Annotated in this window: 46 protein-coding genes, 1 tRNA gene and 2 pseudogenes; 22 read left to right on the plus strand and 27 right to left on the minus strand. The window is 71.8% G+C overall.

What is annotated here, in order from left to right:
• Positions 1-96, plus strand: a pseudogene (locus ACFV46_RS13910) (regulator protein); the annotation flags it as partial.
• Between the two features lie 33 nt (positions 97-129).
• Here the strand turns inward: ACFV46_RS13910 and ACFV46_RS13915 are convergent.
• Genes ACFV46_RS13915 through ACFV46_RS13925 form a run of 3 tightly spaced genes read right to left on the minus strand, consistent with a single transcriptional unit; the run spans position 130 to position 5,222 of the window.
• The gene (locus ACFV46_RS13915; RefSeq protein ID WP_385498304.1) at positions 130-2,274 is read right to left on the minus strand and encodes an acetate--CoA ligase family protein; all 2,145 of its coding nucleotides are present in this window, start codon (positions 2,272-2,274) and stop codon (positions 130-132) included.
• A 4-nt stretch (positions 2,275-2,278) separates the two neighbouring features.
• A complete protein-coding gene (gene frc / locus ACFV46_RS13920) occupies positions 2,279-3,529 on the minus strand; it encodes a formyl-CoA transferase (RefSeq protein ID WP_361928165.1) in 1,251 nt (416 codons plus the stop codon).
• A gap of 10 nt (positions 3,530-3,539) precedes the next feature.
• Positions 3,540-5,222: a thiamine pyrophosphate-binding protein gene (locus ACFV46_RS13925; protein WP_361928168.1), complete on the minus strand. Its 1,683-nt coding sequence runs from the start codon at positions 5,220-5,222 to the stop codon at positions 3,540-3,542.
• 144 nt (positions 5,223-5,366) lie between these two features.
• On the opposite strand from ACFV46_RS13925, the gene sucC reads away from it, so the two are divergent.
• The 3 genes from sucC to ACFV46_RS13940 all read left to right on the plus strand — a co-directional run bounded on the left by sucC (position 5,367) and on the right by ACFV46_RS13940 (position 9,049).
• Positions 5,367-6,500, plus strand: coding sequence for an ADP-forming succinate--CoA ligase subunit beta (gene sucC, locus ACFV46_RS13930; protein ID WP_385498305.1), 1,134 nt, complete (start codon positions 5,367-5,369; stop codon positions 6,498-6,500).
• A gap of 14 nt (positions 6,501-6,514) precedes the next feature.
• Positions 6,515-7,399: a succinate--CoA ligase subunit alpha gene (gene sucD / locus ACFV46_RS13935; RefSeq protein WP_385498306.1), complete on the plus strand. Its 885-nt coding sequence runs from the start codon at positions 6,515-6,517 to the stop codon at positions 7,397-7,399.
• 108 nt (positions 7,400-7,507) lie between these two features.
• Positions 7,508-9,049: an aldehyde dehydrogenase family protein gene (locus ACFV46_RS13940; RefSeq protein ID WP_385498307.1), complete on the plus strand. Its 1,542-nt coding sequence runs from the start codon at positions 7,508-7,510 to the stop codon at positions 9,047-9,049.
• A gap of 104 nt (positions 9,050-9,153) precedes the next feature.
• Here the strand turns inward: ACFV46_RS13940 and ACFV46_RS13945 are convergent, their stop codons facing one another.
• The gene (locus tag ACFV46_RS13945; protein ID WP_385498308.1) at positions 9,154-10,488 is read right to left on the minus strand and encodes a DUF2254 domain-containing protein; all 1,335 of its coding nucleotides are present in this window, start codon (positions 10,486-10,488) and stop codon (positions 9,154-9,156) included.
• A gap of 140 nt (positions 10,489-10,628) precedes the next feature.
• Between ACFV46_RS13945 and ACFV46_RS13950 the strand changes: the two genes are divergently transcribed.
• Both ACFV46_RS13950 and ACFV46_RS13955 read left to right on the plus strand, forming a co-directional pair.
• A tRNA-Leu gene (locus ACFV46_RS13950) sits at positions 10,629-10,713 on the plus strand.
• Between the two features lie 276 nt (positions 10,714-10,989).
• Positions 10,990-13,716: a SpoIIE family protein phosphatase gene (locus ACFV46_RS13955; RefSeq protein ID WP_361928179.1), complete on the plus strand. Its 2,727-nt coding sequence runs from the start codon at positions 10,990-10,992 to the stop codon at positions 13,714-13,716.
• A gap of 24 nt (positions 13,717-13,740) precedes the next feature.
• Here the strand turns inward: ACFV46_RS13955 and ACFV46_RS13960 are convergent, their stop codons facing one another.
• Positions 13,741-14,619, minus strand: coding sequence for an ABC transporter substrate-binding protein (locus ACFV46_RS13960; protein ID WP_376727050.1), 879 nt, complete (start codon positions 14,617-14,619; stop codon positions 13,741-13,743).
• A 152-nt stretch (positions 14,620-14,771) separates the two neighbouring features.
• On the minus strand, positions 14,772-16,181 hold the full coding sequence (locus ACFV46_RS13965; protein ID WP_385498309.1) for an MFS transporter: 1,410 nt from the start codon (positions 16,179-16,181) through the stop codon (positions 14,772-14,774).
• A 526-nt stretch (positions 16,182-16,707) separates the two neighbouring features.
• Between ACFV46_RS13965 and fusA the strand changes: the two genes are divergently transcribed.
• Entirely contained in the window at positions 16,708-18,756 is a 2,049-nt protein-coding gene (fusA, locus tag ACFV46_RS13970) for an elongation factor G (protein ID WP_385498310.1), read from the plus strand.
• Between the two features lie 87 nt (positions 18,757-18,843).
• On the opposite strand, the gene ACFV46_RS13975 is transcribed toward fusA, so the two are convergent.
• Positions 18,844-20,751 carry a TerD family protein gene (locus ACFV46_RS13975; RefSeq protein WP_385498311.1) on the minus strand — a complete coding sequence of 636 codons (1,908 nt, stop codon included), beginning with the start codon at positions 20,749-20,751 and terminating at the stop codon, positions 18,844-18,846.
• A 392-nt stretch (positions 20,752-21,143) separates the two neighbouring features.
• Here ACFV46_RS13975 and ACFV46_RS13980 point away from each other — a divergent pair, with 392 nt between their 5' ends.
• Positions 21,144-21,293, plus strand: a complete 150-nt coding sequence (locus ACFV46_RS13980) for a hypothetical protein (protein ID WP_385498312.1) — start codon at positions 21,144-21,146, stop codon at positions 21,291-21,293.
• A gap of 103 nt (positions 21,294-21,396) precedes the next feature.
• On the opposite strand, the gene ACFV46_RS13985 is transcribed toward ACFV46_RS13980, so the two are convergent.
• Entirely contained in the window at positions 21,397-23,193 is a 1,797-nt protein-coding gene (locus ACFV46_RS13985; RefSeq protein WP_385498313.1) for a coagulation factor 5/8 type domain-containing protein, read from the minus strand.
• A gap of 206 nt (positions 23,194-23,399) precedes the next feature.
• Here ACFV46_RS13985 and ACFV46_RS13990 point away from each other — a divergent pair, with 206 nt between their 5' ends.
• The 4 genes from ACFV46_RS13990 to ACFV46_RS14005 are packed head-to-tail and all read left to right on the plus strand — an operon-like array spanning position 23,400 to position 28,000.
• Positions 23,400-24,719: a sugar ABC transporter substrate-binding protein gene (locus ACFV46_RS13990; RefSeq protein WP_361928192.1), complete on the plus strand. Its 1,320-nt coding sequence runs from the start codon at positions 23,400-23,402 to the stop codon at positions 24,717-24,719.
• 5 nt (positions 24,720-24,724) lie between these two features.
• Positions 24,725-25,714 carry a sugar ABC transporter permease gene (locus ACFV46_RS13995; RefSeq protein WP_361928194.1) on the plus strand — a complete coding sequence of 330 codons (990 nt, stop codon included), beginning with the start codon at positions 24,725-24,727 and terminating at the stop codon, positions 25,712-25,714.
• Positions 25,707-26,591 (plus strand): carbohydrate ABC transporter permease, encoded by an 885-nt coding sequence (locus ACFV46_RS14000; protein WP_361928197.1) that lies wholly within the window; start codon positions 25,707-25,709, stop codon positions 26,589-26,591. Before ACFV46_RS13995 ends, ACFV46_RS14000 begins: the two co-directional genes overlap by 8 nt.
• 44 nt (positions 26,592-26,635) lie before the next feature.
• Positions 26,636-28,000, plus strand: coding sequence for a GH1 family beta-glucosidase (locus ACFV46_RS14005; protein WP_385498314.1), 1,365 nt, complete (start codon positions 26,636-26,638; stop codon positions 27,998-28,000).
• 54 nt (positions 28,001-28,054) lie between these two features.
• Here the strand turns inward: ACFV46_RS14005 and ACFV46_RS14010 are convergent, their stop codons facing one another.
• The gene (locus ACFV46_RS14010; protein ID WP_376727056.1) at positions 28,055-28,267 is read right to left on the minus strand and encodes a tautomerase family protein; all 213 of its coding nucleotides are present in this window, start codon (positions 28,265-28,267) and stop codon (positions 28,055-28,057) included.
• Positions 28,268-28,349: 82 nt separating this feature from the next.
• Positions 28,350-29,105, minus strand: coding sequence for an SDR family oxidoreductase (locus ACFV46_RS14015; protein WP_385498315.1), 756 nt, complete (start codon positions 29,103-29,105; stop codon positions 28,350-28,352).
• 77 nt (positions 29,106-29,182) lie between these two features.
• On the opposite strand from ACFV46_RS14015, the gene ACFV46_RS14020 reads away from it, so the two are divergent.
• Entirely contained in the window at positions 29,183-30,052 is an 870-nt protein-coding gene (locus tag ACFV46_RS14020; RefSeq protein ID WP_385498316.1) for a helix-turn-helix transcriptional regulator, read from the plus strand.
• A 176-nt stretch (positions 30,053-30,228) separates the two neighbouring features.
• Here ACFV46_RS14020 and ACFV46_RS14025 read toward each other — a convergent pair whose 3' ends face one another.
• From ACFV46_RS14025 to ACFV46_RS14050, 6 genes are all read right to left on the minus strand, one after another.
• Complete coding sequence (locus ACFV46_RS14025) at positions 30,229-30,642, minus strand: hypothetical protein (RefSeq protein WP_385498318.1); 414 nt, start codon at positions 30,640-30,642, stop codon at positions 30,229-30,231.
• Positions 30,639-31,112, minus strand: a complete 474-nt coding sequence (locus ACFV46_RS14030) for a protease inhibitor I42 family protein (protein ID WP_385498319.1) — start codon at positions 31,110-31,112, stop codon at positions 30,639-30,641. Before ACFV46_RS14030 ends, ACFV46_RS14025 begins: the two co-directional genes overlap by 4 nt.
• Positions 31,113-31,124: 12 nt before the next feature.
• Positions 31,125-32,720, minus strand: coding sequence for a peptidoglycan-binding protein (locus ACFV46_RS14035; protein ID WP_385498320.1), 1,596 nt, complete (start codon positions 32,718-32,720; stop codon positions 31,125-31,127).
• Between the two features lie 106 nt (positions 32,721-32,826).
• Positions 32,827-33,219 (minus strand): WXG100 family type VII secretion target, encoded by a 393-nt coding sequence (locus ACFV46_RS14040; RefSeq protein WP_385498321.1) that lies wholly within the window; start codon positions 33,217-33,219, stop codon positions 32,827-32,829.
• A gap of 318 nt (positions 33,220-33,537) precedes the next feature.
• Positions 33,538-34,143 carry an HD domain-containing protein gene (locus tag ACFV46_RS14045; protein WP_385498323.1) on the minus strand — a complete coding sequence of 202 codons (606 nt, stop codon included), beginning with the start codon at positions 34,141-34,143 and terminating at the stop codon, positions 33,538-33,540.
• A gap of 46 nt (positions 34,144-34,189) precedes the next feature.
• Entirely contained in the window at positions 34,190-34,963 is a 774-nt protein-coding gene (locus ACFV46_RS14050; protein ID WP_361924908.1) for a CDP-alcohol phosphatidyltransferase family protein, read from the minus strand.
• Between the two features lie 108 nt (positions 34,964-35,071).
• Here ACFV46_RS14050 and ACFV46_RS14055 point away from each other — a divergent pair, with 108 nt between their 5' ends.
• The 5 genes and pseudogenes from ACFV46_RS14055 to ACFV46_RS14075 all read left to right on the plus strand — a co-directional run.
• Complete coding sequence (locus ACFV46_RS14055; protein ID WP_385498324.1) at positions 35,072-36,052, plus strand: zinc-binding alcohol dehydrogenase; 981 nt, start codon at positions 35,072-35,074, stop codon at positions 36,050-36,052.
• Between the two features lie 150 nt (positions 36,053-36,202).
• Positions 36,203-36,601, plus strand: a complete 399-nt coding sequence (locus tag ACFV46_RS14060; protein ID WP_055619267.1) for a 6-carboxytetrahydropterin synthase — start codon at positions 36,203-36,205, stop codon at positions 36,599-36,601.
• A complete protein-coding gene (locus ACFV46_RS14065; RefSeq protein WP_385498325.1) occupies positions 36,598-37,797 on the plus strand; it encodes a glycosyltransferase family 4 protein in 1,200 nt (399 codons plus the stop codon). Before ACFV46_RS14060 ends, ACFV46_RS14065 begins: the two co-directional genes overlap by 4 nt.
• Positions 37,794-38,870 (plus strand): class I SAM-dependent methyltransferase, encoded by a 1,077-nt coding sequence (locus ACFV46_RS14070; protein WP_385498326.1) that lies wholly within the window; start codon positions 37,794-37,796, stop codon positions 38,868-38,870. The genes ACFV46_RS14065 and ACFV46_RS14070 overlap by 4 nt, the downstream gene beginning before the upstream one ends.
• Positions 38,867-39,844: pseudogene (locus ACFV46_RS14075) on the plus strand (lysylphosphatidylglycerol synthase transmembrane domain-containing protein); the annotation flags it as partial. The gene ACFV46_RS14070 and the pseudogene ACFV46_RS14075, both read left to right, overlap by 4 nt.
• 146 nt (positions 39,845-39,990) lie before the next feature.
• Here the strand turns inward: ACFV46_RS14075 and ACFV46_RS14080 are convergent.
• Complete coding sequence (locus ACFV46_RS14080) at positions 39,991-40,779, minus strand: creatininase family protein (RefSeq protein ID WP_385498327.1); 789 nt, start codon at positions 40,777-40,779, stop codon at positions 39,991-39,993.
• Positions 40,780-40,820: 41 nt separating this feature from the next.
• On the opposite strand from ACFV46_RS14080, the gene ribA reads away from it, so the two are divergent.
• On the plus strand, positions 40,821-41,489 hold the full coding sequence (gene ribA, locus ACFV46_RS14085) for a GTP cyclohydrolase II (RefSeq protein ID WP_361924918.1): 669 nt from the start codon (positions 40,821-40,823) through the stop codon (positions 41,487-41,489).
• 81 nt (positions 41,490-41,570) lie between these two features.
• Here the strand turns inward: ribA and ACFV46_RS14090 are convergent, their stop codons facing one another.
• On the minus strand, positions 41,571-42,803 hold the full coding sequence (locus tag ACFV46_RS14090) for a serine hydrolase domain-containing protein (RefSeq protein WP_376728652.1): 1,233 nt from the start codon (positions 42,801-42,803) through the stop codon (positions 41,571-41,573).
• 278 nt (positions 42,804-43,081) lie between these two features.
• Here ACFV46_RS14090 and ACFV46_RS14095 point away from each other — a divergent pair, with 278 nt between their 5' ends.
• Positions 43,082-43,492: a VOC family protein gene (locus ACFV46_RS14095; protein WP_361924922.1), complete on the plus strand. Its 411-nt coding sequence runs from the start codon at positions 43,082-43,084 to the stop codon at positions 43,490-43,492.
• A 3-nt stretch (positions 43,493-43,495) separates the two neighbouring features.
• Here ACFV46_RS14095 and ACFV46_RS14100 read toward each other — a convergent pair whose 3' ends face one another.
• The 7 genes from ACFV46_RS14100 to tkt all read right to left on the minus strand — a co-directional run bounded on the left by ACFV46_RS14100 (position 43,496) and on the right by tkt (position 53,377).
• A complete protein-coding gene (locus ACFV46_RS14100; protein ID WP_361924924.1) occupies positions 43,496-44,965 on the minus strand; it encodes a membrane-associated oxidoreductase in 1,470 nt (489 codons plus the stop codon).
• A 126-nt stretch (positions 44,966-45,091) separates the two neighbouring features.
• A complete protein-coding gene (gene gnd / locus ACFV46_RS14105) occupies positions 45,092-45,967 on the minus strand; it encodes a phosphogluconate dehydrogenase (NAD(+)-dependent, decarboxylating) (protein WP_361924926.1) in 876 nt (291 codons plus the stop codon).
• 1 nt (position 45,968) lies between these two features.
• Entirely contained in the window at positions 45,969-47,687 is a 1,719-nt protein-coding gene (gene pgi, locus ACFV46_RS14110) for a glucose-6-phosphate isomerase (protein WP_385498329.1), read from the minus strand.
• A complete protein-coding gene (gene opcA, locus ACFV46_RS14115; RefSeq protein ID WP_361924930.1) occupies positions 47,680-48,615 on the minus strand; it encodes a glucose-6-phosphate dehydrogenase assembly protein OpcA in 936 nt (311 codons plus the stop codon). Before opcA ends, pgi begins: the two co-directional genes overlap by 8 nt.
• Positions 48,612-50,141 (minus strand): glucose-6-phosphate dehydrogenase, encoded by a 1,530-nt coding sequence (zwf, locus tag ACFV46_RS14120; RefSeq protein ID WP_361924932.1) that lies wholly within the window; start codon positions 50,139-50,141, stop codon positions 48,612-48,614. The genes opcA and zwf overlap by 4 nt, the downstream gene beginning before the upstream one ends.
• Entirely contained in the window at positions 50,138-51,283 is a 1,146-nt protein-coding gene (gene tal / locus ACFV46_RS14125; protein ID WP_385498330.1) for a transaldolase, read from the minus strand. The genes zwf and tal overlap by 4 nt, the downstream gene beginning before the upstream one ends.
• A gap of 18 nt (positions 51,284-51,301) precedes the next feature.
• The gene (tkt, locus tag ACFV46_RS14130; protein WP_361925362.1) at positions 51,302-53,377 is read right to left on the minus strand and encodes a transketolase; all 2,076 of its coding nucleotides are present in this window, start codon (positions 53,375-53,377) and stop codon (positions 51,302-51,304) included.
• 176 nt (positions 53,378-53,553) lie between these two features.
• Between tkt and ACFV46_RS14135 the strand changes: the two genes are divergently transcribed.
• The gene (locus tag ACFV46_RS14135) at positions 53,554-54,474 is read left to right on the plus strand and encodes an AraC family transcriptional regulator (RefSeq protein ID WP_385498331.1); all 921 of its coding nucleotides are present in this window, start codon (positions 53,554-53,556) and stop codon (positions 54,472-54,474) included.
• 94 nt (positions 54,475-54,568) lie between these two features.
• A complete protein-coding gene (locus ACFV46_RS14140; RefSeq protein WP_385498332.1) occupies positions 54,569-54,979 on the plus strand; it encodes a GerW family sporulation protein in 411 nt (136 codons plus the stop codon).
• Between the two features lie 65 nt (positions 54,980-55,044).
• On the opposite strand, the gene ACFV46_RS14145 is transcribed toward ACFV46_RS14140, so the two are convergent.
• The gene (locus ACFV46_RS14145) at positions 55,045-56,442 is read right to left on the minus strand and encodes a glycoside hydrolase family 16 protein (protein ID WP_385498333.1); all 1,398 of its coding nucleotides are present in this window, start codon (positions 56,440-56,442) and stop codon (positions 55,045-55,047) included.
• A 201-nt stretch (positions 56,443-56,643) separates the two neighbouring features.
• On the minus strand, positions 56,644-57,429 hold the full coding sequence (locus tag ACFV46_RS14150; RefSeq protein ID WP_385498485.1) for an IclR family transcriptional regulator: 786 nt from the start codon (positions 57,427-57,429) through the stop codon (positions 56,644-56,646).
• Positions 57,430-57,510: the final 81 nt, after the last annotated feature.

The raw sequence follows: 57,510 nt of genomic DNA on the forward strand, positions 1-57,510 counted from the left end.
CCCGCCTTCGCCCGCAGCCGCCTGTTCTGCCGGCTGGTCCTGGCCAGCGCCCGCCGCGGCCTCGGCGAACACGACCAGGCGTGGGGCCCGGGCGCCCCCCCCGGCCGCCCCCCCCCCCGCCGTCTCACGTCATGAACCGCCCCCCAGGAGTCCCGCCGCCCGCGCCCAGCGGTACTTGGCGCCCAGTACGGCCACCGGCTTCTCGGTCGTGTACGGGTACGCCACGACCCCCCGCTCGAAGAGGTACTGGCAGGCCTCCTCGACCTCCACGTCGCCGGCGAGCGACGCGACGACGGGCTTCTCGATCCCCCGCTCGCGGAACTCGGCCACCACGCGCGCGGTGAGCTCCGCGAAGACCATCGGCGGAGTGACGATGGTGTGCCAGTAGCCGAGGACCAGCGCGTGGATGCGGGGGTCCTCCAGACCGAGCCGGATCGTCGCCTCGTACGTCGACGGCGGCTCGCCGCCCGTGATGTCCACCGGGTTGCCCGCCGCCCCGAAGGGCGGGATGAACCGGCGGAACGCCTCGTCCAGGTCCGCCGGAATCTCCATCAGGGACAGGCCGTTGTCCGTCACCGCGTCCGACAGCAGCACCCCGCTGCCGCCCGCACCCGTGATGATCACGACGTTGTCGCCCTGTGGAGTGGGCAGGACCGGCAACGCGCGCGCGTACTCCAGCATCTCGTTGAGCCCGGGAGCCCGGATGACACCGGCCTGCCTCAGGATGTCGTCGTACACGGCGTCATCGCCCGCGAGCGCCCCGGTGTGCGACCCGGCGGCCTTCGCGCCGGCGGCCGTGCGCCCCGCCTTGAGGACCACGACGGGCTTCTTCGGCACGGTCGCCCGCGCGGCCTCGACGAAGGCGCGCCCGTCCTTCAGGTCCTCCAGGTGCATGGCGATGCACTCGGTGTGGGGGTCCTCGCCGAACCAGGTCAGCAGGTCGTCCTCGTCCAGGTCCGACTTGTTGCCGAGGCCGACGATCGCCGACACGCCCGTCTTGGTGGTCCGCGCGAAGCCCAGGATGGCCATGCCGATGCCGCCGGACTGCGAGGTCAGCGCCACCCCGCCCTTGACGTCGTACGGCGTGCAGAACGTGGCGCACAGGTCCTGCCACGTCGAGTAGTAGCCGTAGATGTTCGGCCCGAGCAGCCGGACGCCGTGCCGCTCGGCGATGGCGACGATCTCCTCCTGGAGCGCGTGCTCACCGGTCTCCGCGAACCCGGAGGGGATCAGCACGGCGTTCGGGATGCCCTTGCGCCCCACCTCCTCCAGCGCCGACGCCACGAACTTCGCGGGGATGGCGAAGACCGCCACATCCACCTCACCGGGTACGTCCGTGACACTCTTGTACGCCTTGCGGCCCAGGATGTCATCGGCCCGGGGGTTCACCGGATGGATGTCCCCGGCGAAGCCGCCGTCGACCAGGTTGCGCATCACCGAATTGCCGATCTTGCCCTGCTCGTTGGACGCGCCGATGACGGCGACCGACGACGGCTGCATCAGCCGGCGCATCGAGGTGAGGATCTCCGCGCGCCTGTACCGCCTGCGCTCCTTGCGCACCTCGGAGGAGAGGATCACCCGGATGTCCGCCGCCACCGCCGCGTCCGGGGTGGCGATGACCGGGTTGAGGTCCACCTCGGCGATCTCCGGGAAGTCGGCGACGAGTTGCCCGACCCGGCGGATCTGCTCGGCGATCGCCCACCGGTCCACCGCCGCCGCGCCGCGCACCCCGCGCAGGATCTCCGCGGAACGGATCGAGTCCAGCATGGACAGCGCCTCGTCGGCGGTCACGGGCGCCAGCCGGAAGGTGACGTCCTTCAAGACCTCCACCAGGACGCCGCCCAGCCCGAACGCGACCACCTTCCCGAACGTCGGGTCGGTGACCGCGCCGACGATGACCTCCTGCCCCTGCGGCAGCAACTCCTGCACCTGGACGCCCTCGATCCGCGCCTCCGCGTCGTACGCGCGCGCGTTGTCGACGATGCGGTGGAACGCCGCCCGGACGTCCGCCGCCCCCTCGACCCCGACGATCACCCCGCCGGCGTCGGTCTTGTGGAGGATGTCCGGCGAGACGATCTTCATCACCACCGGCCCGTCGAAACGCGCCGCGTACGCCACGGCCTCGTCGACGTCCCTGGCCAGTTCCTCGCCCGGTACGGCGATCCCGTACGCGTCGGCGATCACCTTGCCCTCGGGCGCGGTGAGCGCCGTACGGCCCTCGGCACGCACCGCGTCGAGCAGCGTCCGCACCCTGATGACACGGTCCTCGGCCATCACCTCAGATCACCCCGTTCGACTTGAGCAGGCGCAGTTCCTCGTCACCGAGTCCGAGCTCGCCGATGTACACCTCTTCGTTGTGCTCGCCGAGCAGCGGTGAACTGGTCACCTCGACGGGGGAGTCGGACAGCTTCAGCGGGCTGCCGACCGTGGTGAACTCGCCGCGCTCGGGATGCGGCACCGTGACGACCATCTCGTTGGCGACCAGCGACCGGTCCTCGATGATCTCCTTGGTCGACAGGATCGGCCCGCACGGGATGTTGTGCGCGTTCAGCCGCTCCAGCACCTCCCACTTGGGCAGCGTGGAGGACCACTCCTCGATCAGCTGGAACATCTTGCCCAGCCTGGGCAGCCGCGCCTCCGGCGTCGCCCACTCGGGGTCGTCGGCGAGCTCGGGCCGGCCGATGAGCTCGCTGAGCGGCCGCCAGCCGACCGGCTGCACGATGACGTACACGTAGTCGTTCGGGCCGCCCGGCGCGCACTTGACCGCCCAGCCCGGCTGACCCCCGCCGGACGCGTTCCCGGACCGGGGAACCTCGTCGCCGAAGTCGTCGTTGGGATATTCGGGAAGCGGGCCATGGGCGAGCCGCTGCTGATCGCGCAGCTTCACCCGGCAGAGGTTGAGCACGGCGTGCTGCATCGCCACATTGACCCGCTGGCCGCGCCCGGTGGTCTCGCGCTGGTACAGCGCCGCGAGAATCCCCGCCACGGCGTGCACCCCGGTGCCCGAGTCACCGATCTGGGCCCCCGTCGCCAGCGGCGGCCCGTCCTCGAACCCGGTGGTCGACATCGACCCGCCCATGGCCTGCGCCACGACCTCGTACGCCTTGAAGTTCGTGTACGGGCCGTCGCCGAACCCCTTGATGGAGGCATAGACGATCCGAGGATTGATCTCCTGGATGCGGTCCCAGGTGAAGCCCATGCGGTCGACCGCGCCCGGCCCGAAGTTCTCGACCATGACGTCCGAGCGCCGGATCAGCTCGGTCAGGATCTCCTTGCCGCGCTCGGTCTTGGTGTTGAGGGTGATGCTCCGCTTGTTGCAGTTGAGCATCGTGAAGTAGAGGGAGTCGACGTCCGGGAGGTCGCGCAGCTGCTTGCGCGTGATGTCACCGGTCGGCGCCTCCAGCTTGACGACGTCCGCGCCGAGCCAGGCGAGCAACTGGGTCGCGGAGGGCCCGGACTGCACATGCGTCATGTCCAGGACGCGGACGCCTTCGAGGGCCTTGGACGGAGTACCCGTCGTGCCGGTCATAGGGGCCACCTCACTTGTACATGGTCTGGTTCATGGTTCCGGGGGCGTACGCGTCGGGATCGACCCAGACGTTGATCAGCGACGGCTTCCCGGACTCACGGGCGCGCCGCAGCGCGGGGCCGATGTCGGCGGGGTCGCGGACCTCCTCGCCGTAGCCACCCAGCATCTGAGCGAACTTGTCGTAGTGGACGTCGCCGAGGGTGTTGCCGACCCGCTCGCGCTCCAGGCCGTACTTCTGGGCCTGGCCGTAACGGATCTGGTTCATCGAGGAGTTGTTGCCGACGATGCCGACGAAGGGGAGGTCGTAGCGGACGAGTGTCTCGAAGTCCCAGCCGGTCAGGGAGAACGCGCCGTCGCCGAAGAGCGCGACGACCTCCTTGTCGGGCCGCGCCTGCTTGGCCGCGAGCACGAACGGCACCCCGACGCCGAGCGTGCCGAGCGGACCCGGGTCCATCCAGTGCCCGGGCGACTTGGGCTGCACGACCTGACCGGAGAAGGTGACGATGTCGCCGCCGTCGCCGATGTAGATCGAGTCCTCGGTGAGGAAGTCGTTGATCTCGCTGACCAGCCGGTACGGGTGGATGGGCGAGGCGTCGGACCGAAGGCTCGGCAGCCGCTTCTCCAGGGCGGTCTGCTCGGCCGCGCGCAGCTCGTCCAGCCACTCCTTGCGCTTGGACGCACCCCCGTTGACGCGCCCGGAGGCGGCCTCGGTCACCGACTTCAGCACCAGGCCGGCGTCGCCGACGATGCCGAGGTCGATGTCGCGGTTCTTGCCGACGGTGCGGTAGTCGAGGTCGATCTGCACGACGGTCGCGTCCGGCGACAGCCGCTTGCCGTACCCCATGCGGAAGTCGAAGGGAGTGCCGACGATCACGATGACGTCGGCGTTGGAGAAGGCGTACCGGCGCGATAGCTGGAAGTGGTGCGGGTCGCCGGGCGGCAGCGTGCCGCGGCCGGCGCCGTTCATGTAGGCGGGGACGTTGAGGGTGCGCACCAGCTCGACGGCCGCCTCGGTGCCCCGGGTCGTCCACACCTGACTGCCGAGCAGGATGGCCGGCTTCTCGGCGTGGACCAGCAGGTCGGCGAGGCGTTCGACGGCCTCGGGGTCACCGGCGGAGCGGGTGGAGGCCCGGTAGGCGCCCGGCTGGGGCACCCGCGCCTTCGCCGTCGGCACCTTGGCGTCGAGGACGTCGCGGGGGATCTCCAGGAAGGAGGGCCCGGGGGCGCCGTGGTAGCACTCGCGGAACGCCATGGAGACCATGTCGGCGGCACGGGCCGTGTCCGGCACGGCCGCCGCGAACTTGGTGATGGGCGTCATCATGTCGACGTGGGGCAGGTCCTGCAGGGACCCCATCTTGTGCTGGGTGAGGGCGCCTTGACCGCCGATGAGCAGCATCGGTGACTCGGCGCGGAAGGCGTTGGCGACGCCGGTGACGGCGTCGGTGGTGCCGGGCCCGGCGGTGACGACCGCGCAGCCGGGCTTGCCGGTGATGCGGGCGTAGCCGTCGGCGGCATGGGCGGCGACCTGCTCGTGACGGACGTCGACGACCTCGATGCCCTCGTCGACGCAGCCGTCGTAGATGTCGATGATGTGGCCGCCGCAGAGGGTGTAGATGCGGTCGACCCCCTCGGCCTTCAGTGCCTTGGCTACGAGATGACCACCGGAGATGACGTCCTGGGTGTCGTCGGGCATGGCGAAGTCCTGTCCCTTCGTAGGGGGTGGGAGGGGTCTCGCGGTACATTGCATACAGTCGACGAATACTGTATGAACCTTGTTATCCCGCATCCGGTGGGTGGTGTCCAGGGGGCGTGCGGCACTTTCGAGTCAGGAGCCGGAATGGACCTGTACGAACACCAGGCAAGGGAACTCTTCGCAGAACACGGCATCGTGGTGCCACGGGCGGAGGTCACGGACTCCGCCAAGGAGGCCCGCGAGATCGCCCGCCGGCTCGGCGGCCGGGTCGTCGTCAAGGCGCAGGTGAAGACCGGCGGGCGCGGCAAGGCGGGCGGCGTGAAACTCGCCGCGGACCCCGCCGCCGCCGAGCTCACCTCCCGTCAGATCCTCGGCATGGACATCAAGGGCCACACCGTCGGCACGGTCATGCTGGCCGAACCCGTCGACATCGACGCCGAGTTCTACGTGTCCTACGTCCTCGACCGCGCGGCGGGACGCTTCCTCGCGATCGCGTCCGCGGAAGGCGGCATGGAGATCGAGGAGGTCGCGGCCACCCGGCCCGAGGCCGTCGCGCGCGTCCCCGTCGACCCCGCCGAGGGCGTCACCTCGGCGAAGGCCCGCGAGATCGCCGAAGCCGCCGGACTGCCGCCGCAGGCCGTCGACGTCCTCGTGCGCCTGTGGCAGGTGCTGGTCCGCGAGGACGCCCTCCTCGTCGAGGTCAACCCGCTCGTGCGCACCAGGCAGGGCCACATCCTCGCCCTCGACGGCAAGGTCACCCTCGACGACAACGCCCGTTTCCGGCAGGCCCGCTGGGGCGCCGACGGCACCGGGCACGACGACGCGCTGGAGGCGGCCGCCGCCGCCAAGGGCCTCAACTACGTCAAGCTCGACGGCGAGGTCGGCGTCATCGGCAACGGCGCCGGTCTCGTCATGTCCACCCTCGACGTCGTCGCCGGCTGCGGCGCCCGGCCCGCCAACTTCCTCGACATCGGCGGCGGCGCCTCCGCCCAGGTCATGGCCGACGGCCTCTCCGTCATCCTGTCCGACCCGGACGTGAAGTCCGTCCTCGTCAACGTCTTCGGCGGCATCACCGCCTGCGACACCGTCGCCGACGGCATCGTCCGGGCCCTGGACACCGTCCGGTTGACCAAGCCGCTCGTCGTCCGCCTCGACGGCAACAACGCCGCCCGTGGCCGGGCCATCCTCGACGAGCACGCCCATCCGCTGGTCCAGCAGGCCACCACCATGGACGGCGCCGCCGAGCGCGCCGCCCGACTCGCCGCCGCCACCGCCTGAGGAGACATGACGACATGGCCATCCATCTCACCAAGGAGAGCAAGGTCCTCGTCCAGGGCATGACCGGCGGCGAGGGCATGAAGCACACCCGGCGGATGCTCGCCGCCGGCACGAACGTCGTCGGCGGCGTCAACCCGCGCAAGGCCGGCCACACCGTCGACTTCGACGACCGGGCCGTCCCCGTCTTCGGCTCCGTCGCCGAGGGCATCGACGCGACCGGCGCCGACGTCACCGTCGTCTTCGTCCCGCCCGCCTTCGCCAAGACGGCCGTCATCGAGGCCGCCGACGCCGGCATCCAGCTCGCCGTCGTCATCACCGAAGGCATCCCCGTCCACGACACCGTGGCCTTCACCACCCACGCCCGTGCACGCGGCACCCGCGTCATCGGCCCCAACTGCCCCGGCCTCATCACGCCCGGCCAGTCCAACGCGGGCATCATCCCGCCCGACATCACCAAGCCCGGCCCCATCGGCCTGGTCTCCAAGTCCGGCACCCTCACCTACCAACTCATGTACGAACTGCGGGACATCGGCTTCTCCACCTGCGTCGGCATCGGCGGCGACCCCGTCGTCGGCACCACCCACATCGACTGCCTCGCCGCGTTCCAGGACGACCCCGACACCGAACTGATCGTGCTCATCGGGGAGATCGGCGGCGACGCCGAGGAGCGCGCCGCCGCCTACATCCGCGACCACGTCACCAAGCCGGTCGTCGGCTACATCGCCGGATTCACCGCGCCCGAGGGCAAGACCATGGGGCACGCGGGCGCGATCGTCTCCGGCTCCTCCGGCACGGCCACCGCGAAGAAGGAGGCTTTGGAGGCCGTGGGCGTACGCGTCGGCCGTACCCCCACCGAGACCGCCCGCCTCGTCCTGGACCGCCTCACCACCGGCGCGTGACCTCACTCATAGTCCACGCGCGGTCACTTACCGGCGTGCCCGCCCCTCGCTAGCGTCCCTCCCAGCCATCACCACCGCCCCCGACTGTGCACCGAGAGCGGAGACCCCTTGGCCACCACCCTCACCCTCAAATCCGGCACCTCCTGGGCCGACGCCTGGCAACGCTGCCTCGCCGTCGCCCCGGAGGCGTTCCGCGACGACCGCGTCCTCAACCTCTGGAACGGCGCCTGGCAGGCGGACGGCCGCGCGCTGCCCGCCACCAGCCCCGTCGACGGCAGCCCCATCGCCGGCCCGCCCCGCCTGGACGCGGCCACCGCCCACCAGGCCGTACGCGCCTCGCTGGACCAGCACCGGGCCTGGCGGCACGTCCCCCTCGACGAACGGCGGGCCCGCGTCGCCGCCACCCTCGACGCCCTCGCCCAGCACCGCGACCTGCTCGCCCTCCTCCTCGTCTGGGAGATCGGCAAGCCCTGGCGCCTCGCGACGGCGGACGTCGACCGCGCCATCGACGGCGTCCGCTGGTACGTCGACGGCATCGAACCGATGATCGCGGACCGGGCCCCGCTCGACGGACCCGTCTCCAACATCGCCAGCTGGAACTACCCGATGAGCGTGCTCGTTCACGCAGTGCTGGTACAGGCCCTGGCGGGCAACGCGGTCATCGCCAAGACCCCGACCGACGGCGGTGTCGCCTGTCTGACCCTGGCCTGCGCGCTCGCCGCCCGCGAGGGGATCCCCGTCACCCTCGTCAGCGGCAGCGGAGGCGAGCTGTCCCAGGCGCTGGTGCGGGCGCCCGAGATCGGCTGCGTCTCCTTCGTCGGCGGCCGCGACACCGGCGCGGCGGTGGCCACGGCCGTCGCCGACCTCGGCAAGCGCCACATCCTCGAACAGGAAGGACTCAACACCTGGGGCATCTGGAACTATTCGGACTGGGACACGCTCACGGCCGTCGTCCCCAAGCTCTTCGACTACGGCAAACAGCGCTGCACGGCCTACCCGCGCTTCGTCGTCCAACGCGAGCTGTTCGACGACTTCCTGGCGGCCTACCTCCCCGCCGTCCGCACCCTGCGGATCGGGCACCCCCTGGCGGTCGAGCAGCCCGACGACCCGTACCCGAGCCTGGACTTCGGCCCGGTGATCAACGCCGCCAAGGCCAAGGAGCTCCACGACCAGGTGGCGGAGGCGATCGACCGGGGCGCCGTCCCGCTGCACCGCGGCCGGCTGTCCGACGCCCGCTTCCTGCCCGGCCAGGACACCTCGGCGTACGTCCAGCCGGTCACCCTGCTGAACCCACCGCGGTCCTCCCCGCTGCACCACGCCGAACCGTTCGGCCCGGTCGACACGATCGTCCTGGCCGACACCGAGGCGGAGCTCCTGGCCGCCATGAACGCCTCCAACGGCGCCCTGGTCGCCACGCTCTCCACCGACGACGGCGCTACGTTCGCTCGCCTGGCCCCGCAGATCCGAGCCTTCAAGGTCGGCCACGGCACACCCCGCTCCCGCGGCGACCGCGACGAACTCTTCGGCGGCTTCGGCGCGTCCTGGCGCGGCGCGTTCGTCGGCGGCGAACTGCTGGTGCGCGCGGTGACGCAGGGGCCGACGGGGGAGAGGCTGCCGGGGAACTTCCCGGAGTACCAGCTGCTGCCCTGAGCGCGGGCGCGGGAGCGGCTGGCGGGTTCCCCGGCACCAGTCCCTCCCTGACCGTGGGCACCCGGACCGACCGGGGCATCGGCGGGCCGGCCGGTCGCGTCCGGTCAACTGATGCCCTGCCGGTCCGGGCGCAGCGCGAACGCGCGGTCGGAGGCGTTGGGGACGGTCTCCTCGACCGCCTGACGCAGCAGCTCGCGATGCCGCAGCAGCGGCTCCCGCCGGTCCGGGGGAGCGAGGAGCAGCAGATCGTCCAGCCCCGCCAGCAGGCGCCGGGTCACCTGGGGGCTGTCGGCGCCGCACCCCCGTACCTCGGTGAAGCCGAGATCCACCAGCTCGGTCCAGCCCGGCACCGGCAGCACCAGACGCACGGCGCCGCCCCGGTCCCGGTGCACGGCCTCGTCCAGCGGACGCCGGGACAGCGCCGCGAGGAACTGCACGATCCGGTCGAGGGCCTGCACGGCGGTCGTCGGGTCGTTGACCGCCGGGGACAGGGCGCGCAGCGCGATGTCCGACAGCTGCCGCAGCCCGAACCCGAGGTCCTGGTGGAACGTCCGCTCCACACCGACGGACGTGGTGCGGCGCAACGCTCCCGCCGGCGGCGCCGCCCCGCCGTGCACGGCCAGCAGTGGCGTACCCGGCACCACGAAGTCCCCGATGCGCGGGACCAGCCGCAGCACGACCCCGTGCCGGCGGGCCACCCGCACGAGCCTCGTGATGTGCACGTCCCGCAGCACCCCGGCCCGCCCGTCGTGCGGTACCCAAGCCGTCGGCGACCCGAGGTCGGACACCCTCGGCCCGCCCGCGGAGGCCGGCATCGCCGCCACCATCCGGAAGGACTCCGCGGCGATCCGCGCGATCACATGACTGATCCGCATGAGCCGCAGCGTGCCGTTCACGTACAGCACGAACAGCAGCAGACTCAGCGCCACCATGCACAGCGTCAGGACCGACTGCACGAGCGGCAGCGTCGTCACCTTCCGCGGATCGTCGGTGGTGTCGAACGACGTCAGCACCAGCAGACTCAGCACGAAGGTCGCCAGGAAGACGGCGAACGTCGCCTTGGTGATCCGGCTGCGCACGAAGAGCCGCACCACCCGCGGGGTGAACTGCCCGCTCGCCATCTGGACGGCCACCAGCGAGATGCTGAAGACCACCCCGATGAACGTCATCATGGCCGACCCGACCGCGTTCACGACGGTCTTGGCGTCCTCCGCGAACCGCAGCAGATCCTCGAGGGACGCGTAGTCGCCATCCTCGCGCAGCGCGTCCACGATCGCCGTGTCGAGCGCCTGCGCCGCCAGCCAGACGACGAAGACGACCACCATCGCGGCCGTCGGCGCGAACCAGAAGGTGTCCCGGAGATGCTCCCGGAAAGGAGACAGCGCCCGCGGACGACGCCGCCCCGCTGCCGGGCCCTGCGTAACCAGCCAGTCACTCATGGTGCGACCCTAGGCGCGCCGGACCGCGAGGTCCGGGACCCCCGCCCGGCGGAAGGAAACGCAGGTGAAAGGCACTCCGAAAGCTTGGTATTGTTGTCCATGTCGCCGACGGGACACCCCGGCGCGGCGGCGCACACCTGGTCCGGGTGGCGGAATGGCAGACGCGCTAGCTTGAGGTGCTAGTGCCCTTTATCGGGCGTGGGGGTTCAAGTCCCCCCTCGGACACACAGCACAACGGATTACCGGTCGAGTCGCATGACTCACCGGTATTTCGTCGTTTCGGGGCCTTTCTCGCGAAGACGGCTCCGTCGGTGACGGCGAGGAACCCGCCGCGCGCTGACCACGATCGCCCCGCCCTGAGCCGCGCCCGCTTCCCCCGTCACTGATACTGAGGAAATGGGCAAACTAGGGCGATACGCCCCAGCGCGCCGACAGGGCGACCGCGTGCCCCCCAGGGGCGGGGACGACCGTGTGCCGCCCCCCGAGGGCGGGGGCGATCCTGTGCCCCCCGGGGGCGGGGCGCCGGTAGCCGCGCCGAAGGCCCGGCACCGTTCGGCGGGCCGACGCCTGCTGTCGTGGCGTAAGCCGCGCAGCGTCGCCGGTCAGGTCTTCCTGCTCCAGTTCGTCGTGGTCCTGCTGCTGATCGCCACCGCCGTGACGGCCCTCGTGATCCAGGACCGCAACCGCGCGCTCCAGGAGGCCAAGGACCGGTCCCTGGTGACGGCCGAGGCGTTCGCGAACGCCCGGGGCACCGCCGCGGCCATGGAGAGCGACGACCCGACGGCCGAGCTGCAGCCCCATGCCGAGGCGGTGCGCAAGAAGACCGGCGTCGACTACGTCGTGGCGCTGAGCCCTTACGGCTTCCGGTGGACGCACCCGGACAAGGACCAGATCGGCAAGCACGTCTCCACCTCCTACGGCAACGCGCTCGAGGGCGAGCCCCACCAGACCACCTTCGACAGCAGCCTCGGGAAGGCGGTCGACTCGACGGTGGCCGTCTTCAACGACAAGGGCGACGCGGTCGGCCTCGTCACCGTGGGCGTCACGGTCGACAAGGTGACCGGGGTCGTGCAGGAGCAGCTGCCCGTGATCTTCGCCGCCGGCGGTGTCGCACTGCTGCTCGCCGCGGGCGGATCGGCGCTGGTCAGCGGGCGTCTGCGACGGCAGACCCGGGGCCTCGGCCCCATCGAGATGACCCGGATGTACGAGCACCACGACGCCGTGCTGCACGCGGTCCGCGAAGGCGTGCTCATCCTCGACGGCGACGGCGGGCTGCTGCTGGCCAACGACGAGGCACGCCGGCTGCTCGCCCTGCCCCCGGACGCCGAGGGCAGACCGGTCACCGAACTCGGTCTGAGCCCGCCCCTGGCCGACCTGCTGGCATCGGGCCGGGCCGTCACGGACCTGGTCTTCCTGGCCGGCGACACCCTGCTCGCGGTCAACGTGCGACCGGTGGGCCCCCGCGAGGGCTGCGTGGCCACTCTGCGGGACACCACCGAGCTGCGCGCGCTCGCCGGCCGGGCGGATGTGGCGGGCGGGCGCCTGCAGCTGCTCTACGAGGCCGGCACCCGCATCGGCACCACCCTCGACATCGGACGCACCGCCGAGGAACTGACCGAGGTCACCGTCCCGCGCTTCGCCGACTTCGCCACCGTCGAACTGGTGAAGTCCGTGCTGCACGGCGACGAGCCCACCGGGGTGAGCACGGAGATGCGCCGCGTCGCGGTCGCGGGCATCCGGGACGACCCGCCCTTCCGGCCCGTCGGCACGCTGATCCGCTACCAGCCCGGCAACCCCGTCACCACGGGAGTCACCACCGGCCGGCCGGTCCTGGTGGCCGACCTCGCCGCTTCCGACGGCTGGCGGGCCCAGGACCCGGGACGCGCGGGGCGCCTCATCGCGTACGGGATGCACTCCATGATCTCGGTGCCGCTGCGGGCCCGGGGCCAGTTGCTCGGGGTCGTGCAGTTCTGGCGCTCGGAGCAGGACCCCTTCGAGGACGACGACCTGTCCCCGGCGGAGGAACTCGCCACCCGCGCCGCCGTCTGCATCGACAACGCGCGCCGCTACACCCGCGAGCACACCACGGCCGTCACCCTCCAGCGCAGCCTGCTGCCCGGCACGCTCCCCGAGCTGTCCGCGCTGGAGGTCGGGCACCGGTACCTGCCCGCGCAGGCCGGGGTGGGCGGCGACTGGTACGACGTCATCCCGCTGCCCGGGGCCCGGGTCGCCCTGGTGGTCGGGGACGTGGTCGGACACGGTCTGCACGCCGCCGCCACCATGGGGCGTCTGAGGACCGCCGTGCACAACTTCGCCGCGCTCGACCTGCCGCCGGACGAGCTCCTCGCCCACCTGGACGACCTCATCGCCCGGATCGACCACGACGCGGCGGTCGAGGGCGACACCGAGGCCATCACCGGGGCCACCTGCCTCTACGCGGTCTACGACCCGGTCTCCGGGCTGTGCGTCCTCGCCCGGGCCGGCCACCCCGGACCGGCGCTCGTCTCGCCCGACGGCTTCGTGACCTTCCCCGACATCCCCGTCGCCCCGCCGCTCGGCGTGGGCGCCGGGCTGCCGGTCGAGACCGCCGAGCTCCGGCTCGCCGCCGGCAGCCGGCTGGTCCTCTACACCGACGGCCTGGTCGAGGCCCGGGACCGGGACATCGACGTCGGGCTCGGCATGCTGCGGGAGGCGCTGGCCGCCACGCACGGTGCCAGTCTGGACGACACGTGCGAGGCGGTGCTCGACGCGATGCTGCGCACCAGGCCGAGCGACGACGTCGCCCTGCTCGTCGCACGCACCCGGCTGCTCGACCCGGACCAGGTCGCGGAGTGGGACGTGCCCGACGACCCGGCCGCCGTCCCCCGGATCCGTGCCGAGGCCGGCCGCAGGCTGGAGTCCTGGGGGCTCGGCGAGGCGGCCTTCACCACCGAGCTGATCCTCAGCGAACTGGTGACGAACGCCATCCGGTACGGCCGGAGCCCCATCGGCCTGCGGCTGCTGCGCGACCACGACGGCCTGATCTGCGAGGTCGCCGACGGCACCAGCACCTCCCCGCATCTGCGCCGGGCCACCTTCACCGACGAGGGGGGCCGCGGTCTGTTCCTCGTGGCGCAGATGTCCCGTCGCTGGGGTACCCGCTACACCGACCGGGGCAAGATCATCTGGGCTGAGCTGGCGCTCGACGGGGGAGCCGCCGGGGACCTGAGCGGACTCCTCGACCTGTGAGGCGTCAAGGCCGCGGCGACGCGATCAGGAACTCTCGTCGACCGTGAGGTACGGGATCTTGGCCGGGTCCCGGCCGAAGGCGGCCCCGAGATAGACGGCCGACAGCTTGGCGAGCGTCCCGTCGTCGATGAGCTGTCTGATGACCCGGTTCAGTTCGGTGCGGTTGCGCGAGCCCATCGGGTAGAGGGCGCCGTAGCCCTGGTCGGTCCGGTACTGGCCCACCAGGCTCACCTTGCTGCCCTCCTTCTGGGCGTACGGCAGCAGGATCGTCGTGTCGTGGACGACCGCGTCGATCCGGCCGTCCTCCAGCGCCGTGATCATCTCCGGGTCGTTGGCGTAGGCCGTGACGGGCTTGACCGGTTTGATGCGGTCCTCCACGAACTGCTCGCCCGTGGTGCCCTCGGCCACCCCGATCCGCACATCGCTGATGTTGTCCTCGTCGATCCGCTCGCCGTCCCTGATCAGCAGGCCGAGGGTGGAGGAGAGGTAGGGCGGGGAGAACTCGGCGACCTCGCTGCGTTCCGGCGTGATCGTGATCTGCGCAAGCGCCAGGTCGAAGTCCTTGGTGCGGCCGGACACGACCTCCGGGAAGGGGGCGTTCTTCACGTCGACTCGGTCGAGTCCGGAGCGGTAGGCGATGTTGGCGGCCATGCAGTACTCGTAGCCGCTTTTGACGGAGTCCGGGGTGTCACCGTTCCACCAGCCCGGCGCGGGCAGGGTCGTCTTGACCGTGAGCGCTCCGGCCGTCTCGGGGGTCAGATGGAACTCGCCGTGCCGCCCCGAGACGTCGCAGTCGCCGTAGCGGACCTTCGACGCCTTCGTCCCGTCCTGGTCGCATGCCGAGGTCACGACGATGAGCGCCCCGCTGACAGCCAGAGAGACGATCGCTGCCGCGGCGCGCATCATTGCACCTCCGGTAGGGGCAAACTGCTGGATTCACCATAAATCACCCAGGGCCGTACGGTGGGCGAACCACAGGGACACCGATGGCCGAAGCGCGCCGAGGCCCCCACGCCCGGTGGCGGACGTGGGGGCCTCGGCGGTGTCGGGCGCGCTCAGGGGGCCAGGGTGGCGGCGACCTCTTCGGAGGCGGGAGTCGTGGCGGACTCGTCCTCCTCCAGCCGCACGTCCTTCGTCTCCTTGCCCACCAGCAGGGCGATCAGCGTCAGCACCGCCATCGAGGAGAGGTAGACGCCGACCAGCCACGGCGATCCGTCGCCCGCCTCCCACAGGGCCACCGCGATGAACGGGGCGACAGCGGCGCCGAGGATCGAGCTGACGTTGTACGAGATGCCGGACCCGGTGTAGCGCATGCTCGTCGGGAACAGCTCCGGCAGCAGCGCGCCCATGGGGCCGAACGTCATGCCCATCAGGGTGAAGCCCAGCACCAGCCACAGCACCACGCCGAGCGTGCCCAGGCCGATGAGCGGCACCCACACCAGTCCGAAGACGACGATGCCCGCGGTGACCCAGGCCAGGGTGGTGCGGCGGCCGTACCGGTCGGCGAGCGGGCCGGAGACCAGGGTGAACACCGCGAAGAACAGCACACCGAAGATCATCATCAGCACGAAGGTGGTGTAGCTGTAGCCCAGTCCGGGCACGGCGGCGTCCGTCGCGGTCCGGCCGTAGCTCAGCGAGAACGTGGTCATCAGGTAGAAGAGCACGTACGTCGCCAGCATGAAGAAGGTGCCGAGGATCAGCTGCTTCCAGTGGGTGCGGACCACTGCCGCCAGCGGCAGCCTGCGCACCAGCCCGGCCTCCCGGGTCTTCGCGAACACCGGCGACTCGACCAGGCGCATCCGCACCCACAGGCCGATCGCGACCATCACGGCCGAGAACAGGAACGGCACCCGCCATCCCCAGCTCAGGAAGGCGTCCGAGGGCTGGGACGGGTCGGTGCCGGCCGCGGACGGCATCAGCGCGCCCATGATCAGGAACAGCCCGTTGCCGATGATGAAGCCGAGCGGCGCGCCCAGCTGCGGGAACGTGCCGAACAGGGCGCGTTTACCGCTCGGGGCGTTCTCGGTGGCGACCAGCGCCGCACCGCTCCACTCGCCACCGAGCGCGAAGCCCTGCGCCAGGCGCATCAGCACCAGCAGTGCGGTGGCGACCCAGCCGGCCTGCGCGTAGGTGGGCAGCACGCCGATCAGGAAGGTGGCGATGCCCATGGTGAGGAGCGAGGTCACCAGCGTGCCCTTGCGGCCGAGGCGGTCACCGAGGTGCCCGAAGACGACGGCTCCGATCGGGCGGGCGACCATGGCGGCGCCGAACACCGCGAACGACGACAGCAGGGCCGACGTCGGGTCGCTGCTCGGGAAGAACAGCTTCGGGAACACCAGGACGGCCGCGGTCGCGTAGATGTAGAAGTCGTAGAACTCGATCGTCGTCCCGATGAGGCTGGCGACGAGGACACGGGACCGCGAGTTGACGGGGGTGCCTGCGGGACTGCTGGTGGGTGCGGACATCTCTCGGTCTTTCGAGGGGGGACGGTCGCGGCGGCGCGTGCCGACGGACCCGCACGGCGGCGCCCGGTCCCCGTCGCGTCACGGGGATAGGTGCACAGTGCAGGTAGATCGAAGACTCTCAGACATCTCATGAAGCAGGAATCTCATCTCGTCATGTGAGACGGCTGAGAGGTGGCTGCGGGGGTGCGGTGGTGGGCGAGGGCTCGGCAAAAACCCGTGGCACGGGGCGAGAGGGCCTCCCTACACTCACAGCGGGACGCCGCCCGCGACGGGCGGCGCCGTCACGACCGACGACGAGGGGAGACAGGCCGTGTGTGCCCACACCGCCACCGCCGCTCCCCGGTCCCGGTCCCGCCGGACCGAGGTGATCCTGGTGTCCCCGGCCGCCCGGTGCCCGCTGCGCGCCCGGCACCGGACCCCCGTGACGCACGTCTGACCCAGCACCCCCGCCCCGCCGTGGGCCCGCGCTGCCGTGCGCCGGGACATCGCGCCGCCCTCTTCCGGACCATCCGAAAGGCCACCGGCCGTGCGCACGCACATCCAGACCCACACCCTCGCCGCCGTCCGCAACCTCGGCATCCTCGCCCACGTCGACGCCGGCAAGACCACCGTCACCGAGCGGATCCTGTACGCCACCGGCACCACCCACAAGCGGGGCGAGGTCCACGACGGCACGACCGTCACCGACTTCGACCCGCAGGAGCGCGACCGGGGCATCACGATCTTCGCCGCCGCGGTGAGCTGCGACTGGGACGGGCATCGCGTCAACCTCATCGACACCCCCGGCCACGTCGACTTCGCCGACGAGGTCGAGCGGGCGCTGCGCGTGCTCGACGGCGCGGTCGCCGTGTTCGACGCCGTCGCCGGCGTCGAGCCTCAGACCGAGTCGGTGTGGCGGCAGGCGGACCGGCACGGCGTGCCGAGGATCGCCTTCGTCAACAAGCTGGACCGCGCGGGCGCGGACCTCGACCGGGCCGTGGCGTCGATCCGGGAGCGGCTGCACCCGGTGCCGCTGGCCGTGCAGCTGCCGATCGGCACCGAGGACGGCTTCCGCGGGGTCGTCGACCTCGTACGGATGCGGGCGCTGATGTGGGCCGACGACGGCACCCGCACGGTCGGGGACGTGCCGGAGGAACTGCGGGCGCAGGCCCTGCGGCGCCGGCGCCTGCTGGAGGAGGCCGTGGCCGAACTGCACGCCGAGGCGCTGGAGGAGTTCTGTACGCGGGGGACCGTGTCGCCCGGGACGCTGACGGCCGCCCTGCGCGAGGTCACCCGCACCGGGGAGGGCGTCGTCGTGCTGTGCGGCTCGGCGTACCGCAACCGCGGTGTGGAGCCGTTGCTCGACGCGGTGGTGGCGTACCTGCCGTCGCCGCTGGACGTACCGCCGGTCCACGACACACAGGACCCGCACGAGCGGCGTCCGGCCGACCCGGCGGCGCCCTTCGCCGGGCTGGCGTTCAAGGTGAGCGCCACGCCGACCGGCCGGCTGACCTACGTACGGGTGTATTCGGGAACGATCGGGAAGGGGGACACCGTGCTGGACACCAGCGCCGGGCGCACCGAGCGGATCGGGCGGATCCTGCGCGTGCAGGCCGACCGGCACGCCCAGGTCGACCACGCCGTCGCCGGGGACATCGTCGCCGTCGTCGGCCTGAAGTCGGCTCGCGCGGGCTCCACGCTGTGCGCGCCGGACGCCCCCCTCGTCCTGGAACCGCCCGGCGTGGCCGACCCGGTGGTGTCGGTCGCCGTGGAGGCACGCAGGTCCACCGACACGGACCGGCTGGCCGCGGCGCTGGCCCGGCTGGCCGAGGAGGACCCGTCGCTGGTCGTCCGCACCGACGCGGAGACCGGGCAGACGCTGCTGTCCGGGATGGGCGAACTGCATCTGGAGGTCGCGGTGGAGAGGATCAGGCGCGAGACCGGCCTGGACGTCGCCGTCGGGCGGCCGAGGGTGTCGTACCGCGAGACCGTCGGCCGCGGAGTGCGCGGCTTCGTCTTCCGGCACGTCAAACAGGACGGCGGCGCGGGTCAGTTCGCGCACGTCGTGCTCGACGTCGAACCGCTGGAGGCCGGGTCCGGCTTCATGTTCCGCTCGGCCGTGGTCGGCGGCCGGGTGCCGCAGGAGTACGTCCGTGCCGTGGAGGCCGGCTGCCGCGACGCCCTCGGCGAGGGCCCGCTCGGCGGGCACCAGGTGACCGGGGTGCGCGTCACGCTCACCGACGGGGCGACGCATGTGAAGGACTCGTCCGACACCGCGTTCCGCACCGCCGGCCGCCTCGGCCTGCGCGAGGCGCTGCGCTCCTGCGCGATGGTGCTGCTGGAACCGGTCGCGGAGGTGACGGTCACCGTGCCGGAGGACGCCGTCGGCACCGTCCTCGGTGACCTGGCGGCACGCCGCGGCCGCGTCTCGGGTTCGGTCACCCGGGCGGGCGCGGCGGTCGTCACGGCGACGGTGCCCCTGGCCGAACTGTTCGGCTACGCGACCCGGTTGCGCAGCCGCACGCAGGGCCGCGGCACCTTCACGACCCGCCCGACGGGTTACGCCCCGGCCCCGACGGCACCTGCCACCCGGTGACGGAAGGGGCGGCCCCACCTGGAGTACGGGTGGGGCCGCTCCCGCTGCTTCGGCGCGTGAACTGACCGGGATCCCCGGCATCGTCGCTCAGCCGGCGATGTCGACCCCGTAGCTCCGGGCGAGGGTGTCGAGCCCATGGTCGTAACCCTGACCGACGGCCCGCAGGCGCCACAGCGGACCCCTGCGGTAGATCTCCGCGAGCAGCATCGTGCGCTCGGTGGTGGCTGCGTCCAGGGTGGCCCGTGCGAAGGGTGCTTCGCTGCTGCCGGCGGCCGCACCGATCTGGACAGCGCCGACGGTTCCGAAGGTGGCGGCGCCGTCGATGGCGGCGGCGACGACGATCTTCCGCGTCGAGGGTGGCAGGGACGCCAGGTGCAGGGCGATGGTCTGTTCGGCAGGGCCGCCGGTCAGCAGGCGTGCCGTTCCGGCGGGGTTCTCCGGGGCTCCGTAGAAGATGAAGTCCTCGTCGAAGGCGACCTGTTCGTCCTCGTCGAGGAGGAAGGCCACCACGTCGATCTCACCGTCGGACTGCGGAGCCCAGCCGGCGGTGACGTACCACTCCGATGTGGGGCCGCTGTGCGGCATCGGCAGGTCGATCACGCCGCCTCTGGGCATCACGTGCGGTTCCTGGACCCGGAGCGTCGACGGCCTGCGATCCGTGGTGGTCGGAGACGTCAGCCAGTGGAGGTCGCGCACGGGGAGTTCGAGAGCGGTGATGCGCTTCATGCGCCGGTCGCCTTCTCCTCCTGGCAGGAGTACGACGTCGGTGACACTGGCGGACAGGTTGATCGCCGCGGACCCGCCCAGCTCGACGATGCGAAGACGAGCCGCCGCGGCATCGGCGTGGACGCCGCCGAGTACCAGTACCCGCCGCCCGGACAGCGGCTTGTCCGACGTGTCGGCGAGGGGCACCGGTCGACGCGGCGAGGGAACCGGCACGGGATCGGAGACCTCGGGGGCAGCCGCCGCTTCCGGCGGGGCCACGACCGAGGCCGTGGAGGGCCCTGGTGTCACGGGCTCGATCTGTTCTGCTGCGGGCTCGGCCACCGGGGCGACCGTGCCGGCCGGCACCTCATGCGCTGTGCCCGGCCGTACGTCGGTCAGCAGTCGGAGGAAGGTCTGTTCGTCGATGACCGGTACGCCCTCGGCGAGGGCCCGTCGGGCCTTGGCCGAACGGGACGCCGTGTCGTTGGTGACCAGCACGCTGGTGTGCCGGCTGACGGAGGTCATCATGTTCAGCCCGGCGGCCACCGCCCGTCCGACCAACTCCGCCCGGGCGTGGGCGGTGTCGCCGGTGATCGCGACCTTCATGCCCTGCCGGAGCGGCCCGCCGGGTTCCAGACGTCCCGGATTGCGGTAGGCGCAGGGGGTCTTCGGCGGACTCGGGGTGAACTGGGATTCCGCCCGGGGTGGGCAGGTCACCAGTGGCAGGGGCAGATCCAGCTGAGCCGCTTCGCGCAGCGACGCCCGCAGGACGCCCGCGAGTACCCGGGTGTCGTCCAGCGCGTCGTGCGCCCGCTGCTGCGGGATGCCGTAGTGGGCGGCGAGGGTGCCCAGCTTCATGTCGTCCGTCGGCGGGTCCACCTGGCGGTTCAGAGCCAGGGTGCACAGTCGCTGCGACACCGGCAGCCACATCCGTGCCCGGGCGAACTCGTGGGCGAGGAAGTCGTAGTCGAACTGGGCGTTGTGAGCCACCAGAACACGGTCCTGGAGCATCGCGCCGATCCGCCCGGCCACCTGGTCGAACGTGGGCGCACCCCGCAGCCGCTCGACGGTGAGTCCATGGACATCCACCGGCCCCGGATCGCAGCCCGGGTCGAGGAGCGTCGAGAACTCCCCGGTCTGCTCACCGTCCGGACCGAGCGTGATCACCGCGACGGACAGCACACGGTCCCGTCGGGCCATGAGTCCCGAGGTCTCGACATCGACCAGGGCCCAGTCGTAGGCGTAATCACGCGTGGCCGAAACGTCCAGGAAGGGAGAAGCGAGACTCATGGGGGCCAGGATGATCCGATATACGGTCTCCATTCAACCTAGATCGCTATTTTCCTTCCCAACAGGGTCGCCGGCTGTGCCGCGGCCGAACGCAGCAAGCGTTTGATCGACGGCATGGCGGCAGACCGGACTGCTCTCCATGGGATCAGTGGGAACCACCGGCGGAGCGCGATGAGTGGCAGCCTGCCCTTGTTCCGTTATCACCCGAACGTTGGCGACGGGTGCCGTCCGCGCGGCGAAGCGCGGCCGAACGGTTCGCGGGCGAATTCTCGGACTCCGGTGGGCTCGAGGGTGTCGGTGAGGCCGTCCTGCATGAGGTCACCCGGCGCACCCCCCTGGATTTCGCGCCTGGCAGGATCCGCACTGGCTCGTCCACTGCGGGGGCCTCCTTCGTGGGCGAAGTCGGATACGCCCGGCTGGCGGCGCATCCCGAAGTCCTCGACCTGCTGCGGACCTCGGCCGGCATGGGCCACGACGCGACCGTCATGTTCTTCCGCTGCACCGGCTGTGCGACCCACCTCGCCTACGTGGACGCCTCCTGAGCCGCCTGTGCCGGTAGCCGGAAACCGCGATGTGGTCGGCACTCGACCACATCGCGAGTTCCGGGTGTACCGGTGCCCGCCGACAGCGGATCACCTCCGGCCGTCAGGGATACGACACCACCGTCGACGGCACCGTGGACGTCCCCGACGTCGGGGCGCCCGTGTCGTTGATGACGCGTTCGTACTGGCCCTGGCCGCCCAGGGAGACCACCAGGAGGTTGTGGAAGCGGACGTTCGGGCGGGTCGGGGCGGCGAAGCCGTGGTGCTGGACGATCGTCGGGTCGACGTTGTAGTAGCAGTAACTGCCCAGGCCCCAGCCCTCGTGCGAGGTCACCGCGTCGCCCACCCGGTAGGCGGCGTAGCCCTTGACCGAGCCGTTCTGGATGGCCGCCTGGTTCGGGGCGTCGTACGCCTTCTCGTTCTGGAAGAAGATCGTGCGGCCCCGCTGGCCGAACCACTGCACGTCGTACTTGTTGAAGTGCTCGACGAACAGGCCGGTCGCCAGGACGTCGTCGCCGTTGACGACGACGCCGTAGTCGGCGCGGTTGGTCTCCCAGCCGACGCCGTCGCCGTGGTCGGCGCGCCACACCCAGGTGTGGTCGACGATGGTGTGCCGGCTGTTGACCACCATGCTGGTGGTGGCCTTGCCGGGGCCCGCGCCGCCGATGCGGATGAACACGTCCTGGACGGTGGTCGGGTTCGCGGAGTGGTCGCGGGAGGCGCCGGGCGGCCCGATCTCCAACAGGGTCGGGGAGTTGACCGGTCCGGCGTCCACCAGGAAGCCGGCGAGGCGCACCCCGTCGACGTCGGCGACCTTCACCGCCGTGACCCCGCCGTCCGGGATGAGGGTCGCGTAGCCGAGGCCGAGGACGACCGTGTTCGCCCGGTCGATCCGCAGCGGCTGGTCGAGGTGGTAGATGCCGGGGGTCAGGAGCAGGTGCAGGCCCTGGGCCAGCGCCTGGTTGAGCGTCGCCGCCGTCACGCCGGGGCGGGCGACGTAGAACTGGGTGAGCGGCAGGGAGGTGCCGCGCGGGGTGCCGTTGCCCCAGGTCACGCCGCGCGCGTTGGTCCGCTTCTCGGGCAGGAAGACCCGGTACTCGCTGCCCTGGAGATACAGGAACGGCTTCTCGCGGGAGACCGGTGTGGTGGTGAGCGTGGTGTACGGCGGATTGGGGAAGCTCTGCGCGGGGGCGCCCTCGACACCCGAGAACACCATGTTCCAGACGCCGTTGAGCCAGCTGCCGATCGCGCTGTCGCGGGTGTACCACTGTTGCTGCGAGTACGGCCCGACCTGGCCGTCGATCCGGCTGTCCGCGATGTAGCCGCCGCTGGCCCAGCCGTAGCCGCTGGGGGCGAGGTTGAGGCCGCCGCGGACGTGCATCCGGCGGAACGGGGCGGCCTGCGCGACCGCCCAGCGGTTGGTGCCGTTGGCAGGGACGAGGGCGAGGTTCTCCGCCGAACGCCAGAAGTTCTGCGTCGCGTTGCCGTTGAACCAGCCCGCGTCGACGGTGACGTCGCCGTTGATGGTGGTGTCGTCGGGGGACAGGCCGAGGCCCGCGATGGAGGTGTAGAAGCCGAGCTGGGCGTTGAGGCCGTGGTACGTGCCGGGCTTGAACAGCAGGGCGTAGCGGCCGGTGCCGAACTGGGCGGACTCCTGCTGCCGGAACACCTCGTCGAGGCGGGCCTGGATGCCGGGGTTCGACGGGTCGAAGACGAGGACGTTGGGGCCGAGGTCGCCGCCGCCGGGCAGGGCGCGCGGCCTTCTGCGGGGTGCCGGCGCGGCCGACGCGCCGGTCGCCGAACCCAGCACCACGGGTGCGGCGGTGACCGCCGCCGCGGCGCCCAGCAGGGTGCGGCGGCCGACCTGGGGCCGGGAGTCGGACGAGGAGGAATCAGGCATGGGGCGGCTCTCCTTGTTCAGGAAGTGAACGTCGTGGGGTTCGGGAGCGCTCTCTCGCCGCTGAATGGTTCAACCGCGAAATGAAAGAGTCAAGAGGTTGGACAGGAGTCCACGAACTGCGTCCAAAGCCTTGACGCCGACCCGCACAGGGGCTTAACTCACGCTCTAAATTAAGCAGCAGTACCCCCGGAAGGGACACCGGAGCCATGCGCACAACGCGAGCCGCGGCCGTAGCTGCCGTCACCATGTCTCTCGCCCTGGCCGCCACGGCCTGCGGAGGCGGTTCGTCGACGGACGGCGGGGGGTCGAACGACTCCCCGAAGACCCTCACCTACTGGGCCTCGAACCAGGGCGCCAGCATCGAGGTCGACAAGAAGGTCCTCCAGCCCGAACTCGACAAGTTCGAGAAGGAGACGGGCATCAAGGTGAAGCTGGAGGTCGTGCCCTGGTCCGACCTGCTCAACCGCATCCTCACCGCCACCACCTCCGGCCAGGGCCCGGACGTGCTGAACATCGGCAACACCTGGTCCGCCTCCCTCCAGGCCACCGGCGCCCTCCTGCCGTGGGACACGGCGCAGTTCGACAAGATCGGCGGCAAGGACCGCTTCGTCGACTCCGCGCTCGGCTCCACCGGCGCCGAGGGCAAGGACCCGGCCGCCGTCCCGCTGTACTCGATGGCGTACGCGCTCTACTACAACAAGAAGGCGTTCGCCGACGCCGGGATCGCCAAGCCGCCGGCCACCTGGGACGAACTCGTCGCGGACGGCAAGAAGCTCACCGGCGACGGCAAGTGGGCGCTCGGCGTCGAGGGCTCCAACCCCTCCGAGAACATCCACCACGCCGTCGTCTTCGCCAAGCAGCACGGCGCCGACTTCTTCACCGCCGACGGCAAGCCCGACTTCACCTCCGACAAGGCCGTCGCCGGCGTCAAGCAGTTCGTCGACCTGATGGCCAAGGACAAGGTCGTCGCGCCCGGCAACGCCGAGTACGCCCAGAACCAGTCCGTCAGCGACTTCGCCAAGGGCAAGACGGCCATGCTGCTGTGGCAGTCGGCCTCCGCCAACCTCAAGTCCCAGGGCATGAGCGAGGACGACTACGGCATCGCCCCGGTGCCCGTGCAGTCCGGCGCCCCCGGCACCGGCACCGGCGTCAACTCCATGGTCATGGGCATCAACATGGCCGTCTTCAAGAACACCGACAACATCGACGGCGCCACCAAGTTCGTGAAGTTCATGACGAGCGACGCCGAGCAGAAGGTCCTCAACCAGGCCTACAGCTCCATACCGCCGGTCAAGGGCGCCCAGGCCGACGCCGCCTTCAACACCCCGGCGAACGCGGTCCTCAAGGACACCCTCGCCAAGAGCGCCGTCGCCGCACCGCAGGTCGCCGACGAGTCGCAGTTCGAGACCGCCGTCGGTACGGCCATCAAGGGCCTGTTCGCCGACGCGGCCGCCGGACGCAAGGTCACGGAGGACTCGGTGAAGGCCGCCCTCGAGAAGGCCCAGCAGCAGATGCCGGCGAAGTGAGCACGATGACGACCACGGTCCCCACCGAGGCCGCGGTGCGTCCGAGCTCCCCCGGGACGGCGAGCGGCCCCCGCCGCCGTCCCGGGCGGATCCGCCGCATCGGCCTGCCCTACCTGCTCCTCCTGCCCGCCCTGCTCCTCGAACTCCTCGTCCACCTGGTGCCGATGGCCGTCGGCATGGTGATGAGCTTCAAGGAACTCACGCAGTTCTACATCCGCGACTGGACCGCCGCGCCCTGGAACGGCCTCGACAACTACAAGATCTCCGTGGACTTCGACGCCCCGGTCGGCGAGGCACTGCTCCACTCGTTCCTGGTCACGGTCGCCTTCACCCTGCTGTCCGTCGCCCTGTGCTGGGGCATCGGCACCGCCGCCGCGATCTTCATGCAGGACACGTTCCGCGGCCGGGGCCTGCTGCGCGCCCTGTTCCTGGTGCCGTACGCGCTGCCCGTCTACACCGCCGTCATCACCTGGGTCTTCATGTTCCAGCACGACAACGGCCTGGTGAACCACGTCCTGCACGACCAGCTCGGCATCACCGACAAGCCCACGTTCTGGCTCATCGGCGACAACAGCTTCTTCGCGCTGCTGACCGTGTCCGTGTGGAAGGGCTGGCCGTTCGCCTTCCTCATCGTCATGGCCGGCCTGCAGAACATCCCGAAGGAGCTGTACGAGGCCGCCTCCCTCGACGGCGCCGGCATGTGGCAGCAGATCCGCCGGATCACCCTGCCGTCGCTGCGCCCCGTCAACCAGGTGCTCGTCCTCGTCCTGTTCCTGTGGACGTTCAACGACTTCAACACGCCGTACGTCCTGTTCGGCAAGACCGCTCCCGAGGCCGCCGACCTCATCTCCGTGCACATCTACCAGGCGTCCTTCGTCACCTGGAACTTCGGCACCGGCTCGGCGATGTCCGTGCTCCTGCTGCTGTTCCTGCTCGTGGTCACCGGCGTCTACCTCGTGATCACCTCGCGCGGACGGAGGACCGCCGATGTCTGAGTCCGCACCCTCCCTCGCCGGGGCGCACAGGTCCCCGATGGCACCGCCCCGGTCCTTCCTCTGGTCCCGGCGGATCTTCCTCACCCTGCTCACCGGCTTCGTGCTGGTCCCCGTCTACGTCATGGTCTCCAGCTCGCTCAAGCCGCTGGCCGACGTGTCGGGCACCTTCCGCTGGCTGCCCAGCGGGCTGACGATCCGCCCCTACATCGACATCTGGTCGACGGTGCCGCTCGCGACGTACTTCGTGAACTCGCTGATCGTGGCGGGCGCGGCGACGGTCTGCTCGGTGGTGATCGCGGTCTTCTCCGCGTACGCCGTCAGCCGCTACGACTTCCGCGGCAAGCGGGTCTTCACGGTCACCGTCCTGTCCACGCAGATGTTCCCGGGCATCCTCTTCCTGCTCCCGCTGTTCCTCCTCTACGTCAACATCGGCAACGCCACCGGCATCGCCCTGTTCGGCAGCCGCGGCGGCCTGATCCTGACGTATCTGACCTTCTCCCTGCCGTTCTCCATCTGGATGCTCATCGGTTACTTCGACTCGGTGCCGCGCGACCTGGACGAGGCGGCACTGGTCGACGGCTGCGGCCCGCTCGGCGCGCTGTTCCGGGTCGTCGTCCCGGCCGCCGTGCCCGGCATCGTCGCCGTCGCCGTCTACGCCTTCATGACGGCCTGGGGCGAAGTGCTGTTCGCGTCCGTGATGACCAACGACACCACCCGCACCCTCGCCGTCGGCCTCCAGGGCTACTCCACGCTCAACGACGTGTACTGGAACCAGATCATGGCCGCCTCGCTGGTCGTGAGCGTCCCCGTGGTGGCCGGCTTCCTCCTCCTCCAGCGCTACCTCGTCGCCGGACTGACCGCGGGCGCCGTCAAGTGACCGAGCGCGCCCGCCCCGAGCACCCCCGCCCCGAAAGGAATTCCGTGCCCGACCGTATCGACCTCGCCGCACTCCCGAACGACTTCCTGTGGGGCACCGCCACAGCGGCGTACCAGATCGAGGGAGCCGTGGCGGAGGACGGCCGCTCCCCGTCGATCTGGGACACGTTCTCGCACACCCCCGGGAAGATCTACAACGGCGACACCGGCGACGTCGCCTGCGACCACTACCACCGCTGGCGTGAGGACCTCGCCCTCATGCGCACGCTCGGCACCAACGCCTACCGCCTGTCCGTCGCCTGGCCTCGCGTCCTGCCCGGCGGCGACGGCCCCGTGAACCCCAAGGGATTGGCCTTCTACGACGAGTTGGTGGACGCCCTCCTGGAGGCGGGCATCACCCCGTCCGTCACCCTCTACCACTGGGACCTGCCGCAGGCCCTCCAGGACCGCGGCGGCTGGCCCGAGCGGGAGACGGCCGAGCACTTCGCCGAGTACGCCTCGGTGGTCGCGGCCCGGCTCGGCGACCGCGTCCGCCACTTCGCCACGCTCAACGAGCCGTCCTGCTCGGCCTGGATCGGGCACCTGGAGGGCACGATGGCCCCGGGCCTGACCGACCTCACGGCCGCCGTCCGCGCCTCCTACCACCTCCTCCTCGGCCATGGCCTCGCCACCCAGGCGATCCGCGCGGCCGCCCCCAGGGCCGAGGTCGGCATCGTCAACAACCTCTCCACGGTCTTCGCGGCCGGCGACCGCCCCGAGGACCAGGCCGCCGCCCGCCGCCAGGACGGCCACGTCAACCGCTGGTGGCTCGACCCGATCCACGGCCGCGGCTTCCCGGCCGACATGGTCGAGACGTACGGCGTCGAACTCCCCGAGCGGACCGGTGACCTGGAGACGATCGCGGCCCCGCTGGACTGGCTCGGCCTGAACTACTACTTCCCGGCCCACGTCGTCGACGACCCCGAGGGCCCGGCCCCGTACGCCCGCTCGGTCCGCCGCCCCGACGTCCCGCGCACCGGCATGGACTGGGAGATCGACGCGAGCGGCATCGAGACCCTGCTGCTGCGCCTGACCGAGGAGTACGGCGCCCGCAAGATCTACGTCACCGAGAACGGCTCCGCCTTCCCGGACGTCGTACGCCCCGACGGCACGGTCGACGACCCCGAACGGCAGGACTACCTGGTCCGGCACCTCGCGGCCTGCGCCTCGGCCGCCCGCAAGGGCGCCCCGCTGGCCGGCTACTTCGCCTGGTCCCTCCTGGACAACTTCGAGTGGGCGTACGGCTACGCGAAGCGGTTCGGCCTGGTCCACGTGGACTACGAGACCCAGGTGCGCACGATCAAGGGCACCGGGCATCTGTACGCGGACATCGTGCGGGCGCATGGGGGGAGGGGGCGGAAGGCGGCGTGACCGTCCGGCGCCGGTGGACGCGGGTACGGTCCCGCGCCCACCGGCGGCCGTGGGTCAGGCGTCGTCGCCGTTGAGCAGGGCGGCGGTGAGGACGTGACCGCCCACGCCCCAGCCGCCGTCGGCGACCTCGTCGACGAGCACCACGGTGGTGGCGCGAGCGCGCTCACCGTAGATCTCGGCGTACAGATCGGTGGTGCGCTCGACGATCTTCTTCTTGTCGGCGGGGCTGAGGGTGTCCGCGGGGACCTTGAAGTGGGCGAAGGGCATGAGTCGTACTCCTTGATGGCTACGGTGCCGGGGGCCCCGACGGGTCGGGGCCGGCCGGCGAGTCTGGGCGGCCGCCGGGTGCTCAGACCAATCCGCCGTTGGCCCGCAGGACCTGGCCGTTCACCCAGTGCCCCGCCGGGCTGGTGAGGAAGGCGGCGACCCGGGCGATGTCCTCCGGGGTGCCCAGCCGCTCCAGCGGCGGGGTCTTCGCGAGCCGGTCGATCTCCTCCGGTGTCTTGCCGTCGAGGAACAGGTCGGTGGCCGTGGGGCCGGGGGCGACGGTGTTCACCGTGATGTCCCGGCCGCGCAGCTCGCGGGCGAGGATCAGGGTGATCGACTCGACGGCGGCCTTGCTCGCGACGTACGCGCCGTAACCGGGGAACTGCGTGCCGACCACGGAGGTCGACACGCCCAGGAAGGAGCCGCCGGACCGCAGCCGCCGCGCGGCCTGCTGGGCCACCACGAAGGCACCGCGGATGTTGGTGCGGTGCATCGCGTCGAGGGTGGCCAGATCGAGGTCGGCGACGGGCGACAGGACGAGGCGGCCGGCGGCGTTCACCACGACGTCCACGCCGCCGAACTCCTGCTCCGCCCGATCGAAGAGCGCGGCGACCGCGTGCTCGTCCGCCACGTCCGCCCGCACGGCGATCGCCTTCCCGCCGTCCGCCGTGATCGTCTTCACGGTCTCCTGGGCCGAGGACGCGTCCCTGGTGTAGTTCACCACCACCGCGAGACCGTCGCGGGCGAGCTGGAGCGACACCGCACGGCCGATGCCGCGCGACCCGCCGGTGACGACGGCGACCCGTCCGAACGCCGGTGTGTAGTCATTCGTAGTCATGCCTCCACCGTGCGCGGTACCGGCCGGCGCAACCAGGGGACGCCATCCCCTGGGTCGGCGCCACGGCCGGACACACAATGGTGCACATGAGTTCCGCGAAGTACACCGAGCTCGGGGCGTTCCTGCGGTCGCGCCGGGACCGCATCCGCCCGGCCGACGTGGGCCTCCCCGCCGGCCCGCGGCGCCGGGTGCCCGGTCTGCGCCGGGAGGAGGTCGCCCAGCTCGCCGGGGCGTCGGTGGACTACTACAACGAACTCGAGCGCGGAGCCGGCTCGCAGCCGTCGGACCAGATGATCGCCGCCCTGGCCCGGGCGCTGCGCCTGACCGCCGACGAGCGCGACTACCTCTACCGGCTGGCGGACCGCCCCGTGCCCGCCTCGGGCGGCATGACCGCGCACATCCACCCTGGCATGCTCGACCTGCTGCAGCGGATGCCGTCCACACCCGCGCAGGTCATCACCGACCTCCATGTCACCCTCGTGCAGAACCGGCTCGCGGTGGCGCTCCTCGGCGACCAGTCGGGCTTCCGCGGGCCCCGCGCGAGCTTCGTCCACCGGTGGTTCACCGAGCCCGAAGCGCGCCTGCTCTACCCGGAGTCGGACCACACGACCCAGTCGCGGGCGTTTGTCGCGGACCTCCGCGCGGCCGCCGCCCGCAGGGACGCCAAGGACACCGAGGCCGCCGCGATGATCCGCACCCTGCTGCAGGTCTCGCCCGAGTTCGCCGCCCTCTGGGCCGAGCACGACGTGGCGTTCCGCCGGGACGACCGCAAGCGGATCCGGCATCCGGCCCTCGGGGTCGTGGAGGTCAACTGCCTGAACCTGTTCAGCGAGGACGGCCGACAGCGCCTGCTCTGGTTCACCCCGGCCCTGGGCACCGACAGCGCGGACCTCCTCGACCTGCTCGCGGTCCTCGGCACCCAGGACGTGGTCGAGTCCGGGCCGTGAGGGGCCCGGTCGACCGGGGGTGCTCCGACACGTCCCGGCGTCATGGCCTGTGCCGGGTTCACCGCACCGTTCGCCATGCCGCCGGGTAACCTCGTCCACATCGTCAACGCGGCCCGACGGGCTTCCGCCCCACTCCGGTGGGGTGTGTGGCCCCTTCGGACGGAGTCCGTGGCCGCTCACTCCCCCGCGGAGCGGAAGCGGTGCACGTACCGCAAGCCCAGCAGTTCCGCCACCGCGTCCAGCCAGCGGGCGGTCTCCTCGTCTCCGTCGATCCCGCGGGCGGTCGTGGCCGCCGCCTCCAGCCAGGAGCGCACCACGGTCACCGCCTCGGCGCCCGGTACCGGTTCGGGCAGCTCGGCCGCGTACCGGGCGCCCCCGCTGCGGACCACCTCGGCGAGGAACGCCACCGCACGCGGTTGCACTCCGAGCCGGTCCAGCAGGACGGCGGCGCCCACCGCGCCGTCGCCGAAGAGGGCACCGCGGTGCGGTCCGGCGAAGGAGAGGCCGTAGCGCAGCATCGACGGGATGTCCTGCCGCGCCAGCTCGTCGTCGGTGCGGCCGGTGGGCGGGGTCGGCGGCGCGGGGTTCATGACGTCCTCACGGTGACGGTGTAGGTGTGGATGGTGGCGCGGTACTTCTTGCCGGGTGTGGGGCTGCCGCTCGGGACGGGGGAGGGGGTGACCGGACCGCCGGCGCTTCCCCCGCCGGCGCAGGCGCCCCGCGGGCACTGGATGAGCCTGATCCGCGTGGTGCCGGGGCCGACGGCCTTGAAATCGAACAGATCCGTTCCGCTCCCGCTGCCCACGGCGTCGTCGTCGGCCTCGATCTCCTCCCGCCTGTCCGTCCTGCGGACCACGTCGGGGTCGGGCTCGGGCGTCGTCGTATACCACCATTCGCCCATCGCGGTGTCGACCGGGACGGACAGCGTGAACTCCTCGCCCACGTCGACCTGTATGCGGTTCTCACCCAGCTCGTAGGTGTCGGGCCCCGGGTCCCCGCAGCCCGCGAGCACGGTCGTCAGCAGGGCGGGGAGGGCGAGCCGGCGCAAGGTGCTGGTCATGGCGTCCACTTCTCACTCGGCGGGCAGGTGGACGGCGAAGGCGTCCGGCATACGGGAGTCGGAGGCCTTGTCCATGTGCCCGTCGACGAAGTCGTCCTCGCTGACCCACGTCGTCTGGCCCCACGGGTTGTAGATCTGCAGCATGTCGCCCTCCTGGCCGATCACCATCATCTGATGCCCGTGCCGGCCGTCCTTGTCGTACCCCTCCACCTCGATGGGGACAGGCTTGCCCTCGGCGACGGACCTCTCGATGTCCGGCAGCACGTCACGGCGCGCGTCCGCGTCCCTGACCTGCTGGTACTCGTACGAACTGCCCGTGTGAGGGCTGATCTCGGAGTTGGCGATCTTGTTCTGCCCGTCGCTGTCCATGCCGTCCGGAACGTCGGACCACCAGTGCGTGTAGGCGCCGTCGCCCTCCTCGTGCAGGCGCAGCTGCTCGTCGTGCATGCGGTCACGGAAGGCGTCGGGGTCGTCCTCCTGACCGGAGGGACCGCCGGTCAACTCCAGTGCGTAGACGGGGTCGACCATGGCACGGGCCGTCACCGTGCTGGAGGGCACACAGGTGCTGCCTTCCTGGGACCACTTCTCGTCGCCGAACCACTGGTAGTCGGTGTTGCGGTTCGACCCGTCCGCGTTGAGCCCCTCGTCCTTCTTGCTGTCGCCGGCGGTGACCATCGGGCTGAGGTGCTGCTGGAGCCAGGCCGGGTCCTTGCCGTGGATCTTGTCGCGGAAGCGGCCGACCTCGTCCACGTCGTAGCCGGCTGCCAGAGCCTTGACCAGATAGGCGCGCTCCTGCGGCGACTTGGCGTCCGCGAGCATCCGTTCGAAACGGGCCTCGTCCTCGGCGTTCATCCTCTCCATGAACCGGCCGGCCCGCTCGAGGTCGTTGGCGGTGAGGAGTTCGTTCTGCTCCTGCGGCCCTCCGTACACGCCGACGTCGGCGAGCACGAGCCGGTCGGCCGCGGAGATGGTGTCGGTGTGCATCTGCCCCGCACGGGCCTCGGCCGCGTACTTGTTCAGCTCCCGGGCCGCCGTCCGCGCCGCGTCGTCGACCTCCTGCGCGGCGGCGTACAGCAGGTTGGCTCCCGCTCCCGCGGTGTCCTGGGCGCGTCGCCGTTCGGCCTCCTCGGCGTCCTTCTCGACCAGGTCGTCGAAGAAGCCGTCCTCGCCGCCGAGCATGTCGCGGGCCTTGCGCAGGTGCCGGCGTCCCTCTTCGTCCGTGCTCCGGGCGGAGGTGATCGCGTCGGCGAGGGCGAAGAGAGCCTTGGCCGCCTTGCGGAACGCCTCGGCCATCTGCTCGGCGGACCGGCCGGCCGCCCCCACCACCTCGGCGGCCTTGGCGCCGGTGCTGCCCACCCACACCGACGGAAGCCCCGATGCCGCGATCTTCTCGACGCGGTCCTGCACGTCCGCCGCGTCGTCGGCCTGGCTCTTGTAACGCCGGGCGATGGCCTCGAGCGTGCTCGGGGAACCGACGGGCGCGGGCACACCGAGAAGACGGCCGATGGCCGCCAGGACCTCGTTCTTGCTGTCGGCTCTCGCGAGGTCGCCGGTGTACCGGTCGATCTCTTCCTTGCGGTCGGTGGTGGATCCTCTTGCGTCGGCCATGAGGGAGTCCCGCCGTCCTTGCTCGTTCGGGGTCGTGGGAGGCGCGCACTAGGGCATCCTGATGCGCGCGGTCACCGGGTGCGGTGCCGGAGGGTGTGCCGGTCGTTCAGTCGAAGTCGGCGAGGCCGGCGCCCGGCGCGCCGGGGCGGGCGGCGGGTGCGGGCATGGTCGTGAGGCCGGCGTTCGCGCCCGCGGAGTGCAGGGACAGGACGGTCTCGTGCTCGGCGCCCTCGTACCTCTGCTGGGAGATGCCGACCTTGTCGGCGAGTTCGTGCAGCGCGGCTTCCAGTGTCTTCGCCTCGGCCTGCCACGCGGCGGCGAAGTTGTCGTAGGCGGGGCCGGAGTCCGAACCGCCGAGCGTGTCCTGCGTGTAGCACATCTGGTCCTCGACGGCCTTGCGTATGCCGCCGACGTCCTCCGCCGCCCGGTCGAGCTTCCCGGCCTCGCCGCCCATGCCGCTCGCCTGGATCCGGTAGCCGTCCGATGCCGCACCGGTCATGCTGTCGCCCCCTGTTCCGCACGGCCGAACACCCCCGTGGCGATCCGGGGCCGCTGGGTCAGGACCCTACCGAACGCGTGTCATGAACACGGTGTCGGGCTGTCCCGTCTCCCCGCGCACCGCCTCGTCCCCTTCGCGGCCACGCCCCTGCGACCTCGCGGTTCGGCCCTTGTCGCGGGCTGCGCCGACTGGGACCCGGGCGCGATCCGGCCGTACCGAACCTGCCCGACCCGCCCGGACGTGCCGGACGTGCCGGACGTGCCGGACGTGCCGGACGTGCCGGAGGCGCACCTGTCGGCGGAGTGACGGGAGAGACGCTCAGCCCGTGACGGGCGGCCGTGACACGTCCGGTGTGAGGCGGGTGAGGTCCGGGTCGCCGAACTCGTCGCGCAGGGCCTGGAAGGCGGTCACCTTCTCCTCGCCGAAGCGGCGGACGCGGGCGGCGTAGGCGTCGGGGGAGAGGAACCGGTCGGGCCGCGACTTGGAGTGGAACTTGTCCGCGTACATCACCAGCCGCTCCTCCGGCGTCTCCGCCAGATAGTCGGCGGGCGGCACGGGGAGGTTCTGGCGCACGACGTCCTGCCGGGTCACTCCGACGCCGGTGTGGTGGGAGCAGAAACGGCACAGGACGGCGGGGAGGCCGACGCTCTCCAGCAGTTCCTGACCGAGCAGGCCGTGCCGGATGTAGTTCACGTGGTCCAGCCGCCCGTCGGCGTCGTAGAGGCGGTAGACGCCGATGTCGTGCAGGAGACAGCCGGCCCGGACCAGTTCCGCGTCGAGGTGGGCGAGGTGCGGCGACGCCAGCAGATGCGCGGCGACGCTCCAGACGATCTCGCAGTGGCGGTGGACGGAGGCGAACGCCTCGGCCGTCGGCGCGTGTTCCTCGTGCAGCGCGCGGATCTCGTCCGGTCCCGGTATGTGCATCCGGCGAGCGTAACAAGCAGGTGAGCGCGCAGGTCGCCCCCGGAGGTCAGCTCGTGACCAGTTCCGGCCGGGCCCTGCGCCCGGCCGCCGCCGGTGCCACCCGCATCGCCCGGTGCGTGCGCCACAGCCACAGCACGTCCCGTCCGAACGACCACACCAGGGCGCCCAGCGCCGAGGCCGTGACCGCGAACGTGGCGGCGTGGGGGAGCAGGCCGGACGCGGCCAGCAGCAGGAAGACGCCCTGCATCGCGGCGACCGTCTTGCGGGCCGTGCTCGGCGGCAGCGGGGCGTTCAGCCAGGGCCAGAGCCGGGCGGCGGCGACGAAGGCGTAGCGCATACCGCCGATCAGCAGCACCCACGGCCCCAGCGACATCGACACGTACACGCTGAGCACCAGGATCAGGAACGCGTCCACCTCCATGTCGAAGCGGGCGCCCAGCGCCGTCGAGGTGTTGGTCCGGCGGGCCACCTTGCCGTCCACACCGTCGAGGATCAGGGCGACCGCCGTGAGGCCCACGAACAGCGTGAGGGGCGGTGCGTCCTGGAAGGAGTCCGCGACGAGGGCCGTCACCCCGCCGACCAGGGTGGCCCGGCCGAGCGTGACCCGGTTCGCCGGGCCGAACGAGCGGAGCCCGGACCGGTGCAGGGCCAGGGAGAGCAGCGCCCAGGAGGCGATGGCGAAGGCGAGGCCGGTCAGCCAGCCCGCGGGACCCATGCCGATCGCCGATCCCAGCAGGGCCAGCAACAGGATCTGAACGCCCGCTCCCACCGCGGTCTCCTGCTGGACCAGCCTTGCTTCGTACGTGTTGTTCAGGGCCACCGCACATTCCTCCGGCCAGATGACAGAGTCGATCAAGGCCGCGTACTGTGCGCGGCCTGTGCACACCTCGGTACGTGGACAGGTCGCCGATCGTTCAGGAGGATCCCGATGAACCGCACCGCACGGGCGTTCTGGCTCAGCGCTCCTGGAGTGGGCGAGATCCGTGAGGTCGCCCTGCCGGAGCCCGGCGAGGGGGACGTGCTGGTGCGGTCGCTGTACTCGGGGGTCAGCCGGGGCACGGAGACCCTCGTGTTCCGCGGCGGCGTCCCGGAGAGCCAGCACGCGGCCATGCGGGCGCCGTTCCAGGAGGGGGACTTCCCCGCCCCGGTGAAGTACGGGTATCTCAGCGTCGGGGTGGTCGAGCGGGGGCCGGACGCGCTGGCCGGCCGTACGGTCTTCTGCCTGTACCCGCATCAGACGCGGTACGTCGTCCCCGCGAGCGCGGTGACCGTCGTACCGGACGCCGTGCCCGCCGCGCGGGCCGTCCTCGCCGGCACCGTCGAGACCGCCGTCAACGCCCTGTGGGACGCTGCGCCCCTGGTCGGGGACCGGATCGCCGTGGTCGGCGGCGGCATGGTGGGCTGCTCGGTGGCCGCGCTGCTGGCCCGCTTCCCCGGCGTGCGGCTCCAGTTGGTCGACGCCGACCCGTCCCGCGCCGAGGTGGCGAAGGCCCTCGGCGTCGCCTTCGCGTCCCCCGGGGACGCCCTCGGCGACTGCGACCTCGTGGTGCACGCCAGCGCCAGCGAACAGGGACTCGCCCGCTCCCTGGAACTGCTGCGCCCCGAGGGCACCGTCCTCGAACTCAGCTGGTACGGCGACCGGCGGGTGGCCGTCCCGCTCGGCGAGGCGTTCCACTCGCGGCGCCTCGTCATCCGCAGCAGCCAGGTCGGGACCGTCTCACCGGCCCGCGCCGGCCGGAGCTACGCCGAGCGCCTCGCGCTCGCCCTCGACCTGCTCGCCGACCCCGCGCTCGACGCCCTCGTCACCGGGGAGAGCCCCTTCGAGGAGCTGCCCGAGCTGCTGCCGGAGCTGGCGTCCGGGCGCGTCCCGGCCCTCTGTCACCGCGTCAGCTACCCGGACGCGCCCTGACGCGCGGATTCCGCCCCTGGGGACGCGGCAGCCTGACCTGAGAAAAGAGTGAGGACGCGCTGAACACGGGGAAGCGAAGAGCCGTACTACACGGCATCCCCGGCGGCGATCGGCCGGGGACTAGGCGCACCGCACCTGGAGGGTCGTCCGTTGTTCAGCATCACCGTCCGCGATCACATCATGATCGCCCACAGCTTCCACGGCGAGGTCTTCGGGCCCGCGCAGCGTCTGCACGGGGCGACGTTCCTCGTGGACGCCACGTTCCGGCGTGAGCAGCTGGACGACGACAACATCGTCGTCGACATCGGACTGGCCACCCAGGAGCTCGGCGCCGTCGTCGCCGAGCTGAACTACCGCAACCTCGACAACGAACCCGACTTCGCCGGGATCAACACCTCCACCGAGTTCCTGGCCAAGGTCATCGCCGACCGGCTCGCCGAACGCGTCGAGAAGGGCGCGCTCGGCGAGGGCGCGCGGGGCCTCGCCGGGATCACCGTCACCCTCCACGAGTCGCATGTCGCCTGGGCGAGTTACGAGCGTGCCCTGTGACGGACACGACCTTGGAGAAGCAGCCGCGGCCGGAGAAGGTCACGCTCGGCTATGTGCCGGCGCAGCACTCCGTCCTGAAGAACGCGGAGATCATCCCGATGTCCCTGCGCTCCGTGCAGTTCGTCATGCCGGGCGGCGTCGACGACCCGGCGGCCCCCAGCGGCGGCAACGCCTACGACCGGCGGGTCAGCCTGGACCTGCCCGGCTTCGGCTGGCAGGTCCACAAGCACGCCGTGGCCGGCGCGTGGCCCCGCCCCGACGCGGCGGAGCGCGCCGAACTCGCCCGCGTCCTGCGGGAGTTCCCGGACGGGACCGTCGTCCTGCTGGACGGCCTGGTCGCCTGCGGGGTGCCCGAGATCATCGTCCCGGAGGCCGAACGGCTGCGGCTCGCCGTCCTCGTCCATCTGCCGCTCGGTGACGAGACCGGCCTCGAGCCGTCCGTCGCGGCCGACCTGGACGCCAGGGAGCGCACGGTGCTGCGCGCCGTCGACGCGGTCGTCGCGACCAGCGACTGGGCGGTCCGCCGGCTCGTCTCCCACCACGGCCTCGCCCCCGAGCGGGTCCATGTCGCCGCCCCCGGCGCCGACATCGCGCCCCTCGCCTCCGGCACGGACGGCGTGTCCCAGCTGCTGTGCGTGGCCGCCGTGACCCCGCGCAAGGGCCAGCACCGGCTGATCGAGGCGCTGGCGACGGTCACCGACCTGCCGTGGAGCTGCTCCTTCGTCGGCGGCCTCAACCACGACCCCGAGTACGTCGCCGGACTGCGCTCCCTGATCGCCCGGCACGGCCTCTCCGACCGACTGGTCCTGGCGGGCCCGCAGTCCGGCGCCGCACTCGACGCCAGCTACCACTCCGCCGACCTGATGGTCCTCACCTCCTACGCCGAGACGTACGGCATGGCGGTCACCGAGGCGCTCGCGCGCGGCATCCCGGTGCTCGCCACCGACGTCGGCGGGGTGCCGGAGGCCGTCGGCCGGGCACCCGACGGCGGTGTCCCCGGCATCCTCGTGCCGCCGGAGAACCCCGCCGCGATCGCCGCCGAACTGCGCGGCTGGTTCGGCGAGGCGGACGTACGACGCCGGCTGAAGGCGGCGGCCCGGGGACGCCGGTCCGCTCTGAACGGCTGGGCCGGCACGGCCCGCAGCCTGGCCGCGGTACTGGGCCGACTGCCTGACGAACCGCGGAGGGCGGCATGAGCAAGGCGGCGACGACACGGGGCGGGGGCACGATCCCGGCCCAGCCGGGCCCCAGGGACGCGGCCGGTCCGGCGCGCCGGCGACCGGAGAACGGGACCGGCCCGGCGGAGGGTGACATGAGCGACGCGTCCGTACCCGAGGCGCACGGCGCCGACTCCGACGTCGTGATCCTCGGCGCCGGCCCCACCGGCCGGCCCGGCGAACGGGCCACCGTACGGCTGCGGGAGGCCGCGCCCGACGACCCGCCGCGCTACGCCCCCGAGTGGCTGGAGCTGCGCGAGGGCGCGGACGCCGCCGCCCGGGCGCACGACCTGCTCGACCCGCTGCGGATCCGGCTCGCCAACCTGCCGGGCCGCTCCGGCGGACTCGTCATCCACGACCTGGGCTGCGGCACCGGCTCCATGGGCCGCTGGCTCGCCCCCCACCTGGACGGCGCCCAGCACTGGGTCCTGCACGACCGCGACCCCTACCTGCTGCACTTCGCCGCCGTCGCCTCCCCGCGCTCCTCCGCCGACGGCAGCCGCGTCACCGTCGAGACACGGCGCGGCGACGTCGGCCGGCTCACCGCCGACGCGCTGCACGGCGCCTCCCTGGTGACGGCGTCCGCGCTGCTCGACGTCCTCACCCGCGACGAGATCGACACCCTCGCCGCCGCCTGCGCGGGCGCGGGCTGCACCGCGCTGCTCACCCTCTCGGTCGCCGGCCGGGTCGAACTCACCCCCTCCGACCCGCTGGACGAGGAGATCACCGAGGCGTTCAACGCGCACCAGCGGCGCACCGGACTGCTCGGCCCGGACGCCGCCACGGTGGCCGCCGAGATCTTCTCCGAGCACGGCGCCACCGTCCAGCTGCACCCGAGCCCCTGGCGGCTCGGCCCCGACGAGGCGGCGCTCACCGCACAGTGGCTGCGCGGCTGGGTCGGCGCGGCGGTCGAGCAGCGCCCCGAACTGCGCGAGCGCGCCGACCGCTATCTGCGCGACCGCCTCGACGCCTGCGCGGCCGGCGAGCTGCGGGTCGTCGTCCACCACACGGACCTGCTGGCCCTGAGCCGGCCGACGGGCGGAGCGTCATGACCGTGGAGACGGTGGCGAGGACGCACACCGGGCGCGCGGGCCTCACTCCGCGCGCCCGGCGGGCGGACCGTACGGGGGAGACCGCGGACGCCCCGGCCGGGGCGGCGACCGCGGACGCCCCCGTCTCCCGCGCCAAGGCCCTCCTGCGCGACCCGAAGGTCCGCACCCACCTGGGCACGGTCGCCGGAGTCGTCATCCTCGGCGTGCTGTTCTGGCGGCTCGGCACCGGCGTGTTCCTCGACGGGCTGCGACGGATCGACGCGACCGCGCTGCTCGCCGCGCTCGGCATCGGGCTCGTCACCACCGTGTTCAGCGCCTGGCGCTGGCAGCTGGTGGCCCGCGGGCTGCGGATCACGCTGCCGATCACAGCGGCCGTCGCCGACTACTACCGGGCGCTGTTCCTCAACGCGGCACTCCCCGGCGGCGTCCTCGGCGACGTCCACCGGGCCGTACGGCACGGGCAGAGCGCCGGTGACCTCGGGCGCGGTGTCCGCGCGGTCGTGCTGGAGCGCACGGCCGGGCAGGTCGCGCTCGCCGCGGTCGGCGCCGTCGTCCTGCTGACCATGCCGTCACCGGTGCTCGACCAGGCCCGCGACCTCACGCCGCTCGTGCTGTTCGCCACCGCCGGGGCGGTCGCCGTCGTGGCCGCCGTCCGTATGAACCGGGCGCCCTCCCGCCGGGCCGGAGCGCGGCCCTCGGCCGTGCGCACCGCGCTCGCGCAGGCACGCGAGAGCCTGCTGTCCCGGCGCAACGGGCCGGGCGTCGCCGTCTCCTCGCTGGTCGTCCTCGCCGGTCACGTCGCGATGTTCGTGTTCGCCGCGCGGATCGCCGGCTCCGGGGCCTCCGTCACCGCCCTGCTGCCGCTCGCCGTCCTGGCGCTGCTCGCCATGGGACTGCCCCTGAACGTCGGCGGGTTCGGGCCCCGGGAGGGCGTCACCGCCTGGGCGTTCGCCGCCGCCGGACTCGGCGCCGACACGGGGCTCGCCGTCGCCGTCGTGTACGGCGTCCTCAGCTTCGTGGCCGCCCTGCCGGGCGCCCTCGTCCTCGCCGCCCGCTGGTACACGGGGCTACGGGCCCGCACCGGATCCGCCGAGACCGTGGCGGACCCGGGGACCAGCGGCTATTTTCGTCCGTCCGTCGTGTCCGCGACGGAGTCGCCCGCGGAGGTCAGCAGTGACACATACGCGCCGAAGGAATCCGCGAGGCTCTCCAGCAGCCGCTTCCCCTTTTCCGCGGAACCCAGCGACGGGCGGCCGATGACTCCCGAATCGGTATAGGCGGACATGCCGAGGGTGAGCAGATGACGCCGGTCGTCCGCGACGAAATCGGACGTCTCGTAACCGGGGCGGATCAATTCGGGATGAGCGTGCAGAAGGATGGAGGTCTCGATTTCCCCCGCGTGCATATCGGTGAGGAGCGAGGTCTCCACTCCCGCCCGCACCAGCGCGGTCTCCCAGTCCTCCGCGGCCGGGAACAGCGCCATCCGCTCGCCGCGCGCGGAGGACTCCTGAACGACGTTGCCCAGTACGTAGTTGCCGCCGTGCCCGTTGACCAGCACCAGGGCGTCGACGCCCGAACGGCGGAGCGAATCCGCGATGTCCCGTATCACCGCATGAAGGGTCACCGAAGAGATGCTGACGGTCCCCGGCCAGGCCGCGTGCTCGTGCGAGCACGAGATCGTCACCGGTGGCAGCAGGTGCACGGGGTGCACGGCGGCCACCTGGCGCGCGATCGCGCAGGCCACCAGGGTGTCGGTGGCCAGCGGCAGGAACGCGCCGTGCTGCTCGAAGCTCCCGACGGGAAGGACCGCGACCTGTCGTGAGACGTCCGCTCCCCGCGCCCGTACGTCCTCGGTGGTGTCCGCCGGCACCAGCGAGTGTGCCGCCGGCCGCGTCTGCGCATCACTCATCTTTTACCGGCCTTTCGTCTCTGCATAGGAACTGAAGAATCATGACAGACAAGATTGGCGTGCTCGGCAAGAAGTCCGGCCAGCGGACGCAGCGTTCCGGAGTCGAACGCGTGGTGAACACCCCCCTGCCGACCGTGTACGGGCAATTCCGGGCGATCGGCTACATGGACCACGACAGCGGCGACGAGCAGGTGGCCCTCGTCCACGGCGAACCGGGCACCGACGGCGTTCTGACCCGGCTGCACTCCGAGTGCCTGACCGGCGACGCGTTCGGCTCCCAGCACTGCGAATGCGGCGACCAGCTGGCCTCCGCCCTGCGCGCCGTCGTCGCCGAGGGCAGCGGGATCGTCGTCTATCTGCGGGGTCACGAGGGCCGCGGCATCGGCCTGCTCGCCAAGCTGCGCGCCATGGCCCTGCAGGCGGAGGGCCTGGACACCGTCGAGGCCAACCTCGCGCTGGGGCTTCCCGTCGACGCCCGTGACTACGGTGCCGCCGCCGGCATCCTGCGCGACCTGAACGTCCGCAGCGTCCGGCTGATGTCGAACAACCCGCGCAAGCGCGAGGCGCTGGTGGAGCACGGCATCGAGGTGGCCGAACAGGTCCCGCTGCTGATCCAGCCCTGCGAGAGCAACATCACCTATCTGCGCACCAAGCGGGAGCGCATGGACCACCACCTGCCCCACCTGGACGCCGTCGGGCAGCTGACCTGACCGCCGGGCCGGCCCGGTCAGGAAGAGGACCCGCCCGGCGGCCACTTCCTGACCGGCCTGATCGAAACGAAGGACCCTGGGTCAGCCCCCGGTGACGGCCTCGTGCACGAACCGCTTCAGGTCCTGGAACACCGTGTGCGACGTCCGGTGCCGCACCTGCGTCATGAACTGCACGGTGAGATCGTTGCGCGGGTCCACCCAGAACGTGGTGGTCGCGACCCCGCTCCAGCCGAAGGCGCCCCGCACCGACGGGTCGCGGGTGCGGTCGGGATCGATCACCACGGACACCCCGAGGCCGAAGCCGACGCCGTCGTTGCCGGGCTCGTCGTGCGCGGGCCGGCTGCCGAAGGAACGCAGATCGGCGCCGCCGGGAAGGTGGTTGGACGTCATCAGGGCGACCGTCTCGGGTGTCAGCAACCGGGTGCCGTCCAGCTCGCCGCGGCGGCGCAGCATCTCCATGAAGCGGTGCACGTCGTGCGCGGACGCCACCACACCGCCGCTGCCGGACAGGAACCGGGGGCGCCCGTGCAGCGGCAGACCGGCGATCGGCTCGATGCCACCCGACTCGGTCTGACCGTACAACTCGGCCAGCCGGTCCTCCTGTTCGCCGCTCACGCAGAACCCGGCGTCGGTCATGCCGAGCGGGCCGAAGACGCGCTCGGCGAGGAACGCGTCCAGCGGCTGCCCGGACACCACCTCGATGACCCGGCCGAGGACGTTGGTGGCCACCGAGTAGTTCCACTGCGTGCCGGGCTCGAACTGGAGCGGCAGGCCCGCGTACACGTCGACCGTGGTGGCCAGGTCCGAGCCCGGGAGGACCGCGGAGTGCAGGTCGGCGTCCCGGTAGAGGGCGTCGACGGGGTGCTGGTGGTAGAAGGCGAAGGTGAGGCCGGCGGTGTGCGTCATCAGATGCCGTACCGTCATCGGCCCCTCGGCGGGACGGGTCACCATGTCGGCGCCCGATCCGCGGACGTGGACGCGGGGTTCGGCGAACGCCGGGAGGTGACGGCCGACCGGGTCGTCGAGGGAGAGTCTCCCCTCCTCGACGAGCATCAGGGCCGCGACCGAGGTCATCGGCTTGGTCATGGAGTAGACGCGCCACAGGGTGTCGGCCTCGACGGGCAGACCGGCGGCGATGTCCCGCATCCCGTGCGCGGTGAGGTGCGCGACGCGTCCGCCGCGGGCGACGGACACGAGAAAGCCGGGCAGCCGCCCCTCGTCGACCTGGTGGGCGAAATGCTGGTCGAGGCGGTCCAGCGCCTTGACGTCCAGTCCGGCGTCGCCCGGGTCGAGCCGTTGTGTCAGCAGTGCCATCGCGTTCCTTCCAGATCCGTACGACGAGGTGCGCTCCGGTGTACCCACCACGGCGGCCTCCGCTCTCATCGTCGCTCAGGAACCGGCGGCCGGTCCCCCGAACGGCGATGATCATTCCGCCCGCCGTCGCCCGGACCTGGGAAGAGCCGGCCGAGGCGGGCACCGGCCGGGGACCAGGACTGCGGTCCCCGGTCCAACGGACGATGGCTCGTGCCGCCCCGCGCCGCCTAGGCTGCCGACCGGTACGACACACCGTTCCCCCCACCTCCGGAGGCCCCGTGCCGGTCAGCGGCCGCAGTCACATCCGTATCGCCCGCCCCTCCCGTGATCTCGCGGCGGCCGAACGCTTCTGGGCCGACGGGCTCGGGCTGACGGTCGTGTGGCGGGCGGCCGGCGGGGCGGAACCCGGCGAACACGACCTGCTGATGCTCGGCTGGCCCGACGCCGACTGGCACCTCGAACTGGTCCACGAGCCGGCCCGTCCGGTGGAACCCCGGCCCACCGAGGAGGACCTTCTCGTCCTCTACGTCGACGGGCCCGTGCCGGACGACCTGGTGGCCCGGTTGGAGGAGTGCGGGGGCAGGCGGGTCGTCTCCCCGAATCCGTACTGGAACGAGTGGGGGGTCACGGTCGAGGACCCCGACGGCTACCGGCTGGTGCTCTGCACCCGGGCCTGGTCCAACGCCTGACGGCTACTGCCGGGAGACCGTCCGCGTCACGCCCGCGATGACCGTCGTGGCCAGGATCCAGCCGGTCAGCACCAGGACGTAGGCCAGGGCCTGCTGCCAGCCCCGCGGGGCGAACGCCGCCTCCTGGCCGAAGGAGATCACCGGCAGCAGCAGGTCCAGCGTGTAGAACACCGCGTCGAACGGCGGCGCCTCGTCCGCCTTCAGCGGGGGCGGCGCGTCCAGCGCGAAGGCCACCGAGCCGACCGCCAGCAGGGAGAGCAGCCAGCCCAGCGCCCGCATCGGCCGGAAACCGTAGCCGACGGCCGCGTCCTGGACGCGGCCCCACAGCCGGCCGTACCAGGGCAGGGTCGTGCGGTGGTGGCGCTGCTTGGCGAGCTGGACGAGCCGCGCGGCGTGGTCGTCGCCGGTGCGGCGGTACGCGGCCGTCAACTGCTCGTAGCCGTGCGGGTCGAAGGTGTCCTCGTCCCGTTCCAGCATGGGCAGCCGCCGCTCCGGCGGCTCGTGCGGGGTCAGCGACGTGTAGGTGAGGTCGAGGAGCCGGACCTGGTCGGGCAGCATCTCCGGTGCCAGGTCGAGGTGTTCGATCTGGGAGCGGCGCAGATTGAGCCGGCCCCGCATCCGCTCGCCCTTGCCCAGCCACACCTCGCCGATGACACAGCTGCTCGCGCGCAGGGCGGTGCCCCCGGGGTTGGACAGGCGGCTGTACAGCAGGTCGAGCCGGCCGGGTATGCGGGCGCCGCGCAGATCGATCCGGCCGTCCGTCGTCAGCCTGCGGCCGAGGACGTTGGCGCCGACCTCCAGTGCCTCGGCGTCCAGCACGAAGTCGCCGGGACTGCTCAGCCGCGCCTCCTCCAGCCGGAGCGATCCGCTGATCGAGGCCCCGTTGAGCCGGATCTCGCCCCGGGTGCGCAGCCGGCTCGCGCACAGGTCCTCGCCGACGGTGACCTGGTGGAGCTGGAGGACCGGGTCCTCGCGTCCGCCGCCCTCGGCCGTGATCTCGGCGTCCTCCAGATAGAGCGCGCCCGCGATCTGCGCCCCGCCGAGCCGTACGCGCCCACGGAAGCGGCAGCGCGTCAGCCGCAGTCCGCCGTCGACCCGGACGCGTGCGCCGGTCAGCCCGGGCAGGTGGGAGCCGGACAGGTTGAGGTACTTCAGCTGGGTGCCCGAGACGTCGAGGACCTCGTCGAAGGAGCAGTCGCTCAGCCGGATCACCCGGTCGACGGTGGCGTAGCGCAGATCCGTCACGCCGGTGATCCGGGCGCCCGCCACCTTCAGGGCCGCCACCTCGCCGCGCTCCTCGGGTCCGTCGAGCAGCAGGGCCCTGAGCACCTCGGCCCGCACGGTCCGCTCCGGTCCCCAGCCGGCGCCGTCCGCCGCGCTCTCGTCCGGCCTCCGCCGGAAGTCCACGGGCCGCCCCTTGGGGAAGGCCTCCCACACGGTGCGCTCGGCCGGTGTCAGCTCGTCGATCTCCATCAGCGGCGACTCTGACGCGGGCCTCCGCCGCTGTCAACTCACCGCCCCACCGCGGACGTTCCACACAGACGGCTCGGGCCGGGACGGCTGGTACGCCGTCCCGGCCCGAGGGCTGTGCACCCGACGCTACTTCGACTCGACCGCGTGCCCCCCGAACTGGTTGCGCAGCGCGGCGATCATCTTCATCTGCGGGGAGTCGTCCTGCCGGGACGCGAACCGCGCGAACAGGGAGGAGGTGATCGCGGGCAGCGGCACCGCGTTGTCGATGGCCGCCTCCACGGTCCAGCGGCCCTCACCGGAGTCCTGCGCGAAGCCCTTCAGCTTCTCCAGGTGCTCGTCCTCGTCCAGCGCGGCCACCGCGAGGTCCAGCAGCCAGGAGCGGATGACGGTGCCCTCCTGCCAGGAGCGGTAGACCTCACGGACGTTGTCCACCGAGTTCACCTTCTCCAGCAGCTCCCAGCCCTCGGCGTACGCCTGCATCATGGCGTACTCGATGCCGTTGTGGACCATCTTCGAGAAGTGCCCGGCGCCGACCTTGCCCGCGTGCACGAACCCGTACGGGCCCTCGGGCTTGAGCGCCTCGAAGATCGGCCGCAGCCGGTCGACGTGCTCCTTCTCGCCGCCCACCATCAGGGCGTAACCGTTCTGCAGACCCCACACGCCGCCGGAGACACCGGCGTCCACGAACCCGATGCCGTGCGCGCCGAGCTCCTTGGCGTGCTTCTCGTCGTCCGTCCAGCGGGAGTTGCCGCCGTCGACGACGGTGTCGTAGGGCTTGAGGAGGCTCCCCAGCTGGTCGATCACCGTCTGCGTCGCGTGCCCGGCCGGCACCATCACCCACACCGTGCGCGGCGCGTCGAGCCGGTCGACGAGGTCGGCCAGGCTGGACACGTCGGACACGTCGGGGTTGGTGTCGTAGCCGATGACGGTGTGGCCGGCGTTGCGCAGACGCTCGCGCATGTTGCCGCCCATCTTGCCGAGACCAACAAGGCCGATCTGCATGTCAGTTCACTTCCTCCTGGACGCCCTGCGCGTCCGACGCGGTCTTGAGTGAGCGGTACGCGGCCACGAGGGCGGCGGTGGACGGGTCGAGGCCGGGGACCTCGGCACCCTCGGTGAGGGCGGGCTCGACCCTCTTGGCGAGGACCTTGCCGAGCTCCACGCCCCACTGGTCGAAGGAGTCGATGTTCCACACGGCGCCCTGCACGAACACCTTGTGCTCGTAGAGGGCGACGAGCTGGCCGAGGACCGACGGGGTCAGCTCGGGGGCGAGGATCGTGGTCGTGGGGTGGTTGCCCTGGAAGGTGCGGTGCGGGACCTGCTCCTCGGGCACCCCCTCCGCGCGGACCTCGTCCGCCGTCTTGCCGAACGCGAGCGCCTGCCCCTGCGCGAACATGTTGGCCATCAACAGGTCGTGCTGGGCCTTGAGTTCGTCACTGAGCTCGGGGACGGGGCGGGCGAAGCCGATCAGGTCGGCCGGGATGAGCCGGGTGCCCTGGTGGATCAGCTGGTAGTAGGCGTGCTGCCCGTTGGTGCCGGGCGTGCCCCACACCACGGGGCCGGTCTCCCAGCCCACGACGTGCCCGTCCCGGTCGACGGACTTGCCGTTGGACTCCATGTCGAGCTGCTGCAGATACGCCGTGAACTTCGACAGGTAGTGCGAGTACGGCAGCACCGCGTGGGACTCGGAGTGGAAGAAGTTGCCGTACCAGATGCCCAGCAGGCCCAGGGTGAGAGGGGCGTTGGACTCGGCGGGCGCGGTGCGGAAGTGCTCGTCGACGGTGTGGAAGCCGTCGAGCATCTCCCGGAAGCGCTCCGGGCCGATCGCGATCATCAGGGACAGCCCGATCGCGGAGTCGTACGAGTAGCGGCCGCCGACCCAGTCCCAGAACTCGAACATGTTGTCCGGGTCGATCCCGAAGCCGGTGACCTTCTCGGCGTTCGTCGACAGCGCCACGAAGTGCTTGGCGACGGCCTTCTCTCCCCCACTCTCGGCTTCGCTCGAGCGGGAGGTACCCCCATCCCCGAGTCCGGCGAGCAGCCAGGAGCGGGCCGAGGTGGCGTTGGTGATCGTCTCGATCGTGGTGAACGTCTTCGACGCGACGATGAACAGCGTCTCGGCCGGGTCCAGGTCCCGGATCGCCTCGTGCAGGTCGGAGCCGTCGACGTTGGACACGAACCGGAAGGTCAACTCCCGTGCGGTGAACGGGCGCAGGGCCTCGTACGCCATGGCCGGCCCCAGGTCGGAGCCGCCGATGCCGATGTTGACGACGTTCCTGATCAGCTTGCCGGTGTGGCCGGTCCAGGCCCCGGAGCGGACCCGTCCGGCGAAGTCCGCCATCTTGTCGAGCACGGCGTGCACCTTCGGCACGACGTTCTCGCCGTCGACCTCGACGACCGCGTCCCGCGGGGCCCGCAGCGCGGTGTGCAGCACCGCGCGGTCCTCGGTGACGTTGATCCGTTCGCCGCGGAACATGGCGTCCCGCAGACCGGCCACATCGGTGGCGGCGGCCAGCTCGCGCAGCAGGGCGAGCGTCTCGTCGTTCACCAGGTGCTTGGAGTAGTCGATGCGCAGGTCGCCCACGCGCAGGACGTACCGCTCGGCGCGCGAGGGGTCCGCGGCGAACAGCTCCCGCAGGCTCGGCTGCTGGAAGGTGTCCGCGCGGTGGTCCTCCAGGGCCACCCACTCGGGGCGCCGGGTCAGCCGGGGGGTCTCAGACATGGGAGGGGGTCTCCTTGCCGGCCTCGCCCCGCAGGGCGATGGCGTACATCTCGTCGGCGTCGAGGCGCCGCAGCTCCTCGGCGATGAGTTCGGAGGTGGTGCGGACCTTCAGCGCCAGGGTGCGCGATGGCTGGTCCGGCAGGTGCAGGGTGGCCAGCGGGCCCTCGGGGCGGTCGATGACGATCTCGCCGTTCTCGGTGCCCAGGCGTACGCCCGTGACGACCGGGCCGGCGGTGACGACCCGCTCGGCGGTCACGTTCAGCCGGGCCTCCAGCCAGCGGGCCAGCAGCTCCGCGGCCGGATTGTCGGCCTCGGCCTCCACGACCGCGGACACGATCGGCACCCGCGCCTGGTCCAGCGCGGCGGCCAGCATGGAACGCCACGGCGTGAGCCGGGTCCAGGCCAGGTCCGTGTCGCCGGGCGCGTAGGAGCGGGCGCGGGCCTGCAGGTCGGCCAGCGGGCTCCCGGACGTGTACAGGTCGGTGATCCGGCGCTGGGCGAGCGCGCCCAGCGGGTCCTTCGCCGGGTTCTCCGGCGCGTCCACCGGCCACCACACCACCACCGGGGCGTCCGGCAGCAGCAGCGGCAGCACCACCGAGTCGGCGTGCTCGGACACCTCGCCGTACGTGCGCAGCACGACCGTCTCGCCGGTGCCCGCGTCGGCGCCCACCCGGACCTCGGCGTCGAGGTGGGAGCGGGTGCGGTCGCGCGGGGTGCGGGCGTGCCGCTTGATCACGACCAGAGTGCGCGAGGGGTGCTCGTGCGAGGCCTCCTCGGCCGCCTTGATGGAGTCGTAGGCGTTCTCCTCGTCCGTGACGATGACCATCGTCAGGACCATGCCCACGGCCGGGGTGCCGATCGCCCGGCGGCCCTGGACCAGCGCCTTGTTGATCTTGCTTGCCGTGGTGTCGGTCAGGTCGATCTTCATGGCCTGCGCCAGCTCCGTCCGTCTCGTGCGAGCATCTCGTCCGCCTCCTCGGGTCCCCAGCTCCCGGCCGCGTACCGCGCCGGCCTGCCGTGCGTCTCCCAGTACTCCTCGATCGGATCGAGGATCTTCCAGGACTCTTCCACTTCCTGGTGACGGGGGAACAGGTTGGCGTCCCCGAGGAGGACGTCCAGGATGAGCCGCTCGTACGCCTCGGGCGAGGACTCGGTGAAGGACTCGCCGTACGCGAAGTCCATCGTCACGTCCCGGATCTCCATGGAGGTGCCGGGCACCTTGGACCCAAAGCGGACCGTCACGCCCTCGTCCGGCTGGACGCGGATGACGATGGCGTTCTGCCCCAGCTCCTCGGTGGCCGTGGAGTCGAAGGGGGAGTGCGGGGCGCGCTGGAAGACGACCGCGATCTCCGTGACGCGCCGCCCCAGTCGCTTGCCGGTGCGCAGGTAGAACGGCACCCCCGCCCAGCGCCGGTTGTCGACGTTCAGCCGGATGGCCGCGTAGGTGTCGGTCCTGGAGGCCGGGTCGATGCCGTCCTCCTCGAGGTAACCGCGCACCTTCGCGCCGCCCTGCCAGGCCGCCGCGTACTGACCGCGCACGGTGTGCAGGCCCAGGTCCTCGGGCAGCTTGACCGACTTGAGGACCTTCAGCTTCTCGGTGAGCAGCGACGCGGCGTCGAACGCGGCGGGTTCCTCCATCGCGGTGAGCGCCATCAGCTGCAGCAGGTGGTTCTGGATGACGTCCCGGGCCGATCCGATGCCGTCGTAGTACCCCGCGCGGCCGCCGATGCCGATGTCCTCGGCCATCGTGATCTGCACGTGGTCGACGTACGAGCGGTTCCAGATCGGTTCGAACATCTGGTTGGCGAAGCGGAGCGCCAGGATGTTCTGGACGGTCTCCTTGCCCAGGTAGTGGTCGATCCGGAAGACCTGCTCCGGGTCGAACACGTCGTGCACGATCGCGTTCAGCTCCCGGGCGCTCGCCAGATCGCGTCCGAACGGCTTTTCGATGACCGCGCGCCGCCACGACCCCTCCGGGGCGTCCGCCAGGCCGTGCCGCTTCAGCTGCTGCACGACCTTCGGGAAGAACTTCGGCGGCACGGACAGGTAGAAGGCGTAGTTCCCGCTGGTCCCGCGCGCCGCGTCCAGTTCGTGGACGGTGTCCCGCAGCTGCTTGAAGGCGGTGTCGTCGTCGAAGTCACCCGGGATGAACCGCATGCCCTCGGCGAGCTGCTGCCAGACCTCCTCGCGGAAGTCGGTCCGGGCGTGCTCGCGCACCGAGTCGTGCACGACCTGCGCGAAGTCCTGGTCCTCCCAGTCCCGCCGGGCGAACCCGACCAGGGAGAAGCCCGGCGGCAGCAGGCCGCGGTTGGCGAGGTCGTACACGGCCGGCATCAGCTTCTTGCGGGACAGGTCGCCGGTGACCCCGAAGATGACGAGCCCGGACGGGCCCGCGATCCGGGGGAGGCGGCGATCGCGGGGATCGCGAAGCGGGTTGTCCCAGTCGGAGGTCATTCTGCGTCAGCTCCCTTGCTGCCCAGCGACTTCTTCACGGCGTCCAACAGGTCCTGCCACGCCGCCTCGAACTTGGCGACGCCCTCGTCCTCCAACCGGGTGACGACGTCGTCGTACGAGACCCCGAGGGCCTCCACCGCGGCCAGATCGGCCCGGGCCCGCTCGTAGCCGCCGGTCACCGTGTCCCCGGTGATCTCCCCGTGGTCGGCGGTGGCGTCGAGCGTGGCCTCGGGCATCGTGTTCACGGTGCCCGGCGCGACCAGCTGGTCCACGTACAGAGTGTCCTTGTAGGAGGGATCCTTAACGCCCGTGGACGCCCACAGCGGGCGCTGCCGGTTCGCGCCGGCGGTCTCGAGGGCCGTCCAGCGCTCCGAGGCGAACACCTGCTCGTACGCCGCGTAGGCGAGCCGCGCGTTGGCGAGCGCCGCCCGGCCCTTCAGCGCGAGGGCCTCCTCCGTGCCGATCTCCGTGAGCCGCTTGTCGATGTCGGCGTCGACGCGGGAGACGAAGAACGACGCCACCGAGTGCACGGCGGACAGGTCCAGGCCCTTGGCGGCGGCCTTCTCCAGACCGGCCAGGTAGGCGTCCATGACCTCGCGGTAGCGCTCCAGCGAGAAGATCAGGGTGACGTTGACGCTGATGCCCGCCCCGACGACCTCGGTGATGGCCGGCAGCCCGGCCTTCGTCGCCGGGATCTTGATCATCACGTTCGGGCGGTCGACCAGCCAGGCCAGCTGCTTGGCCTCGGCGACGGTGGCCGCCGTCTCGTGCGCGAGCCGCGGGTCGACCTCGATGGAGACCCGGCCGTCCCGGCCGCCGGTGGCGTCGTACACGGGCCGCAGCACGTCCGCGGCGGCCCGCACGTCGGCGGTGGTCATCATCCGTACGGCCTCGTCGACCGTGACGCCGCGGACCGCGAGGTCGGCCAGCTGCTCCTCGTACCCCTCACCGGAGCCGATCGCGGCCTGGAAGATGGACGGGTTGGTGGTGACGCCCACGACGTTCTTCTCCGCGACGAGCGCGGCGAGGTTGCCGGACTCGATGCGGCGGCGTGACAGGTCGTCAAGCCAGATGGAGACGCCCTCGTCGGACAGGCGCTTGAGGTTACAGGCGGCGGTTGCTTCGGTGGTCACTGCGATCATCTTCTTTCTGCGTGTGGATCAACCGCGGGCGGCGGCGAGGGATTCCCGGGCGGCGGCGGCCACGCGCTCGGGGGTGAAGCCGTACTCGGCGAACAGGGTCCCGGCGTCGGCGGAGGCGCCGAAGTGCTCCAGGGAGACGATGCGGCCGGCGTCCCCGACGAACCGGTACCAGGTCAGGCCGATCCCGGCCTCGACGGCGACCCGCGCCTTGACGGCCGGCGGCAGCACGCTGTCGCGGTACTCGCGCGGCTGCTGCTCGAACCACTCCACGGACGGCATCGACACCACGCGGGTGCCGACCCCCTCCGCCTCCAGCAGGTCCCGCGCGGCGACGGCGAGCTGCACCTCGGAGCCGGTGGCGACGAGGACCACCTCGGGCGTCCCGGTGGAGGCGTCCCGCAGGACGTAACCGCCCTTGGCGGCATCCTCGTTGGGCGCGTACGTCGGCACGCCCTGGCGGGTCAGCGCGAGGCCGTGCGGTGCCGGGTCGGTGGAGTGGCGGCGCAGGATCTCCGCCCACACGACCGAGGTCTCGTTGGCGTCGGCCGGACGGACCACGTTCAGGCCCGGGATGGCGCGCAGCGCGGCCAGGTGCTCGACCGGCTGGTGGGTCGGGCCGTCCTCGCCGAGGCCGATGGAGTCGTGCGTCCACACGTACGTCACCGGCAGCTGCATCAGCGCGGACATCCGTACGGCGTTGCGCATGTAGTCGGAGAACACCAGGAACGTACCGCCGTAGACACGGGTGTTGCCGTGCAGCGCGATGCCGTTCATCTCCGCGGCCATCGAGAACTCGCGGATGCCGAAGTGGACGGTGCGGCCGTACGGGTCCGCCTCCGGCAGCGGGTTGCCCACCGGCAGGAACGAACTGGTGCTGTCGATGGTCGTGTTGTTGGAGCCGGCGAGGTCGGCCGAGCCGCCCCACAGCTCGGGCAGGACCGGGCCGAGCGCCTGCAGCACCTTGCCGGACGCGGCCCGGGTGGCCACGGCCCTGCCCTCCTCGAACACCGGGAGCGCGTCCTCCCAGCCCTCGGGCAGCCGGCCGGAGACGATCCGGTCGAACAGGGCGGCGCGCTCCGGCGACGCGGTGCGCCAGGCGCCGATCCGCTTGTCCCAGGCGGCGTGCTCCTCCGCGCCCCGGTCCAGGGCCCGTCGGGTGTGCGCGAGGACGTCGTCGGCGACCTCGAAGGACTTCTCGGGGTCGAAGCCGAGGACGCGCTTGGTGGCGGCGATCTCCTCGGCGCCGAGCGCGGAGCCGTGGGACGCCTCGGTGTTCTGGGCGTTGGGGGCGGGCCAGGCGATGATCGTGCGCATGGCGATGATCGAGGGGCGGCCCGTCTCGGCCTGCGCCGCCTTCAGGGCCCCGTACAGGGCGGCCACGTCGATGTCGCCGTTCGCGGCGGGCTCGATGCGCTGCACGTGCCAGCCGTACGCCTCGTAGCGCTTGAGGACGTCCTCGGAGAAGGCGGTCGCGGTGTCGCCCTCGATGGAGATGTGGTTGTCGTCGTACAGGAAGACCAGGTTGCCGAGCCGCTGGTGGCCGGCGAGCGACGACGCCTCGGCGGACACGCCCTCCTGGAGGTCGCCGTCGGAGACGATCGCCCAGATCATGTGGTCGAACGGGGACTCGCCCTCGGGCGCCTCCGGGTCGAACAGGCCGCGCTCGTACCGGGCGGCCATGGCCATGCCGACGGCGTTGGCGACCCCCTGGCCGAGCGGACCGGTCGTCGTCTCCACGCCCGCCGTGTGCCCGTATTCGGGGTGACCCGGAGTCTTCGACCCGTGCGTACGGAACGACTTGAGGTCGTCGAGGCTCAGCTCGTACCCGGCGAGGAACAGCTGGGTGTAGAGGGTCAGCGAGGTGTGGCCGGGGGAGAGGACGAAGCGGTCCCGGCCCGTCCACTCCGGGTCGGCCGGGTCGTGGCGCATCACCTTCTGGAAGAGCGTGTAGGCGGCCGGGGCCAGGCTCATCGCCGTGCCCGGGTGCCCGTTGCCGACCTTCTGCACGGCGTCCGCCGCCAGCAGACGCGCCGTGTCGACGGCACGCCGGTCGAGTTCGGTCCATTCGAAGCTGTCCGGTGTCTGCGTGCTCATCTTCAAGAAGTCCTCGATCGCGGTGAAGTAGCTGGTCAACGCGTTCAAAACTAAAAGTCTGACTTTTCGCTGGGAAGGTCGGCGTGTGTCACGCTGTGGTGAAAGTGGGACACCGCGCGGGACGCGGCGCACGGCTGAGCGGCAGCCCCGCACGACTGAGACGGCATGAGACGGACATGGTGGACACAACGGCCGAAGGCGGACCAGGCCCCGGAAGACCGGCCCCGGGCGGCGACGGCGACGCGATCCGCACCTTCCCCTTCCCGGTGGACCTGAGCGTCCTCGGCGTCGGCATGCGCGTCGGCCCCATGGGCCCCGGCCGCACCTGGCACTCCGAAGCCCCCCTCGGCCGGGTGCACCGCATCGACTTCCACATCGTGATGCTCTTCGACGACGGCCCCGTCCGGCACATGGTCGACTTCACCGAGTACGAGGCACACGCCGGCGACCTGCTGTGGATCCGCCCCGGCCAGGTCCACCGGTTCGCGGCCGACGCCGACTACCGCGGCACCGTCCTCACCATGCAGCCCGGCTTCCTGCCCCGCGCCACCGTCGAGGCCACCGGCCTGTACCGCTACGACCTGCCGCCCCTGCTGCGCCCCGACGAGGCCCAGCTGGCCGCCCTGCGCGCGGCCCTCGCCCAGCTGCGGCGCGAGTACGAGGACTCCACGACCCTGCCGCTCAGCCTGCACACCGCCGTCCTGCGCCACTCGCTGACCGCGCTCCTGCTGCGCCTGGCCCACCTCGCCGTCAGCTCGGCCGCCACGCCCCGTCAGGGCGACACCACGTTCACCCTCTTCCGGGACGCCGTGGAACGCGGCTTCGCCACCAACCACAGCGTGAGCGCCTACGCCGACCAGCTCGGCTACTCCCGCCGCACCCTCGTGCGCGCGGTCCGCGCCGCGACCGGTCAGACCCCGAAGGGCTTCATCGACCGGCGTGTGGTCCTGGAGGCGAAACGGCTCCTGGCCCACACGGACATGCCGATCGGCCGGATCGGCGCGGCCGTCGGCTTCACGGACGCCGCCAACTTCTCCAAGTACTTCCAGCAGCACACCGACACGACACCGGCGGCGTTCCGCGCGGAACTCCGGTAGGCGGACGGCTCCGTACTCGTCCCAGGGGGTGGTCGCGCCCGTCCGACCGGCGGGCCGGGTTGACGCGGCCGTCCCACGCGCCTACGAGTCCTGCATGAGCGACCCTCACGCGACCCCGCCGGAACCGGCCCCCGACCCCGCCGCCCACGCCACCGTCCGCCTCCTGGAACACCTCGCCGAGAAGCTGGGCGGCCGGGCGTCGGTCACCGCCGTCTACGGCGAGCCCGTCACCGCCGACGGCGTCACCGTCGTCCCCGTCGCCCGGGTCGCCTTCGGCCTCGGCGGCGGGACGGGACGCACGGTGGAGGGGGCCAGGACGAACGACGGCGGAGGCGGCGGGGGAGGAGTGGAGGCCCGCCCGCTCGGCTACATCGAGATCCGTGACGGCGTCACCACGTACAGACCCATCCGCGGCACCTGGGGGAAGGCGGCTCCCCTGGCCGGCCTGGTGCTGGGCGCCGCCCTCCCCAGGGCGTTCAGGGCCCTGCGGCGACGACGCCCCTGAACGCGCGCGCCGCCGCCCCGGAGGCCGGACGGGACCTCGGCGGGGCGGCGGCGCCCACCCGTGCGTCAGTGCCCGAAGTCGAACCAGTTCACGTTCACGAAGTCGGCGGGCTGGCCGCTGGTGAAGGTGAGATAGACGTCGTGCGTGCCGGTCACCGCACTGATGTTCGCGGGGATCGTCCGCCATGACTGCCAGCCGCCGGTGTTGCCCACAGCGAAACTGCCGATCGGCGCGTTGCCGCGGTTGTCCAGCCGCACCTCCACCAGACCGCTGACCCCGCTCGCCGCGCCGCTCGCCACCCGCGCGACGAACTGCCGTGCCGCCGACGACCCGAAGTTGACGCCTCGGTAGAGCGCCCAGTCCCCGTTGGCGAGGGCCCCGATGTTCTGCCCGCCGCCCGTGTCCGACGTCGACTCGGTGTAGACACCGCTCTGGCCGTCGAACGACTCGGCCTGGATGGCGCTGTAGGCGTCACGGTTGCCCGTCGGCGGCGGGGTCGTGCCGCCCCCGCCGGACGACAGCACCTGGACGTAGTCCACGAGCATGGAGTGTCCCGGCTGCGTCCCGCCGTCGGGGCCACCGCCGAAGGCGTCCGGGAAGCCGCCGCCCATGGCCACGTTGAGGATGATGAAGTACCCGTGGTTCGTGGCGTTGGCCCAGGTCGTCGCGTCGACCTGATTGGCGCGCACGGTGTGGTAGTTGACGCCGTCCAGGTAGAAGCGGATCTCCTCCACGCCGGTCGAGCGGTCCCACTCCAGCCGGTAGGTGTGGAAGCCCGCCTGGCAGGTCGTGCCGGAACAGGTGGTGTTGCCGCCGATCCCGCTGTTCTCGTTGCACGGGCCGCCCGGCGCGGTGCCGCAGTGCATGGTGGCGAACACCGTGTTCATGCCCTGGGTGTTCTCCATGATGTCCAGCTCGCCGACGCCGGGCCAGTTCCAGTAGTTGCCCCGGTAGGGCGCGCCCAGCATCCAGAACGCCGGCCAGTACCCCTTGGCGGCGGCCCCGGTCACGTTCGGCACCTGGATGCGGGCCTCCACGCGGAGCTTGCCGCCCGCCGGGGGCTGGAAGTCGGTGCGGTTGGTCTCGATACGGCCCGACGTCCAGTTGCCGGCCCCGTCCCGGCGGGGCGTGATGCGCAGATTGCCGCTGCCGTCGAGGGAGACGTTGTCGGTGCTGCTCGTCATCGTCTCGATCTCGCCGGTGCCCCAGTTGCCGGGGCCGCCGGGGTAGCCCTTGCCGGTGTCATAGCGCCAGTTCGAGGTGTTCACGCCGGTGCCCGCGGGGCCGGTGAAGTCGTCGAGGAAGACCTGGGTCCAGCCCGACGGGGGCGTGGGCGCGGAGGCGCTGGCGGACGGGACGACGACACCGGCGGCGGCCGCCGCCAGACCGAGGGTGCCGAGCACGGCGACGAACACGCGCCGGACGGAGCGGCGTCTTGGGGGCATGCCGGAGAGTTCGCTCATGGGGGTGCCTCTCGGGATACGGAGTGGGGAGGTGGGGGGCTGTGCGAGGGGTGACTGAGAGCGCTCTCAAACCGAGGTCAATGTGCTCCCCGGTGTGCCGATCGTCAAGAGGTGAAACAGATAAATCCCGTGCGCCACAAGAAGGTTCACCGGGTGAAGCGCGCGGCCCACCGGTCGTGGGGCCGTTCGCCTCCGAGAGCCCTACGCGTGAGGCCCCGGCCGCCACCCCAGCCCCCGGGAGATCCCCCGTGCCGCGAGCCGTACGGCGGGGGCCAGGGACGGGATCCGGGCGTCGGCGTAGGGCACGACGACCGACACGGCGGCGGCGACCGTGCCCGCCGCGTCACGGACGGGGGCGGCCACGGACAGCGCGTCCTCGGTGACCTGCCGGCTGCTCACCGCCACCCCGGTGCGCCGTACCTCGGCCAGCATGCGGCGCAACCGGGCCGCGTCCGTCACCGTGTACGGCGTGAACGAGGCGAGCGCCCCGGCGCAGTATTCCTCCTGCTCCTCCACCCCGCAGTGCGCGAGCAGCGCGAGCCCGACCCCGGTGGCGTGCAGCGGCCAGCGCGCGCCCACCCGGATGTGCACCCCGACCGCCGAACGCCCCGACAGCCACTCGATGTAGACGACCTCGGTCCCGTCCCTCACCGCCAACTGCACGTTCTCGTGCGTCGCTTCGTACAGGTCCTCCAGATACGGCAGCGCGATCTGCCGCAGCGCGGGGCCGCGCGGGGCGAGCGCCGCGAGCTCCCACAGCCGCAGCCCGACGTGGTAGAGCCCGCGCTCGTCCCGCTCCAGCGCACCCCACTCCCTGAGCACCCCCACCAGCCGATGCGCGGTACTCAGACTCAGCCCGGCCCGCCGCCCGATGTCCGTGAGACTCAGCGCGGAATGCTCCAGGTCGAACGCCCCGAGGACGGAGAGGAGCCGGCCGGGGGCCGAGCGGGGGGTGCCGGGGGGTGGGGAGGCGGGCGGGGTGACGATGACGGGCTCCCTCCCGGGCGGGCCACGGAACGACGCGGCACACCGGTCGGTGGATCAACTGCCGCCGGAACGATGCCCCTT

It is taken from the genome of Streptomyces sp. NPDC059852 (genome assembly GCF_042731455.1).
Taxonomy (GTDB): Bacteria; Actinomycetota; Actinomycetes; order Streptomycetales; family Streptomycetaceae; genus Streptomyces.

Bases quoted from the DNA above. Each gene is read 5' to 3' on its own strand.
- ACFV46_RS13915 (WP_385498304.1), bottom strand. From the start codon at position 2,274: ATGGCCGAGGACCGTGTCATCAGGGTGCGGACGCTGCTCGACGCGGTG.
- frc (WP_361928165.1), bottom strand. From the start codon at position 3,529: ATGACCGGCACGACGGGTACTCCGTCCAAGGCCCTCGAAGGCGTCCGC.
- ACFV46_RS13925 (WP_361928168.1), bottom strand. From the start codon at position 5,222: ATGCCCGACGACACCCAGGACGTCATCTCCGGTGGTCATCTCGTAGCC.
- sucC (WP_385498305.1), top strand. From the start codon at position 5,367: ATGGACCTGTACGAACACCAGGCAAGGGAACTCTTCGCAGAACACGGC.
- sucD (WP_385498306.1), top strand. From the start codon at position 6,515: ATGGCCATCCATCTCACCAAGGAGAGCAAGGTCCTCGTCCAGGGCATG.
- ACFV46_RS13945 (WP_385498308.1), bottom strand. From the start codon at position 10,488: ATGAGTGACTGGCTGGTTACGCAGGGCCCGGCAGCGGGGCGGCGTCGT.
- ACFV46_RS13960 (WP_376727050.1), bottom strand. From the start codon at position 14,619: ATGCGCGCCGCGGCAGCGATCGTCTCTCTGGCTGTCAGCGGGGCGCTC.
- ACFV46_RS13965 (WP_385498309.1), bottom strand. From the start codon at position 16,181: ATGTCCGCACCCACCAGCAGTCCCGCAGGCACCCCCGTCAACTCGCGG.
- ACFV46_RS13975 (WP_385498311.1), bottom strand. From the start codon at position 20,751: ATGAGTCTCGCTTCTCCCTTCCTGGACGTTTCGGCCACGCGTGATTAC.
- ACFV46_RS13985 (WP_385498313.1), bottom strand. From the start codon at position 23,193: ATGCCTGATTCCTCCTCGTCCGACTCCCGGCCCCAGGTCGGCCGCCGC.
- ACFV46_RS13990 (WP_361928192.1), top strand. From the start codon at position 23,400: ATGCGCACAACGCGAGCCGCGGCCGTAGCTGCCGTCACCATGTCTCTC.
- ACFV46_RS13995 (WP_361928194.1), top strand. From the start codon at position 24,725: ATGACGACCACGGTCCCCACCGAGGCCGCGGTGCGTCCGAGCTCCCCC.
- ACFV46_RS14000 (WP_361928197.1), top strand. From the start codon at position 25,707: ATGTCTGAGTCCGCACCCTCCCTCGCCGGGGCGCACAGGTCCCCGATG.
- ACFV46_RS14010 (WP_376727056.1), bottom strand. From the start codon at position 28,267: ATGCCCTTCGCCCACTTCAAGGTCCCCGCGGACACCCTCAGCCCCGCC.
- ACFV46_RS14015 (WP_385498315.1), bottom strand. From the start codon at position 29,105: ATGACTACGAATGACTACACACCGGCGTTCGGACGGGTCGCCGTCGTC.
- ACFV46_RS14020 (WP_385498316.1), top strand. From the start codon at position 29,183: ATGGTGCACATGAGTTCCGCGAAGTACACCGAGCTCGGGGCGTTCCTG.
- ACFV46_RS14025 (WP_385498318.1), bottom strand. From the start codon at position 30,642: ATGAACCCCGCGCCGCCGACCCCGCCCACCGGCCGCACCGACGACGAG.
- ACFV46_RS14030 (WP_385498319.1), bottom strand. From the start codon at position 31,112: ATGACCAGCACCTTGCGCCGGCTCGCCCTCCCCGCCCTGCTGACGACC.
- ACFV46_RS14035 (WP_385498320.1), bottom strand. From the start codon at position 32,720: ATGGCCGACGCAAGAGGATCCACCACCGACCGCAAGGAAGAGATCGAC.
- ACFV46_RS14040 (WP_385498321.1), bottom strand. From the start codon at position 33,219: ATGACCGGTGCGGCATCGGACGGCTACCGGATCCAGGCGAGCGGCATG.
- ACFV46_RS14045 (WP_385498323.1), bottom strand. From the start codon at position 34,143: ATGCACATACCGGGACCGGACGAGATCCGCGCGCTGCACGAGGAACAC.
- ACFV46_RS14055 (WP_385498324.1), top strand. From the start codon at position 35,072: ATGAACCGCACCGCACGGGCGTTCTGGCTCAGCGCTCCTGGAGTGGGC.
- ACFV46_RS14070 (WP_385498326.1), top strand. From the start codon at position 37,794: ATGAGCAAGGCGGCGACGACACGGGGCGGGGGCACGATCCCGGCCCAG.
- ACFV46_RS14080 (WP_385498327.1), bottom strand. From the start codon at position 40,779: ATGAGTGATGCGCAGACGCGGCCGGCGGCACACTCGCTGGTGCCGGCG.
- ribA (WP_361924918.1), top strand. From the start codon at position 40,821: ATGACAGACAAGATTGGCGTGCTCGGCAAGAAGTCCGGCCAGCGGACG.
- ACFV46_RS14090 (WP_376728652.1), bottom strand. From the start codon at position 42,803: ATGGCACTGCTGACACAACGGCTCGACCCGGGCGACGCCGGACTGGAC.
- ACFV46_RS14100 (WP_361924924.1), bottom strand. From the start codon at position 44,965: ATGGAGATCGACGAGCTGACACCGGCCGAGCGCACCGTGTGGGAGGCC.
- gnd (WP_361924926.1), bottom strand. From the start codon at position 45,967: ATGCAGATCGGCCTTGTTGGTCTCGGCAAGATGGGCGGCAACATGCGC.
- pgi (WP_385498329.1), bottom strand. From the start codon at position 47,687: ATGTCTGAGACCCCCCGGCTGACCCGGCGCCCCGAGTGGGTGGCCCTG.
- opcA (WP_361924930.1), bottom strand. From the start codon at position 48,615: ATGAAGATCGACCTGACCGACACCACGGCAAGCAAGATCAACAAGGCG.
- zwf (WP_361924932.1), bottom strand. From the start codon at position 50,141: ATGACCTCCGACTGGGACAACCCGCTTCGCGATCCCCGCGATCGCCGC.
- tal (WP_385498330.1), bottom strand. From the start codon at position 51,283: ATGATCGCAGTGACCACCGAAGCAACCGCCGCCTGTAACCTCAAGCGC.
- tkt (WP_361925362.1), bottom strand. From the start codon at position 53,377: ATGAGCACGCAGACACCGGACAGCTTCGAATGGACCGAACTCGACCGG.
- ACFV46_RS14135 (WP_385498331.1), top strand. From the start codon at position 53,554: ATGGTGGACACAACGGCCGAAGGCGGACCAGGCCCCGGAAGACCGGCC.
- ACFV46_RS14140 (WP_385498332.1), top strand. From the start codon at position 54,569: ATGAGCGACCCTCACGCGACCCCGCCGGAACCGGCCCCCGACCCCGCC.
- ACFV46_RS14145 (WP_385498333.1), bottom strand. From the start codon at position 56,442: ATGAGCGAACTCTCCGGCATGCCCCCAAGACGCCGCTCCGTCCGGCGC.